The sequence below is a fragment of the Alteromonas sp. ABD4_190 genome, from assembly GCF_056160105.1.
The window spans coordinates 2,649,841-2,707,511 of sequence record NZ_JBSWWN010000001.1 but is presented as its reverse complement, the minus strand read 5'-3'; the positions used below and the strand labels follow the sequence as shown (position 1 = coordinate 2,707,511).

Below are 57,671 nucleotides of genomic sequence, written 5' to 3'. Positions count from 1 at the left end.
ACAATGTTGGAGTTGTTGGTGGTCGTATCGCACCTATCTGGGAAATCCCAAGACCTTCCTGGCTTGGCGACGCACTCGTAGGCAACGTTTCGGTTGTTGATTGGGGGGGCGAACTAAGAGTAGCTGGAAGTAACGAATGGTTTGCCGGTGCAAATATCTCATTTTCCAAAAAGGTGTTAGAAGCAGCAGGCGGTTTCAGTACCAATTTAGGCCGAAAAGGTGGCGGACAAGTCTTACTATCTAACGAAGAAAGTGAATTAATAAACTTTGTCAAGCAAAGCGAATACATAGAGGTCTATAACCCTAAAGCAAGTGTCGACCATCTTGTAGAGAGAAAACGTTTGACACGAGACTGGTTTAGACGCCGCTCAGCATGGCAAGCTGCTTCTGATTTCATGATGAACCCGTCAAAGGCTGAAAAAAATCTTGCTGACCAGCTTACTAATATAAAAGATTACCTATGTAGTCTTCCGCCAAGGTACCGCAACCTTCAGGGACTATATTTCGCAACAGACGATGCGGGTGAATTTCAATGGCAACTTTCAGCTATATATGCGAACACTATTCTAACCCTTGCAGGCTTCGATGGACTTGAAGGAATTGAAGATGGAAAAGAATAAAGCTCTAAGAGCGTTAGTAGTCGCACCCACCCCCACTTGGCCTTTGAACTATGGAAATAGAAAAAGGATTTACAGCGTTTGTTCTAAACTTCAATCTTTGGGATTTGAAATTCATTACGTACATTATGCAAGCGAGGGGGATTGGCGAGATTATATTCCTATCGAAACGCGTAAAAGAATGGACGAACAATGGGATATAGTTGACCACGTGTGGCCTTCGAAGCCTTTACATGACTGGCCAAAAGAAGGTGACGACCATCGTATAGATGAATGGTGGGACTGGGCACTTGATAACCACCTATCTAAAACATTCGCTTCTCGTGAGTATGATGTTTGTATTGTCAACTATACGTGGCTGAGCAAAGCACTTGAGCTAGCACCAGAAAAGACCTACAAAGTCCTCGACACACATGACAAATTTAGTGGCCGACGTGAGTTACTTGCAAGTCAAGGGATAGGCAAAGAGTTCTTTCATACTACTGAAGATCAGGAAGTAATTGCACTGGACCGAGCTGATTTAGTTTGGGCAATTAAAGAAGAAGAAGAAGCTGATTTCAAAATGATGGGGACAAAAGCTAAGGTTTCTACACTTCTACATATTGACGACAGGAGAGAAGCGTTTTCTCCAAGTACTGAAGAAGGGGTAAAGTTCGGTTTCATTGGTGCGAACAATAATATTAACAGAGTTAATATTTTAAGATTTATAGAGCGCGCTACGCCAATCTTTAAGAAATATTGTGCGCCGCTAACGGTTGAAATAGCCGGTTCTATTTGTAATGAAATTGAAGTTCAAGATAACCCATTTTTTAAGACCGTTGGCTATGTAGACAGTATTGACCAATTTTATGATGATATTCACGCTGCTATCATCCCAATGGAATTTTCAACAGGGTTAAAAATTAAAGTTGCGGAAGCCCTATCGCATACGAAGCCAATGTTTTCGCATAAGCACGCTATGGAAGGATTTACCGCGTGCCATGACTTTCATGAGCTTACATCATTTGAAGAAATGGCATTAGCAATGACTGACTGTTCTTACGCATCGGATGAGCTAATTTATCTTTCAGATGCATCAGCAAAATCTCATAAAGTCACTGAGCAAAAAATCTGGGATGAACTTTCAGAGCTCAAAGAAGACATTCTTAAGCGCAAGCAAGTTTTCGTTTTATTGCCAAGTGAATATGGTATGAAAAACAAACTGGCTCACTACATAGCACAAGCTAAGATTGATCTATGTAATTGGAACTTTAAAAATGCTTCTTACTTTGTGGTTGGAAAGCCAACAGAGGGCCGCCCTCATTCAAAATTTATAAATTTTGTTGAAGCCCAAGACTTAGAAAAGATCATCACAGAACAGAAACCGACTACACTACTAAATCTGAGTGAAACCTTTCCTGATATCAAAATAGAAGCTAATACATTAGTTATCTCACTTATTCCAATCGAGTCAGATAAAATTAAGAATAAGCTAACATACAAATCTTACAATAGTATTGTAGATAAACACTATTTCCCTTCTCTAGGGCACATCCATTTAGATCTAGAGGTAACGAAACAAAAAATTGAAGAATGTTGGGTAATAGGAAGTCCGAATACCTCACTTGCTGACCAATTCATATCTCTTTTAGCTGGTGAAACGCCATCACGTTATGTAGATATAGCGTCGCTAAGTGATATTGACAATCTATTTACAGTATCATCTGGCTTTCCGAAAATCATTATAAATACTAAGAGTGATTGCGACCTCTCCTATAGTGAGCAAATAATGCTAGAAATTGCAGAAAAATATGATATCGAAATAAGAAATATCACTCATAATCAATTGCATTACCTCAAAAGAAGCAATGAGAAAGGCAACTACGACATGCAGTTTTTTCCTACATGGGAAAAGTTCCTGCAAAATAATTTTTTTAATAGCAGACAGAACTTTTAAAAATTAGGAGATTACAAAATGTCACAACCCGATTTCTTAGTTATAGGTGCACAAAAAGCGGGAACAACCTGGCTTGATAAAATGTTTAAAAGCCACCCTGATATTTGGACGCCAGTTGTAAAAGAGCTGCAGTTTTTCAATTCGTTTTACATGGCAGACGCTTTTAAATGGACATCAAAACATAGAAGCTCTCATGCATCAAAGGCAATTTCTTTTGCATTAAATAATTCACCTACCATTGACTGGGCCAAAATTAAACAAGCAGTACATATTGGCGAGTCGGCGAATATTGACTACCAATGGTATGAGCAAGTATTCAATTTTGCTCCCAAAGACAGTATTAAAGGTGAAATGACCCCCGAATATTCGCTCCTGAATCACGATCATGTAAATAGCTTAAAACAAAAATATCCAAATCTAAAAATTATATTCGTGATGAGAGACCCTATTCAAAGAGCATTGTCTGGTATTCGGATGCGCCTTTTGCAAAATGGATTTGATGAAAATTCTAAACAGTCCGATATAGACGATTTTGTTAAGTCTTGTGCATCCGATTGGGATGTTATTGAACGTGGAAATTATCAAAAGATCATAGATAAATGGACTTGTCACTTCGGCGAAGAAAATTTTCTGCCATTGTTATCAGACAACTTAAAAATCGATGGTAGAGAACAGTTGAAGAAACTTAGTAAATTTTTAGGTATAGAAAGTGAAGGATTTATTGCTGATGCTAATGAAAAAGTTCATGTTGGAAAAAAATATCATATTTCCCAGAACGCAATTGATGAAGTTATCAAATACCAAGAAAAAAATTTAGAATGGTTTGAGTGTTATACAAAAAATGAACAATAAGTTACGAAACTATAACCTATTAAATGCCCCTTACTATGCCTTCTCAATGGAAAGTGCTAATGACTTTTCAGATCGTGAGTTGACTATTAACGCTCTTATCGCGAACGGGCTATGGGAAAAAGCCGCTTCTATTGCAAAAGAAAGTTGTATTCTATCTCTCGTCAGTTCGAGTAATTTTTTTACTGAATTAAAGGACGAACAGATAATAGAATTATTGGACATAGAAAAATTTGATGAAAAGCAAGCAGATCCCTACTTGCATAATGCTTCAGCCGCTACGGCTAATAGACTTTTGGTAATTTTTACTAGAATTAAACGACTAAGAAAGTTAATTCCAAAGCTTGAGAGTAAGCTGCGTGTTCCTTTTCTCGTTACGATAAGCTTAAACAGAGGGAAATATTTATCTGCAATCTATAGGAAGTCTTTCTCTAAAGGTTTTATCAAAACTTGTGAACTAAATAGTTTACTTTCTAAGACAAAAATTAAATCAAGTACTAAGAAAAAAGTCGCCGTCTGTATATCAGGCCAAATGAGAAACTACCAATTCGCTTCCAATAAACTGAAAGATGCCTTAGCTGAGTATGATGTAAAATTTTTCATAAGTACTTGGAAAAATATTGGACGAAAAACTGCTGGTGCACTTAATTTTCCGCAGCTATCGAGAATCGCTTCTCCCAAAATCGCAGGTTTAATAGTGCAAAACTCTTCAAGCGAGGAAGACATGCGCTCGAAGTTTCCAAATTTTTTCGGTGAAATTGAAAAACAAATCCAAGATGAAGATTTCATCAATGCAGAGGATTTAGACCGGAGTTACCCTTCTGCGATAGTAGATTTGGAGGATGAAAGCGATTACAAAGAAGAAGTCTTTGGAATAGAAATATCCGAAAATACAAAAAAAATGCTTTACAAGATGGATAAGTGCAATCGGATGAAGCGCAATTATGAAGAATCGAATGATATGATATTCGACGCAGTAGTTCGTATTAGACCCGATTTAGTCGTCAGTGAGAAGATAGACATTGAAAGTATCATCTCCTCTAATTCAATCGCTACAGGCTTTTGCGTGTCACGCTTTTTAGATGATCAAATTTACATAGGAAGTTCTAAAAACATTGATTACGTGGCAAGTACATATCAATATTTACGAGAAAGTGGGGAAAAACCTTTCAATGACCCGCTCGCTGAGATTAAATCCCCACATAATTTAATGTGGAGCATTTGTAACGAGCAGGGATTAAAATACTCCATATTACCATTTAATTGCTGGCTAACAAGGGATAGATATAACGTAATACTTCTTGAAGCTGCATTTGAGAAGGATATGAAAAGTGTCGGTTGAATTTTTGAAAATTATTGATAATGCAAAAGATACTACCGTTATTGTTTTTTCCAGCGCCAATGTTCCTCCCAACAAATTCTCCGCTATACATGCATTAGGAAATTTTAATGCAAACTTAGTGTTTATAAATTGTCCGGACAATAATTGGTATATCAAACCTATACCGGGTTTGGGGAACAATGTATCTGAAGTATCAAAAAGCATTATGGAGGCGATTAAAAGTCTTGGGACTAAACGTTCTATCTTTTATGGTGGCTCGATGGGGGCTTATGGTGCGATTTTATACGGAGCCTTATGCCACGGTGACAAAGCTATCGTTACTGGCGTAGAGGCTGAATTGGGCGCTAAAGGTGGATACTATAACTCTTTATGTAGAGACAAATTAGAGAAAAATTTGCGACCGAGTCTCACTAGTATTCTCGCTTCATCAGCGATCAAGACGGACATTCTAATTGGGGAAGCTTGTTTTTCTGACCATATTTTCGTTCAAAGCTTAAGAAAATTCGATTTCGTTAGAATTAGGACGATCACTAATGGTGGACATAGGGTCCCACCATTTATTGATAGAAAAATTGGCTTACGAAATTTGATAGAAAGCATGCTTAATGATGCAGAAGATAATCTGTTAAAAAATATATCAACCGATATAATAGGGAGCTGTGAAGCTTATAATGAAATCAACAATGCAATAATAAACAAATCCTTAAGTAAAGAAGAAATCATAAAGCTAGAGAAATATGCTAACTTACCAACTTCAAACCTCCACTTTAAAAGTTATGCTTTTTTCGCTTTAAGCTTAGTTCAAGCCGATTACATCAGTAAAACTGAACTACTAAAAAAAGCTATAGAACTAAATGAATCCAACTACTTATTTTTAGATTATATGTCCGAAATTCAGAAAAAACTTGGGAGAATTGACGAAGCCTTGTACTACGCACAGAAATGTACTGACGTTATTGAAGATACTGGTTTCGAAAGCTCCGAATTTTATATGCTCAAAACGATTGTTTTATTAGAAGTTTCTGGTCAGATTGAAAGAGCTAAGAATCTACTATCAGTTATAGAAAAAACTATCCCATCACATGGTAAAATGAGAGAAAACTTCGATGCCATTGCATCGCGATTAAGTAGAGTTTGCTAGTATATATTAGTTCCGTAATTGTGTGACTAGTCCAAGACACTTAGAATGTAAGGTTCAGGCGTTCTTAATTTAGTCACACTGGTTCCTCTAATTAACACAATTTGTAATTACAATCAGTCAAACTCCATGTTCTCCCACTGTCTGTCCAGTTCTCTATAGCTGTCCTGAATAAATAGTGATGGTAGCTTGATATCTGTTTTACTTGCGTGAACTCTTTTATTAAAAATCCTCGCCGGTAAATCAAACTCTATATTCATAAACTCACTTAACTTGCACTTAAGTCGCTCGCTAGAACTGTTAATTGAAGAGTAGTCAAGAATTAGCATTTGCTCTCTGGGGAAATACTTTCTCCAGTTCGCTAAGTGCATCTTGTATTCTGACCTATACCTAACGCTTTCGGTAACTGCTAAGTCCTCCATACAATTTTTACTTAGTGGTATACCTTGGGATGCCAGCATTCGAAGGTGTGATTCAGTTCGTTCGGAAGGCTTTCTAAGTATAAAGATCAATTTCAATTTTGGATTTATACGTTGAATACAAGAGATTGCTTCTTCTGGCAAAAGCATATATTCCGGTGTAAATTCGCCAACAAGACTATTGGCAGGAGCTTTACTAAAAATGCTCAGATACCAGTCTAAGTCCACATTATCCTTACATAGATGACTAAGAATTTCGAACCACTTTTGATCAATTACATGATTGTTATTCAGTGCCATCCTCAATCTATCAAACGCTGCCCCCCTTCTCCAGTTTCCAGAAAAAGCTGATGTTGGCTCAAACGATAAGCTATTAAAAAAGCTTAACTCTTTTAAGGGAGGTAGCCACAAGCCTTTTTGTCGCCTAAACAAGGAATCTAACCAAGTGGTGCCAGATTTTTGTGCTCCAACGCATAGGAAATCGGGAACTCGATGTTTAACACTATGCAAAGAAATATCGTCAAAATATATGTTCTTAGACTTTATCGGTGAAACAGCATCAATGAGTATGTCATTTGGTTCGCTTTTTAAGCGCTCTTTAAGCTCACTTAAAGAAATAACTTCTTCTGTCTCATTTTCAGTATAGCTATACTCAGTTCCATAGCTTTGAACACTCTTAACTTTTTCATCGTTTGAACAGCTATTCCAGTATTTTATGTCCTCGTTGTGTGAATATATTCTTTGAGTTTGCTCTCTGTGCACCGCTGTAATGAACTGCTCAGGATGTACAAGGCTCCTTGGCTTTGTGAACGCTATATTATCGGGTAACAGCTGTTGAGCGCTTATGTTCACGAATAGCATACAATTTTGCTTATACCACCAACAGACATCTTTCTCTGACCAGATTTGAGGGCGAATTAAGTCAAGCGCTAGATAGCCTCTATGTAGAAATTTTTCACACCAATATTCGAGCCAGTTTTCGTTAACATGGCCATGCCCCCCTTGATAGGGAATAGCTGCAGAAAACAATACAATATCAGAAGACTTTGTTAATAAGTCTATAAAGCTATCAGATTTATCCTGAGGTATATGCTCAGCGACTTCCAGGCTAATAGCTAAATCAAATTTAGACTCCGATAGCTTAACTTCCTCTGGCTTAGACAGGTCAGTAGGTACAAAGGCTTTGTAGTCAGCAAGAAACTGCTCTTCCTTGACATAGCTTCCGTCTAATCCTTTTTGAACTTTAATGCCTAGCTCACTGGCTGCGGCGAGCCACGAACCTACGCCGCAACCTACGTCGAGCATAGAATTAAAGCGTATTTTTTTGCTAAATATATTTTGTATACAAGAGAGAACAACTTTTGCACTTACGTAACTGTCGTTAGACTGTTTGTCGTAAAACTTGGAATTATATAAGTTAGTACTCATATTTAACTCTCATAAGCTGGCAGCTTCTTAAACTCTTCATACTCTTCAGGGATTCCACAAAAAATTACGTCATCTTTGCTAATTACGCTAAACCTTACATCCGCGCCAGCTTCTATCATCATGTTGTACATAGGTGCGATATAGTATTCCCCGGCGTCGACTTCCCCCAAATCTTTTTTGGAGTAAGATGAAAAGAGTGATTTGTACGTTTCAAAGCTTCGAAAAAAATATAGCCCAGTGCAACAGTACTCAGATATCTCCTGTTTTTCAGCGGTTCTTTTTACGGAGTAATCATTTTTATTCTTCGGCTCTACATTACTCCAGTTTTTCCCACTCCCGATGAATGTCTCTAAATATCCATCTATACTTTGTATATCTAAGTAGCTCGGCCACTCAAAGTTTGGCCTAAAAGTGTCAATATTAAAAATCAATATGTGCTCATCTTTAATTACATTCGATTTTTCCAATCCTAAAAAAACAGTTTCCGCTTGTCCTTTTGTTGGCTTTGAGAGAATAACCACTTCGAAGTGTCGTATTCCCATCTTCTGGCATTCAGCATGAATAAAGACTTCCGTATCGAAAGCGTCGAGAGCAATAAATAAAAATTTCTCAGAATTAAAATAATTTTTAAAACTTTCTATTGAATGGTGAAATAGTGTCTTCCCATGAGCTTCCAGCATATATTTAGGAAGTGAATAGCCTGCTTTCTTGAAACGACTAGAAAGCCCCGCCATTGGTATTACAATCATTTAACTAGCTCCATGAGTAACTTATAAAGACGAATTGAATTTGCTATAAAGGCATCTTGCCTTTCAGGTCTATCTGAGTGCAGGGGTAACATTGATATAAACAATTGAATTGTTATCGCAAGTATCTCACTCTCTTTATAGGCTGTTTTATCAAGAATTGAGGCTCTAAAGTAATCAGATAAGTTAGGATCAATTTCACCTAATACTGGGAAGTCTATCTCTGACGAAGATTCAATAGTAAATTGACCAGCGATGATAAAGTCATATAACCCTATTACTGAATGGTATAACTTTGCCAAATCGTACCTTTTATCTCCATAAACACTCATTTCGCCATTTGGTAGCATTCCACGTGGGTCTATACATTTAATGCAACCTACGCGACTGTCATATAAAATATTGCTAAAGCAAAAGTCTCCGTGAGATATCGTAATATCAGATTTTTGTGTTTTTGAAATATAGTTTGCCGTATCTGTAGCCAACTGTTCAAGAGTAAAAGATTTTTCCAACTCAGAAATGAAAAAGGTCTTAGACTTGAACTCATTCCCTCTTTGCTTATAGAACTGTTCCAAGCGCTCCATTGTCTTTGGTGAATAAAGACTGTCAAACTGCTCCAAATCAATATCGGAATTGGACGAACTATGATTACTGAAATCTTCCAAAGCGCTATTTATGGCTTCAAATACCGACTTCCATTGCTTAACCGGGAGTTTGCTAAAAACATAAAGGTCACTTAAAGGTAACAGGTATAAATATTCAAGCTTATACCTCGCGCCATTTGAATCTTCATTTAACTCAAGCAGATGGGGCGTGTGGATGCGTAACTGTGTTGGGAGAGATTCAAACCACTTCCCTTCTGCCAAAATTTTTCTATTGTTGGTCTTTGAGTGCTTTTCTACAAAACGTTCTGATATGTTTAATTCGTTGAATGCACGCTGAGTGGTTATTTTTGTGCGAGAACTATAAAAACTATTTACGTGACCAAAGTCCAACCATATACCATCGGTAACCTTTGACAGCTTACAGCTTTCTGAATATGCACTAATTGACTTTGTAAAATTCCCGCCGCTCTCAACTAAATATTTCATCAACCTTAAAGGCTCTTCGAAACTAAAATAACCCGACAGCACTATGTCAGAGTCTCCAGACCAGTTGTCTTCGACAATTGATAATGTCTTGTTATCACTTGCATTGACTGTGGCTCGCCGATAGACACCTTTGTTAGCATGCAAAGACACAGAGTCATTTTTTCCTAGAGTACAATTTAAAAACAATGTATCCCCATGTAGCACTCTTAGTTGCTGGAAAAAGGCAGCAGAAGCATTCCAGCAGAAAAGTATTGAATTACCTAAACTCAATCCCTCCGGAACTTGTAAAAGTGTAACCTGATCTTTTTCAAGGATATCTCGATCGTAATTGCTTATTTCAAAAGACGCTGGTATTGACAAGAATATATCTTCACCAGGGAATTGTGATTTTACGAGAGCAACTTGCAGTTCATAAAGCCGTTTGTTACCTATAGGGAGGAAGCTTGGTGGGATTAGACCAACCTCAGATACTAGTTCCCCTTCCACATAAGCCGCTGATGTTATTAAGATCATTTATTACCACCATCCTTGAACGGATTTTCCTTATTAAGCAAGCTTTGTATTTCTTCATACGATAGAGACGTAAACTCTGACGGTCTTATAGCTTTATCATCAACATAAAAACCGTCAAAACCACACCAAGGCTTGCCTACGTAAATTTCATCGTAAGGAACTTCATTTTTTTCAAGCCAAGTCATTAGTGTGGGGAGTGTATTTTTGTTTATTTTCCCTATATTCCCGTCGTAGGTACGCATATTTCTTGAGGTAAATAAGATTATTTCAAATCCCATTCTTTTATACTCATTCATTTGCTTTACGAACTGCTTGTTAACGGGCTTTTCAGAATATGGCTTGTCACTATCAATTGTTATAGTTCCGTCTATATCTAAAACTAACTTTTTCATTATCATTCCAGGTTTATCTAATCAAAGACTCAGCTAACTCTCTACAAATCATTTCATAGATTCAGGAGCTTTTGCTACTTATACCGCTCACTTTCACGAATAACACCTTGTCGCTTGTCAATACTCAACTTGAGAGCTAGGTCAAACCCTTTTCTTAGAAGATAAGGCAAATTGCTCGATTTCTCCGTGCCACAAGTCTGTAATTACCACATCATCTAAATTTAGATTTTGAATGATTTCACATCAATTGTGGCGAGGGTTGATAACAAAGTCTGGCCTGATTTTAAGTCTGTAGTCAGAACTTTCTAAATTCTTCTCTAATTGCTTTAGCGAAAGATAGTTCATGTAACGCATTTCATTATATTGGAGGTTCTGCCACAGCATGAAGCGAAGTTAACTTGTTTTGCAACAGCGAGTCAGCTCCCAACCCGACATCCAAAATCATAAAATGCGTTGTTATATATTTTTGACATACATTTTCGCTTTAGACCTTGTAATAGTTTTGAACGTTAACGCGTAGTATACAGCCCGACACTTTCAAATATTTCTTTAAATTTTGCTAGTCCCGAGCTTCTTGAAAACTTATCAGCTGATAAGATTCTTGTTGCTTCAGAAAAGTTTTGGCATTTTTTATTATCTGAATATAAATCAACAATAGCCGCAGCAAAGTCACTTGCGTTATTGGTTATCACAGCATTGACGTTGTTTACTAAGCCAGTCCCTTCTGCCGCAACATCTGTTACCACTGAGGGCGTACCATAAGCCATCGCTTCAAGAACTTTACCTTTAATACCTGCTCCAGAAAGTAATGGAGCAACAAACAGTTTGTGATTGTTAAAGACATCATCTAAACTTTCAGCAAAGCCTACCATCTTGATGTTTTCAGTCTCTAGCTTACTAATAGATTCTGGCATCTTGCTACCGTAAACGTACAACTTAATGTCCGGGTTCGATGCCAATACTTTAGGCATAACCTCCTCTACCAGAAATAGCACTGCTTCAATATTAGGCATGTGGTTAAACCCTCCCAAGAAAGTTATTCCTTCTCGTTCATCTATTGGAGTTTTAAACTGGCGCTCTCCTAATACCCAAGGCGTTATAAACAGCTTATCGCTTTCGTAGATATGACTCGTTATAACCGCATGTTCTTTGTCGTTATAGCAGAGAATTGCGTCCGCCTTTTTACAAACAGCAAGTTCAGCTTTTTTAGTTTGTAGTGCACTAGTTAGCAGGTCTTCATCTTCTGCGGTAATCGCTGCTCGAATTTCTCTAAGAAAATGCAAGTCAGCGTTATTGAATATTACAGGTTTCCCTTTGGCCTTAATTACGTCTATATACTTTTCAGCGACACTGTATCTGGTTATATACACGGCATCCATTTCATCCAGTCTACGTTCCAAGACGTCCCTGACTGATACATAAAATGGCACCGTCAGTACCTCTATACCTAATGCTTCTAGTTGGCGATTAAACTTCCCCATATGCGCCAGGTTATCCGGCACGAATGTTACTTTAAAGCCCAAAGCACGCATGAGCTTCATTTCTTCTACTGCCGCATAACTGCCCGCATCTTGGTTAGGCTGAGGGATTGCATAATCAAGAACCAGAACTCGCTGCTCAATATTTCGGTCTTTTTCCAGTTGAAGTTCAGTTAAAGAGGGTTTTACGCGGTTACGAAATTGCTTGAACCACTTCGCTCGAAAAGTCTTTTCATTTACCTTTTGGTAAGCCTTCAAGCCCTTTTTAAGGTCGGTACCATGGCTCTGCCCTTCGAAATGGATCACTTCGGAGTGAGGAACATAAACTGTCCTGTAGCCAGCCTCCCGGACTTTAAAAGCCAAGTCGGCATCTTCATAATAGCAAGGCGCAAATTCATCACTAAAGCCCCCCACCTCTTTCCAAACATCTGCTTTGATACACATAGCAGCGCCGGTGAGATAATCTACTTCGCGAGCGTAGTTCCATTCAGGAGCAAAAGGGTTTTCATTTCGCCCAGCATTCCATGGCTCGCCATTACCCCAAACAATGCCGCCGGCTTCCTGCAAAGTTCCATCTAGGTTTAGCAACTTGCTTCCGGTTAAGCCAATACTTTCATCTATTGCATGTTGCTCGTAAAGAGCATCAAGCCAATGAGACTTAACTTCTGTGTCGTTGTTGAGAAAAACAATAAAGTTCCCTTTTGCCAAGCTTGATGCTTTGTTGCAACTCCGCAGAAAACGTAAATTATCTTTATTACGAGAGATCACGATATTCTCTATTAGATTCTCCGCTTCTGACGTTTCATCTGTAGAACAGTCATCTGCGATAATCACTTCATAGGAACATTCATTGTAAGACAATATTATTGACGCGATGGCATGATACGTCAGCTCAAACTTATTGTAGCCAGGAATAATAATGCTAAATTGAGGCTGTTTATAAAAGGGCAAAGAGAGCTTCGGATAATATTTCCGCCCTTCATGCGACTCTACTAACACGCGGTGAGCAGTTGTTATACGATCAATCGCCGATGCGTCTCCTCCACAATTATCCAATTGTAAGACCAGTGATTCATATCTCCAATCCGCGCCTGCTTGTCGGGAGATAAATGACTGGGAAGTATTGCTATGGGTTAGATATTCTGACGGCGTTAGTATTGGGTCGCTGTTGACTATTCCCCATCCTGCACGATCGTGTGCACCGACAACATGTATATCAACTTGATTTTCATGCCCGTTCAGTAAAACAGCAGGTAACCATATATGGTCGCTTAAATGTGTACTATCACTCTCTATCGCGTGGTCACAGAAAGCGATCCCCTTGTGAGAAAACCTTAGTACAGCTGTGCCAATAGCAACACTACTTGTTACCGTGAAGTTCAGACGATTTTTAATTACACTATCCACACTTACTGATAACTGCTTATCGTAGGTTGGGGTGACGTAACTGTTTGTTTGTATAGTTTTATGGGTAATATAGTCCTTTAATACTATTTCACTTCCTGGCGATAGATTGTCCTCGTTTATAGCGATACTGAATCCATGGTAGCCTTCATTAACCCCATGCTCCAATAAATCCTCCCTCAATTGGTCAGCTTTACCATAACCGAGTAGTTCACCCTCACTCGTATATGCTGCCACAACTAACGGCTCATTGATTCCGATCTGTGCCGCCCACCCTTCAAGATTACCACCTTGCAGGTCATCAATAGATCCCTTTGGAGAAAGCGTCGATGGCTTTCGGCTGAGCTTTAATTTTTTTATATCCATAACAACCTCTATACTCAATTTAAATTGAGTATATATTCTATTTTATCGAAGTATGCTACCACAGTAAGCTTAATAGTGACCAGTGAGGTCCGCCCCGAAGTAGCTATCTTAAACTGCAATAATGAAATAGAACATACAATACGTTTTGGGTATTATAGTAATTAACACAATGCATCATTGTCACGGCTGACAAGTTTATAAAAGACTATTGGATTTGAATGAAAGACATACTTTTAGAGCAGATACGAAAGACCGAAAAACTTCAACGTTCACTATTCTACAGTAACGAAAAAAACCCTTTTGACTGTACTTACGAGCTATATGAACTACTTAAAAATGCGATAACCAAAAAAGAGCCATTTTCGATGGTTAGACTGGGAGATGGTGAAGGAAGAGTGTTAGCCTACCCCAATCTGTTCAATAAAGACATTTTTCTGAATCAAGTTCTAACCTACCAGTTTGGTAGTAGTGTAGTAGAAGAGCTAAAACGAGTCTTTGGTGTCGACTATCTCCAACCTAGTATGACTCGTCTTCAATCTTTAGTTTTAGACGCAATAAAAAATGCAGACATTGTTGGTGCTCCTAGTTGGCTTCATTTCAGAGATAGCACCAATGACACCAATATAATCCCACAAGCGGCGCAATCAGTTTGTCTTACGACAATCGAGGCGTCAGTCGAAAAAAGCGTACCCATATTTGATCATTTTATATTTAAACCCTTTCACAAAGAAGGCCTGTTCAACCGGCTTTTAAAAGACCTAGATCAACTAACAGTCATATCCCATACTGACATAACCGACCAAATAGCATCACACTTCAACTTACCCAAGTGTGATCATATAAGGATTCCTGGGCACCAATCATTTATGCAAAGTGGAGAGTTTCACTACCCTACACTATATCCAGAAATAGAATCTAAGATAAATGTAAAGAGAAGAGGGGATGTGTTTTTAGTTGCGGCAGGATATTTGGGAAAACACTATTGCAACATTATCAAAAAGAAAGGTGGTATTGGTATCGACATAGGCTCTATATTTGATGGTTGGGCAGGGAAAGGTAGGCCCGATGCAACGGCAAATAAAGCACATTTGTTGAAAGGATCACGAACTCTCTACATTCATATGGGACATCACAAAACGGGGACGACATCACTTCAATGGTCTTTGAAACAATCAGAACACCAGCTTGCTGATGCAGGTGTTAATTTTTTGACTTCAAATGGAAGCGGTAACTCTTCTGAATTGATTTCCGTGACCGCTCACAGAAGCCATATTGTTGCTAAACCACAAAGATCTTTTTATGAGTTAATCGCCAATTCAAAGAAAGGAAATGCAGTAATATCAGCAGAGCACTTATCTTTCATAGAGGATGAAAAAGAGATTAAAGAACTCTTTAACTTCTCCAAACAATATTTCGATGAAGTTAGAGTTATTTGTTATTTACGACGTCAAGATAAGCTGGCGATTTCCCTCAAACAACAAGCAGCGAAACAACCCTTCTATGGGGCATCACCCAGTAGCGCAATTTGTGGTCACGACTCTGATTCAGTAATGCCTAAATTTACATTTACATTGTTAAACTATCTTGACTTTAAAAGTAAAATAGAGAAATGGCAGGCAATATTCGGTAACCAGAATGTTATCCTAAGAATATATGACAAGAAAGTTCTTGTTGATGGCTGTGTATGCAAAGACTTTTCATCCATCTTAGGACTAAAAAAGCCGCTTAAGTCACTTAACATAAACGAGGGGCTAGGCGTGGTAAAAACAAAAGTTAAACATTTCCTGTTAGAAACTAAGGCACCGCAAGAAATTGTCAGCTATGTCGATGAACTAAGCATTAACGACAGTAACTATACTCTCGTAAATAAGGAATTGAGGCTACCAAATATCCTTTCAAAATTCTATGAAGACAATACAAAGCTAGATTTAGATAAGGATCTATTAGCTTGTTTAAACAGCCCTAGCGCTCACACATATATGGAGCCAGCACGTGCGATTGCAGAAATCACATTAGAAATACTAAACGAAGCAAAGCAAAACAAAAGTATAGTAATTGATAAATATAAAAAGGTAGTAGAAGCATACTTATGAAAATTCTCGTTATAGGTGACAGCCATTCTAAGTATTTCAACATAACGCCAGAGTTAAGAGACTGCGTACCGAACACGAGAGGCCTGTCTATAAAGGTCATCCCACTTTCAGGGGCTACGATAACAGGATTTGGACGCCGGCGCTCTAGCTTAGACTCTTACGGTACTTTAGTATCTGAAATTGAGGAGTTTTCCCCTGACCATATTTGTTTCGCGTTCGGCCAAGTTGATATAGAGTTGGGTTATTATTATCGTAAAGTCTTTAAAGATGATGACGTTAGTTATACTGACTTTATTCAAGATTTAATTAAAAGCTACATGAATCGAACGCTTAATTTTGTTGAATCCCATCCAAAGTTGAGTATTACATTTAAAGGAATTAATCTATCAACGTTAACTGAATCACGAAACAAAGCCATAAACTACACTAGTCGTATCATATCAGAAAATATTTCAGATCCTGAACAGAGGAAATATGCAAGTCAAAAACTCAAAGACTTGCTTGCTTCGAATATTGAAAGAAACGGCGCGCATCTTTACTTCAACCAAATGCTAAAAGCAGAATGTGAAAATAATGATTTTGGCTATTTTGATGTGGTAAAGGAAACGAGTGATCTGAGTACGTTAGCAGTTAATAAGTTTCATATACCCTCCATTGATGACCATCACTTAGTTGATTCTTTGTACATCCGTGAGATCCACATACAAAAATTAGTAAGCTCATTAGTGAGAAAGAGGTAACAATTGAATATATTTTTTTACTGGGATAATCCTGCTAACTTCCCAAATGCATATTCCAATAATATAAAAACTGCAGAAGCTATACATTATGACGCTAACATTGAGTTAATTGATGCTGAAAAAGCAAAAAGGATATGTAAAGAATTTCATACTGATACAGGTATATTTATTGATTTAGATATTATAAATATTCCTGCCGCAAAATCTGACATAGTCAGATTGATGGCACTTTATCTTTATGGAGGTTGGTATCTCGATTGTGACTTACAGATAAAGCGGCACCTAGCTTACCTAAGTAACAATCAAGATTTCGTGATGTTTCATAGGAAGGACAAGTTTGGTGGCTATTGGCATACTAATATGGCGTTTTACCTCACCAAAAAGCATGAACTAGCACTTGATGTATTGAAATTTATTGATCGATGCTTTCAAACTGAAACTCTTATGTACGATGTTTGGAGTTGTACCGGGCCTGGAGCAATAACAGCTTATACTAACCTATATGGGATCACTAAAGATAACACGCTAGATTTCAACGAATACTTTTCTGGTACAGGGTGTGTATTCAAATCGATTGACTCTAACACAGGCACATCTTGGAAATACCAACAGGCTTTCGGAATTTTAGAAGGGATGCCCTACAACCAATTTGCTATGCCTAAAGAGGCTAAGCATTGTAATCGTTTAATAGGTTTCTTGAAGCATAGAAAAGATAAAGACATCATTCTTATGCTGAAATCACATGGAGAACTTTTTATTACCAATAAACAATTCTCAAATTATGTTGAGGAATTAGTTTCTGTAGGTAGTGATGATTTGAAAAGTGCCGCGGCAAACCTTATTCAGAAAGTAAGCCCCTCCTAATCAGGTACATCCAAAATTAGGGGGGTCAGCAATTTCATGCTTACTACACTAGGCATTATAATATCTGGCCTCGTCTAATAAATAGCAAGACTGTTCAAGTGAAACGTGAAGTGACAAAAGTTGAGCCGTACAATGAGGACATTGAAGTACTAGGACTTAACAATGTCACTTAACAAAACTTCACCAGTTTGTTTAATAATAAAATCAACTTGAGTACCATCTTTTAGTTTTTTTGGATAAGTAAAACTAAACCCAACAAAACCCTTTCGATGAACGTTTCTTTCGTTTGCGGTGCTTCTGTATTCACTGGCTGATAGTTCAACTATTTTTTTCTTACCAACACGCACTTCTATAGCTACAGGGGCCTGGCTGTCGTAATCGGCAGCCCAACCTTTCATCATTTTGCCTTCATGACTTGTAGCCATGCTTGTCTTACCATAGCGAATAAAAGGACTATCAGACTCTATAGCCAACTTTTGTCGTTCAAACCGTGTGAGCGCATATTCATAGAGCTTAAAATCTTCTTTGTTATGCTTTTTTATCAGCGCAATCTCTTCGTCAGATAATTCATAGCTTGAAGATTTTTTCTCTGTATTTTTATTGATATCCAATCCTTGAATATCAATAGAATACATCTTGTTAATGAGTGCTAATGATTCATTGTAACGCTCTGTCAAACCTATAAAACCAATAGCGTCAGGCCACGTGCCTTGAAACGCTTTGTATTGTACGTTTTTAAATCGCGGCTCATTTACGAATTCACTGAATGAACGCTTGTAACGGTGGTGTCGCGTAAAATGTTCGTAATGAGAACGAACTTGTTGGATAGGATCACGAACGAAGGTAATTGCATTCTTAGCCGGAATAAATGGCGCATATTTAGGGTGATTAATATGCCCTGTAAGGAATTTAGCTTTTTCTACTATCTTCATTCCAGCTGCGTAACGATCACGTTTTTCATAATCTAACGTTTTTATGTCGGGGTTTGTCTCATTTGCTTTGGGCCCATAATCATAGAAGACATGCTCTTTACCGAAGTAGCGCTCGGCCGCTACGCGGAAACTAGAACCTGCAGTTTTAGATATATGAATAAAAAATAATGGGTAATTTGCTGCTTCCATTTTGTCCTATCTAATAGAAAATATTCGGTGGGCATTTTAAGCTTTATATTGGTTAATATTAACATTTGCAGCCTTACTGACAACCGCAAAGAGTGCATAACCCTGATGTAAACATGAGTTGCACTGCTTAGTTAATGCTTAACGCCTTTTAAATAAACTGAGGCCTTAAAAAAGGCTGTTTGTGAAGAACGCGATTCTATTTTTTCACCAAATTAAAGCGTTATGGCGTTAAATAAAAAGACAACCACTCTCGCTCCTGAGAATTAAGACTGTGTTGCTGAGGCTGCCTAAACATCTCCACATTCCAAGCCTCGTACATGCTTTTAAGTTCTTCTGCTTTTTCTGGCATGTCTGACATTAGGTTATTGGAGTTTGACTCTTCTGAAGACATATCAAATAAGAACTCATGCTCCGCGCCCATTCTAAGATACTTATAATTACCAAGACGAACTGCAGATTGATTCCAAAAGCGCCAAAAAAGTGGTCGATTCATAAGAGTGCTTTCGTCAAAGTCTTGAGTTGGAAAAATATCAACACCGTCGAGTTCTGATAAAACAGTTTCAGGCGCACCTGCACGTTTAATCGCAGAGTACAGTACATCTAGACTGATGACCGGCTCTTCAACAACGGTATTGCTTTGCAGTTTGTCAGGCCAATGAACGATAAAAGGCACTTTTATCCCCCCATCAGTCAACATACCTTTTTCACCGAGCAAGGGGGTATTCAGTGAGCCATTCCAAGCCTCTTTTTCTGTTATGGGAGCATCAGTAAAGTCGAGCCCTATTGGAGCACCATTGTCACTGATAAAAGCGATAATAGTGTTTTCCAGTATTCCATGTTCTTCAAGCTTAGACACTATGCTGCCTACGCCTGCATCTACTGCGTACATCATTGCCAACGCGTATCTACGCCGATTAGACGACAGTTCAGGAAACAATGATAAGTAATCTTCCGTAGCCTCTAAAGGTACATGAGGGGCGTAATGAGCCACATGAAGATAAAACGGTTCATCGTGATTTATATCTATAAATTGGGTCGCTGCATCTGAAACGACATCTAACCTGTAGTCAGAATTACTTATCCAGCCCAACTGGGTTTGATTGCCCTCAAGGTCATAGTTAGCCCAATAACGGTTTGCGTAACCGAAATAATTGTATTTATAGCCTTTTGATGACGGGTAATATCGCTCCTTTACCGATGAAGGTAATCTTCCTGGGTTAAACTCACTTATGGGTGTATTAGGAAAGTTATCCTTAAACCATGGCTTTGAATTTTGATCTACTTCAAGGTGCCACTTTCCAACCATTCCTGTTGCATAACCAAGGTCAGAAAAACGGTCTCCCATGGTGACCACATTTTCAGGTATTGGTGTATATCGGTTGTCATCTACTCCAAATCGTTGTTGATAGACACCAGTAACCATTCCCGCTCGCGAGGGTGTGCATTGGGGTGCAGTTATGTAGCCATTAGTAAATAGCACCCCATTGGCCGCTAGCTTGTCTATATTAGGCGTGTTGATGTCGTTAACAATATTATGGGCACCGATATCAGCATATCCTTGGTCATCGGTGAAAATAACAATTAGATTTGGCTTGGAAGGAAGTATTAAAGACTGCGCGCTGACTTTAAATTTCGTTCCGGCTTCATTTACTAGGTTTGCTGTAATACTAAATGATGTGCGTTTACGTACTTGGGGCGCAATAAAACTGAACTTGCCTTCGCTGGTATTCATTATATTTAACGAAGCTTCCAATGATGTACTCCACGACTCTACAGTAACCTTTTGCGAATTGCTGTCGTTAGAGTCGTTTACAGTTATGGAAACTGTGTCATCAGAAGTAATTTCTTGTGGCAGAGTAATTGAATAAGAGCGACTTAATTGCTCCTGTTCAGACACCGTTGGTGGAGACGGTTGAGAGTCGCCGCCACATGAAGCTATACATAATAAAACTAAAAAAAACAAGCCACGCAACGTTACAGCATCCATACTTTTATTCCAAATTCGGCGGATTACACCTCACCAATATTCTTGTATTATTGATTGGCGAATAATCTAGCGTCAATAATAAAAATAGTAGTTACAAATAATTCGCTGTTTTATTGATCTTTAATAGATTCTATTTCTTCAAGAAACTCATTTTCTTCATCAGTATTTACCCAAGGTTCACGCTTGTGAGCATCTTTACTTATTTTTTTCTTCAGCGCTCTGTTTTTTTCTAACTGCTCAGGATTTTTGAAAGTTGGTGCGTCATCAGAATTTAAGCCAGTGTTGATTGCAGGGTACACCCAGTGTTTTTCCGTGCTACCGTTGTATCCCTGTCGAATAAATCTTTCAGTCCACTCTACATGCCCTGCACCGTAACCACTAAACCTAGGGTCTAGGTACCCTATATTATCCATTGCATCCTTGCTACAAGCTGTACATTGCCCTGTTACCAATCTGCAAAGATACGGTAAAGTACTCGACCCTGTACCAGAAACAACTGCATCTTCTTTTTTAATTATTCGCTTATGCGCATAGTTAATGTGCCCCCACAAAAGTGCCGCTATGACCCACTCTTTTTGCCAACTTTCTTTGTTTGGTCGACAGTCGTCCTCTAGCAAAATTAAAACATCAACTTTTTTGACTTCGTTGAGATAATACAAAGCCCTGTTTTTGTTTCGAACAACCCCTTTATTCTGGCAATTAGTATGAGGTACATTATTTTTTTCACACCATTCTACGGTATCGTCTTTACTGCCGTCGTCAGCAACAACAAGTTGATAATCTCCTGTTGTGAAGGCTTTGATGGCTTCGACAGTTTTTGCTAAATGGTCTTTTCTGTTGTATGTGATAACTCCAATACCTACATTTAAAGTACCTATGTATTCGTCTGCTATCGAATCAAAAAGGTTGGAGATTATAGGGCCATTAGGCCGAAGTATCTTTGCTCTAGCAATTAACCAAAAGCTTGTACCTTTACTAACCTTTCTAAAAAGAATTGCTAGATCCCTGAAAACCTCTGGGGACAGGTTTACATTCATTATGAATTGACTAACAGAGAAGTCTGCATGATTCAGTATAAAAGTAACTAGTGTGGTTATATCTGTAGAAGGCAAACTATTCGCAATTAATGCCTTGGCAGTATCTAACGAAACTCTTACTTCACTATGATTATTCAATTCATCAGTTTTGAAACCGATAAGCTTCTCGAAGTTATTGTTCCCGTTTTCTATTTCCTGTTGGATAAAGGCCAACTCAGTATCAGTTAAGCAAAACCTTTTTACCTTAACATGACCTTGGGTCGGCTTCTTGCCAGTGACCTTATTACGTATAGCTTTAGCGTAACGTTTGGCGTATTGCTTAGTTGCAACGGCCCGACTTCGAATGCGTTTCTGCTGTAATTCTTTTTTCATTTTGAGACTATTTCAATAGGCCTAACAGTATCGGAAATTTGCGTTTTAGCTAACAACATCTTCAAAAATCACTATCTGCGTTTGCTTTTCTACAACTTTAATTGTTTGACCGTTTTTAAAAGTATCTGGATATTTATAAGACTTCCCAATATACCCTTCGCGATGAATATTTCTCTCTGAGGCTAACGCCCTGTAGTCAGATAATTTAATGTGCTCGACTACTTTTCCATCTAGTAATATATCGGCTTCTAATGCTTCTTCTTGCTCGTAACAACACGCCCATATATTAAGTTGCTTCCCTTTATCTTTCGGCAATATATTCATCTGTCCAAATCGAACTAAAGGAAGTTCTTTATCTAACAACTCTTTATGTAACGAAAAGCGATCTAGTGCGAAATTGTAAAGCTCATAGTCCTTCGCGTTCATTTTTTTGATAAGTGAAGTCTCACTTTCCGTGAACGTATAAGTACCGGATACTTTGGCTGTATTTTTGTTTATATCTAGTACTTTAATATCAGTTCCATAGTATTTATTAAACAAGGCTATTGATTCATTATAACGCTCAGTAATACCAATAAAGCCGATAGCATCAGTCCAAACTCCATTTAATGCTTTAGACTGCATATTGGCAAAGCGGTTTTCCTTTATAAATTCTTCGAAACTGCCTTTATAACCGTGAAGTCTTGAAAAGTGTTCATAGTGTGAACGCACTTGTTGGGCAGGGTCACGAACAAACGTTATTACGCTCTTTGCCGGAAAGAATGGAGCGTATTTAGGGTAAATGACATGCCCTGACAAAAACTTTGCATTTTTCTTTATGCTCTTGCCCGCCAGATACCTGTCTTTAGACTCGTATTCGAACTTCAAAATATCAGGATGCGTTTCGTTTGAGCCTTTTCCGTAGTCAAAATAGGTAGCTTCCGAACCAAAATATTGCTCCGCCGCCACACGAAAGCTCGAGCCAGCGGTTTTAGGGATATGGATAAAAAATAGAGGAAAGTTTTTCATAATACTTCTAGTTGTTCAGCGCCTAACGAAGCGAAAAGTTTTCATGTGTATTGGACAAATTAGGGTTATAAGCGGTGTCATTGCACAGCAGCTTTTTCCACTTATCCTTCATATACTCACTTTCTTTATTAAATCGCGCCACTTTCTCTGGCGTATCTTCTTCGCCGCGGCTTATTGACTCATGATGGTAAAGTTCAGCCCACGGGGTAAATAGGTTTCTATAGCCTGCAGTATGAACCTTTAGGCAAAAATCCACGTCATTAAAAGCTACTGTTAAATCTTGCTCATTTAGTCCATCTACTTCTTCAAACACAGACTTGCGAACTAGTAAGCATGCTGCTGTAACCGCAGACATATTTTGAACAAGGTGCAAACGGGTAAAATACCCGGGTTCGCTCTTGTGGAAATATTTGTGAGAGTGACCAGCAACGCCGCCTATTCCGAGTACTACTCCCGCATGCTGGATAGTATCGTTAGGGTAATAAAGCTTCGCACCTACACAGCCAATTTCGGGTCTAAGGGCATGCGATACCATTTCTGACAACCAGTCTTCGTTTATAACCTCGATATCGTTGTTAACTAACCCAACTACTTCGCCTTCGGCCTGCGAGACAGCAAAATTGTTAATTGCGGAATAGTTGAACGGTTTGTCCCACTTCAAGACTCTGAAATTAGTTTTGGTACTAGTGTACTCACTGAAGAGGCCCAAAGTTTTGGCACAGGTAGTTTGGTTATCTACAACAATAATTTCGAAGTTCTTGTATGAGGTCTTGTCATAAATAGACTCTAAACACTGCTTTAAAATGTCATAACCGTCTCTTGTCGGAATGACTAAGCTAACCAGCGGTTGCTCATCTGGCAACGCCCAATTAACTTTATACGTATTTGGATAATTGCCTTTATCAACTGTAGCATTTTGGCCCGAATGTTCGAGGAAATGTCTTATGGCTTCAATGCCAGCATCTGTCGTGTACGACTTAGCGGAAGCATTCGAGGCTGTCGAGTTCTCAATAACACGCCAGTGGTAAAGAATGAAAGGTAGATGAACAACTTCATCATGCTTAAGGCCAGCGGTCGCTCGTAAAAGTAAATCGTGGTCTTGCGAGCCTTCTACACCTACTCTAAATCCACCTATCTTTTTAAGCACGCTTGTTTTGTACACTACGGGGTGACATATGTAGTTTTGGCTTAGAAGTAAATCTGGGTTCCAATCAGGTTTAAAGTGCGGCTGATGGCGATTGCCCTGCTCGTCTATTTTATCTTCGTCGCCATAAAGCACTTTCGCGTTTGCGTTATCTGTTATAGCTTTCGCAAAGAAGGATAACGTGTGAGCAGGTAGCGTGTCGTCATGGTCGAGCAGCAAAGTATAATCGCTAGTAACCATGCTTAAAGCGGCGTTACTTGATTTGGATATATGCCCATTTTCGCTTAGCAGGTTCAATTTAATATTGGAGTGCTTTTGTGCGTACGACTTCAATGTGCTGATAGTCTCAGCGTTGGTCGACGCATCATCGGCAATACATAGTTCCCAATTTTTGTGAGTTTGCTGCAAAACAGAATCGATACACTCTCTTAAATAAATAGGGTCAGTGTTGTAAGTAGGAAGGATAATAGAAAATTTCACCTCAGATTGCGCTTGAGTGAAAGTTTGCTTCATTTTCTCTAATGCACGCGGCTCGTCGAACTCTACCCAAAACGGATAGCTTTTTTCCATAACACCTGTGGTAAAGGTTTTATTGTATTCTTCGTATACTGTCTCTATTAACGTTCCACCGTTAAGCTTTCGGTTTGTATCGAGGTATTCTTCTACATCATCGACATGGCTGAGCAGTTTATATAGCCTTTGTTTCATGTGCCGCATTGCAATGAAAGATGGTACTTTCGAAATCATGAACGTGTTCAGAGTAAACTCAGTTTCTGCTTCACAAGGATCAAAGCGAAGCATGCTATTGTTACTTTCAAGATAGAAAAGGCGGTTTACAAATTTGGTGCTGTGCCATGGTACCTCAACAGTGGTTAGCTCGCCTTTCTGTAAGTTGGAATACAACTTTCCCACGTGTGACTGATGGTTCGCTTCAGTCATTTTTACGCGAAGAAGATACCATCCTTTCGCAAAGGTTCGTGAAGGTATGCGGCGAGCAGGATGAATAATAAACTGTGGATCATCGCCGATTGACAACCAGCTAGAGCCGTTACTTTCGGTCGTGGTTTCGTTCAACTGGTGGTGAGGGACAATGATTAACTTTTTGGCTAGCCGATATGCTAATCGTTTCAGATTAGATGGCTTTAGTACTTTTGATAACAAAATGCGTAAACACCCTATTCCTATGCAATGCTAAACTGCTTTCCTTAATATTGCATGGTTCAGCAACTGAGCATGCAAACCAGCTATTGCCCCTAATAATATCCTATTTCAAACAGTGGCAACACAGGATATTCGTCATTTTAACTTCTAGAGAGTGCCTTAGATAAGAAAAAAGCACCTTACGGTGCTTTTTTGAAATATTATTCTGATTTATTTGGCAACGCGCCCATATCTATCAGAAAAACGCACAATATCGTCTTCACCAAGATATGCACCTGACTGCACTTCAATAAGCTCTAGAGGGATCTTTCCAGGGTTTTCTAACGCATGAACCGCACCAATAGGAATGTAGACCGACTCGTTTTCTGTAACTAGCTGAGTTTCTTCATTGATGGTTACGTTTGCACTGCCCGATACTACAATCCAGTGTTCAGCGCGGTGGTGATGCATTTGAACAGATAGTTTCTCACCAGGCTTAACCGTAATGCGTTTAACTTGGAAACGCGCACCGCTGTCGATAGAGTCATAGCTTCCCCATGGACGGAATACTTCACGATGGAACTCAAACTCTGGACGATGCTCTGCTTTAAGTTTGTTCACTACAGTTTTAATGCTTTGTGCATCGTCTTTGTTAGCCACCATTACAGCATCTTTGGTTTCTACTACAATAACGTCTTCTAGCCCAATTACAGATACCAGGCGCTGCTCAGCATTTACATAACTGTTCTTGGTATTTTCTAGGATTGTATCGCCTACAGTAGCGTTGCCGTTTTCATCTTTCTCTGCAGTTTCCCACAGTGAAGACCAGCTACCTACATCGCTCCAACCTGCGTCTAATGGAACCATGGCAGCGCTATCCGTTTTTTCCATTACCGCGTAATCGATTGAATCGTCTGGACAAGTCGCAAATATGTCGTGGTCAACACGGATGAAATCTAAATCTGGTGTTTCTGTATCGATAGCACTCTTACACACGTCTAGCATTTCAGGGTTATATTTCTTTAGCTCTTCCAAATAACGGCTTGCTTTAAACATAAACATGCCGCTATTCCAGTAGTAACTGCCAGAATCTACATACTCTTTTGCGGTTTCCAAAGCAGGCTTTTCTACAAACTGTGCTACTTCAAAACCTTCGCCCATTTGCTCTCCAGCTTTGATGTAACCATATCCTGTGTGCGGCTGATCTGGAACAATACCGAAGGTGACGAGTTTACCCTGCTCTGCAAGCTTTTCGGCTTTAGCAATAGCAGTGTGGAATGCTTGGTTGTCTTTGATAAGGTGATCTGCAGCTAGGACAAGGAGAACAGGGTCTTCGCCATTAATGGTGGCGTGTAGTGCAGCGAGTGCTATTGCCGGAGCTGTATTGCGACCAACAGGCTCTAAAAGAATTCCGCCATGCTGTATATCCTTTTGACGAAGCTGTTCTGCAACCAAAAAGCGATGTGCATCATTACAAATAAAAATTGGATTCTGTGCTGGCGTGCCTTTTAAGCGAGTTATTGTGTCTTGAAGCATAGTGCTGTCGGACGTAAGAGACAAAAACTGCTTTGGAAGCGCTGCACGAGACTTTGGCCATAAACGACTACCTGAGCCGCCAGCTAATACTACTGGTTTCATTTGTAATATCCTTGATGTGTGGGTTCTGTGCCCACGTCCTGTTATTTATATATTCTCTGTTTAGTATACAAAGGTTTGTATTACGATTAAATGGCAAAGTTATGTTGTATTACAACTGAAGCATTAATAACTAGTACTTTCAAGCGCTCGGTTTGTGCTATTAAGAGTAATCACTAGCCATTGAGGTTTGGGGGGACAGAGCTATGACTTTAACAGCACTATTCACGCGCTTTGACTTACAGTCCCATTCAACAAGCCCAAAACCTGCTCATCACTGGACTGAGCCTGGGCCCGAACAGAAATGCTCGCTTGTTCAACTATTTGCGCCTGTGTGGATTGAGCAGTTTCTTCAGCAAAATCAGTATCGAGGATTTGAGAACGGGCCGCCATTAAGCCTTCGTGCATACGGTCATTTAGTTTGAGCGCTGACTCCATTTGATTCATTTTTGCGCCATAAAACGCTCGGCTTTCGCTTACATACTCTAATGCATCATCAATTTGCTGTAACGCCGCTTCTGCATTTTCAAAAGTAAGCACATCGCTTTCCACCATATTTAGATCAGATAAACCCACTGGCGTTTTAGTTAAGTTTATAAAGTCTGTTCCATCGCTTAACGAGTTAGTAGCAGTAATATCCACAGGACCCGCTTCAAAACTGTTTCCACCGCTTCCGGCAGCACCTAACATATCCCAATCTACTGTGGCATCAAATACACCTCGCCCCACTACTGCGATAATGAGCGGCGCGCTAGTGTTATCAATGGTTAAACTTTCTGTTGTTACGCCTGGGTGTTGGTCACCTGAGAAGGTGAATGTTGTTCCGTTAATCGTACCAGAACCATTTGTAATCAATGAACTACCATCGTAGCTTGCTGTGGGTGCATACCCTTCTTCAGGTAAGAATAGAAAACGTTTGACGTCACTCGTTGAATTTACGTTATTATTGCTCCACACATTATCAGATAGTGGGGTGCCAACTAGGTGCCTACCACTTGTTGTGAATACCTGCAGATCATCGTCTGCTGAAAAGCTATCAATACCTATGGATATATTTGTTGAACCAGCGGGAATATACGCTATCGAGCGTAAGCCACTGCTCAATCTCGTTGTATTGCCCTTTACGAAGGTATCGCCTATTGAAGGTACGTTATCAGACAATAAGTCGTTATCACCTAGCAAAGGCAATCGGTTAAACGCTTCGGTATTGTAGGCTATTCCATTGAGTGCGTTTTTTAATTGCTGAAATTCTCTATCTAGTGCACGCCTATCTGAATCAGTATTAATGCCGTTTTGTGACTGCATGGCTAATTGCCGCATACGCTGTAATATATCGGCAGATTCTTGCAGCCCGCCTTCCGCTATTTGTGCATAACTAATGCCGTCGTTTAAGTTTCTTCGCAACTGGTTTTTCGCCAAAGATTCCGACGTTAACCGGTTTGATATCTGTAAACCTGCACTGTCATCTGCAGCACTATTTATTCTAAGCCCTGAACTTAGCCGTTCATACGCTGTAGACAGTGTTTTACTGAACACAGGGTTTGAAGATAGCGACTGCGTAAATGATGAAACGGTTAACATAAACTTCCTTGCTATGAAAAACTTAGACTCATGAATTACGACAGCTTCGCAGTGAACGGTATTTGCAATGCGCGGTTTGAATACTTACTTGAAGCTTTTTGCAAACAACAAGCCAAAGTGATGAATAGATGTTTAAAAAGTAGATTTAATTGCTTGGTACAAAAACAATGGAGTCAGAGTTGTGACTCTGACCCCATTATTCTTTGGGCACAAAAAAAGGGGCCTGAGTTTTCACTCAGGCCCCTTTTTCTAATCGAGTATTAATTACTCTTCAGTTGCTTCTACTGCTTCTTCTTCAGCTTCTACAACTGGACGGTCAACTAGCTCAACATATGCCATTGGGGCATTGTCGCCAGCACGGAAACCGCATTTAAGAATGCGAGTGTAACCGCCTGGGCGAGCTTCGTAACGAGGACCAAGCTCGTTGAATAGTTTACCTACAACCTCTTTGTCACCAGTGCGGGCAAAAGCTAGACGGCGGTTTGCAACGCTGTCTTCTTTAGCCATAGTGATTAGAGGCTCGATTACGCGACGTAATTCTTTCGCTTTTGGTAACGTAGTTTTGATCACTTCGTGCTTGACCAAAGAACCGGCCATGTTTTTGAACATAGCTTGACGATGGCTGCTGTTGCGATTCAACTGACGACCACTCTTACGATGGCGCATAGTTTTATCCTTCTCTACAAATCAGTTTGATAAAAACCTGATTAATCTTTTTCAGCGATGCTCTCTGGCGGCCAGTTTTCTAGGCGCATACCTAGAGAAAGACCACGAGATGCTAGAACATCTTTGATTTCAGTTAGCGATTTCTTACCAAGGTTTGGCGTTTTAAGTAGCTCAACCTCAGTGCGCTGTACCAGGTCACCAATGTACTGGATAGCTTCTGCTTTCAAACAGTTTGCAGAACGTACTGTTAGCTCTAGGTCATCTACTGGACGAAGCAGAATCGGATCGAATTCTGGCTTCTCTTCTTTCGCTTCTGGCTCAGATACATCACGTAGGTCTACGAATGCATCTAGCTGTTCAGCTAGGATAGTAGCAGAACGGCGGATCGCTTCTTCAGGATCCAAAGTACCGTTCGTCTCCATGTCGATGATTAGTTTGTCTAGGTCTGTGCGTTGTTCAACACGAGCAGACTCTACACTGTAAGCAATACGTTCAACTGGGCTGTATGAAGCGTCTACTAACAAACGACCAATTGGACGATCATCTTCTTCAGAGGAGCGACGGGTAGAAGCTGGTACATAACCACGGCCCATTTCTACTTTAATGCGCATGCTGATTTCAGCTTCGCCAGTTAAAGTACAAATTACATGCTCAGGGTTTGCAATTTCTACGTCGCCATCATGCTGAATATCACCAGCAACAACAGGGCCAGCGCCAGATTTCACTAGAGTTAGGGTTGCCTCAGTTTTACCTTCAAGGCGAACCGCTAAACCTTTAAGGTTTAGCAAAATCTCGATTACGTCTTCCTGAACACCTTCTTTGGTGCTGTACTCGTGAAGAACGCCGTCAATTTCTACCTCGGTAACTGCACATCCTGGCATAGATGACAGTAAAATACGACGTAGGGCGTTACCTAGAGTGTGGCCAAAGCCGCGCTCTAGTGGTTCCAAAGTTACTTTGGCACGAGTAGGAGAAACGTTTTCGATCTCAACTAATCTCGGTTTTAGGAATTCAGTCACAGAACCCACAATGCTTCCTCTTTAGTTAGCTTTACTTAGAGTAAAGTTCGACGATCAACTGTTCGTTAATTTCCGCAGACAGGTCAGTTCTTTCAGGAACGCGCTTGAAAGTGCCTTCCATTTTGCTGCTGTCTACTTCAATCCAGGTTGGCTTCTCACGTTGGTCAGCCAGTTCCAAAGCAGCAACGATACGCGCTTGCTTTTTAGCCTTTTCACGAACAGAAACCACGTCTTCGGCAGAAACGTTAAACGATGGGATGTTCACAACTTGACCATTTACCATGATCGCCTTGTGGCTAACTAGCTGACGTGCTTCAGCACGAGTGCTAGCGAAACCCATACGGTAAACTACGTTATCAAGACGCTGTTCTAAAAGCTGTAGCAAGTTTTCACCTGTGTTGCCTTTTAGACGTGCAGCTTCTTTATAGTAGTTGCGGAATTGTTTTTCCAGAACGCCGTACATACGACGAACTTTTTGTTTTTCACGCAGCTGAACACCGTAGTCAGACAGACGGCCACGACGGGCACCGTGCTGACCAGGCGCTGTATCGATTTTACATTTAGAATCGATTGCGCGAACGCCGCTTTTTAGGAACAGGTCAGTTCCTTCGCGACGGCTAAGTTTGAGTTTAGGACCCAAATATCTTGCCATGATCTTTCTCCAACTGTCCGTCGATTAAACGCGACGTTTTTTCGGTGGACGACAACCGTTGTGAGGAATAGGGGTCACATCGGTAATGTTTGTGATCTTATAACCTGTAGCGTTAAGAGCACGGATCGCAGACTCACGGCCTGGACCTGGACCTTTAACGAATACTTCAAGGTTCTTAAGACCGTATTCTTGTGCAGCAACACCTGCACGCTCAGCAGCTACCTGTGCAGCAAATGGGGTAGATTTACGTGAACCACGGAAACCAGAACCACCAGATGTCGCCCATGCTAGTGCATTGCCTGAACGGTCTGTAATAGTCACAATTGTGTTGTTGAAAGACGCATGGATATGAGCCATACCGTCTGCAACCTGACGTTTAGCGCGCTTACGCGTGCTACGAGCTGGTGCTTTAGCCATAACTTACTCCCCGTTTACTTCTTAATTGGCTTACGAGGACCTTTACGGGTACGCGCATTAGTTTTAGTGCGCTGACCACGTAGAGGCAAGCTACGACGGTGGCGAATACCACGGAAGCAACCCAGGTCCATCAAACGTTTGATGCTCATAGAGACTTCACGGCGTAGATCACCTTCAACGGTGAATTTAGCCACTTCGTCACGAAGCTTATCAATAGTAGCTTCGTCTAGCTCTTTGATTTTTGTATTTTCTGCAACACCAGCACCCGCACAAATGCTTTTCGCACGTGTGGGACCAACGCCATAGATCGCTTGGATAGCGATTACAGCATGCTTGTGCTCAGGAATGTTAATGCCAGCGATACGGGCCATTAACAGCACTCCTCTTGTTTATTTGTCGACGACCTAAAAAGCCCGATAGGATACTTACCCGTCGACTAAATTGCAAATTAAGGTTCAAAATACTTTTAAACAAAACTAGCAGAACCTGACAAGTATAATTCAGGTTCTGCTCACTTAGTCTTGCAAATATTCTGTTCCGCTTTGATTAGCCCTGACGCTGCTTATGCTTTGGGTCAGAACTGCAAATTACACGCACAACACCGTTGCGCTTGATAACTTTACAGTTACGGCAAATCTTTTTTACTGATGCACGAACTTTCATTACATCTTTCCCCTTTCTATCAATATTAAGGGGCTAACTTATCGGCCGTAGCCTTTAAGGTTAGCTTTCTTCAGCACAGACTCATATTGACTAGACATCAAATGTGTCTGTACTTGTGCCATAAAGTCCATGATAACCACCACAATAATTAGAAGCGACGTACCACCGAAGTAGAACGGAACATTCCAAGCGATTAGCATGAATTCAGGCACTAAACAAATAAAGGTTATGTACAGTGCGCCAGCCAGTGTAAGGCGAGTCATTACCTTGTCAATGTATCGTGACGTTTGCTCACCCGGGCGGATGCCTGGGATGAACGCGCCAGACTTCTTCAAGTTATCTGCTGTATCACGCGGGTTGAATACCAACGCCGTGTAGAAGAAGCAGAAGAAGATAATCGCAGCTGCGTATAACATCACGTACAGCGGTTGACCAGGAGATAGCATAAGCGCTACATCTTGCAACCACGCTGTTGATTCATTCTGTCCGAACCATCCTGCGATGGTACCCGGGAACAGAATAATGCTAGAAGCAAAGATTGGTGGAATTACACCAGCAATGTTGACTTTTAGCGGTAAATGGGTGCTTTGCGCAGCAAAAACCTGACGGCCTTGCTGACGTTTTGCGTAGTTTACCACAATTCTGCGCTGTCCGCGCTCTACAAATACAACTAGATATGTAAGAGCAATAACAATTGCGCCAATCAACAGTAGGAACAACAAGTTAATGTCGCCCTGCCTTGCTTGTTCCGCAGTCTGACCTATCGCTGTTGGCAGACCGGCAACAATACCAGCAAAAATCAATATAGAGATACCGTTACCAATACCTCGTTCGGTAATTTGCTCACCTAACCACATAAGGAACATAGTTCCTGTGACTAGACTCACCACTGCCGTAAAGTAGAATCCGAAGCCAGGGTTTATCACCAATCCATTAATCAGGTTAGGCAAACCAGTCGAAATTCCAATAGATTGGAAGATAGCCAATACAAGCGTTAGATAACGCGTGTACTGACTAATTTTACGACGGCCTGCTTCGCCTTCTTTTTTAAGCTCCACCATCGGTGGGTGAACCACCGAGAGCAACTGCATGATAATGGATGCAGTAATGTATGGCATAATGCCCAAAGCCAGAACGGATGCACGCTCAAGCGCACCACCAGAGAACATGTTAAACATTTCTACAATGGTGCCTTTTTGTTGCTCGAACAAGTCAGCAAGTACCGCTGGATCGATGCCAGGGATAGGAACATAAGAACCTAGTCTGAATACAACAATCGCACCAAGTACGAACAACAATCTTGCCTTAAGCTCACTCAAGCCGCTTTTAGCGCCTGAATCCAATCCTGGTTTAGCCATCTAGCTTATTCCTCTACTTTACCGCCAGCAGCTTCAATCGCTTCTTTAGCGCCTTTAGTAACCTTTAACCCGCTTACTGTAACAGCGCGTGAAACTTCACCGCTCTTTACAACTTTAACGAACTGGATTTCTTTCTTAACAAGTCCAGCTGCTTTTAAAGTCTCAAGAGACGCAGTATCACCATCAACCTTCGCGATTTCAGCAAGAGTTACTTGATCAGTAACAAAGCTCTTGCGTGAAGTGAAACCGAACTTCGGAAGACGACGCTGGATAGGCATCTGACCACCTTCGAATCCTGGCTTTACACGGCCACCTGAACGGCTTTTTTGACCTTTGTGACCTACGCCACCTGTTTTACCAAGACCTGAGCCGATACCACGACCAGAACGCTTACCAGTAGGCTTTGAACCTTCGGCTGGAGAAATTGTATTTAAACGCATGTCTTACTCCTCCACTATCTCAACCATGTAATATACACGGTTGATCATGCCACGAACGGCTGGGGTATCTTCCAGTTCACGAACATGGTTGATTTTACGAAGGCCTAAACCTTTAAGCGTAGCTTTGTGCTTTGGCAAGCGGCCAATTGCACTTTTAGTTTGCTTTACTTTAATCGTTGCCATGTCTGATTACCCCAAAATTTCTTCTACAGACAATCCACGCTTCGCAGCAACTTTCGCCGGGCTATTCATTTCTGTTAGCGCGTTGATTGTTGCACGTACAACGTTGATTGGGTTTGTAGAGCCGTAACATTTTGAAAGTACGTTTTGTACACCAGCTACTTCAAGTACTGCACGCATCGCACCACCGGCAATAATACCGGTACCTTCAGATGCTGGCTGCATGTAAACTTTAGAGCCAGAGTGACGACCTTTAATCGGGTGCTGTAACGTGTGACCGTTAAGGTCTACGTCAACCATGTTGCGACGTGCCTTTTCCATTGCTTTTTGGATTGCAGCAGGAACTTCACGTGCCTTACCGTAACCAAAACCAACGCGACCGTTACCGTCACCCACTACTGTCAATGCAGTGAAACTAAAGATACGACCACCTTTAACCACTTTAGAAACGCGGTTTACAGCGATCAATTTCTCTAGAAATTCACCATTTTGAACGTCTTGTTTAGCCATTATAAACTCCTAGAACTGAAGACCAGCTTCGCGAGCTGCATCAGCTAATGCTTTAACGCGACCGTGGTATTGGAAACCACTACGATCGAAAGCCACTGTTTTAATGCCTTTCTCAAGCGCGCGCTCTGCGATTGCTTTACCGACTACCGTCGCTGCTTCAGCGTTACCTGTAGACTTAAGATCTTTTGCAAGATCTTTCTCAACAGTTGAAGCCGCTGCCAACACTTCAGAACCGCAAGGAGCGATTAACTGAGCGTAGATGTGGCGAGGTGTACGGTTAACTACCAAGCGATGCGCGGCCAGTTCACGAATTTTTGCTCGTGCGCGAGTAGCGCGACGAATGCGAGCTGTTTTCTTATCCATCGTATCACCCACCTACTTTTTCTTAGCTTCTTTACGACGTACGTGTTCGTCAGCGTAACGTACACCTTTACCTTTGTAAGGCTCTGGTGGACGGTAACCACGAATGTTCGCCGCAACCTGACCAACCACCTGCTTATCGGCGCCTTTAACGACGATTTCAGTTTGGCTAGGAGTTTCAACCGTAATGCCTTCAGGCATTTCGTATACTACAGGGTGAGAGAAACCTAGTGTAAGGTTTAGCTTGGCACCTTGTGCTTGTGCACGGTAACCAACACCTAACAATGTAAGTTTTTTCTCGAAACCTTCTGAAACACCTTGAACCATTGCGTTTAGGATAGAGCGAGCAGTACCTGCTTGTGCCCAGCTGTCAGCGAAACCTTCACGTGGAAGTGCTTTAAGTTGGTTCTCTTCCTGTGCAACTTCTACAGCGTCGTTGAAAACGCGGGTCAAAGTGCCTTTACTACCTTTAACAGTAACTTCTTGACCAGAGATAGAAACTTCTACACCTGATACAACGTCTACTGGGGCTTTTGCTATACGTGACATTTCAACTCCTCCGTTATGCTACATAACCGATGATCTCACCGCCCATGCCAGCGTTACGCGCTGCACGGTCAGTCATCACACCTTTAGAAGTCGACACGATAGCTACGCCTAAACCACCCATAACTTTTGGAAGCTCATCTTTTTTCTTATAGATGCGCAGACCAGGACGGCTTACACGTTCGATAGTGTCAATTACTTGCTTGCCTTCGAAGTACTTAAGTGTAACTTCTAAAACAGGCTTAACGTCACCAGAAGCAGCGAAGTCAGTGATATAACCTTCTGCTTTCAATACTTCACAGATTGCAACGCGAAGTTTTGAAGAAGGCATAGTCACAGAAACTTTCTGTGCCATCTGGCCGTTACGGATGCGGGTAAACATATCCGCGATAGGATCTTGCATGCTCATTATCAGCTACTCCTTACCAGCTGGCTTTCTTAAGGCCAGGGACTTCACCGCGCATCGCTGCTTCGCGAAGCTTAATACGGCTAAGACCGAATTTGCGTAGGTAACCATGTGGACGACCAGTTACACGGCAACGGTTACGTTGACGTGAAGAACTAGAGTCACGTGGCAGTTGTTGTAGCTTCAGAACAGCGTCCCAACGCTCTTCTTCAGAAACGTTAACATCGCTGATAATCGCTTTAAGTGCGGCGCGCTTCTCAGCATACTTAGCTACTAGCTTAGTACGCTTCGCTTCGCGTGCCTTCATTGATTCTTTTGCCATAACCCTACACCCCTACTTTTTGAATGGGAAGTTAAACGCGTCCAGCAGAGCACGTGCTTCGTCATTAGTATTCGCACTGGTAGTGATAGTAATATCCATACCGCGAACCTTATCCACTTTATCGAAATCGATTTCAGGGAAAATGATTTGCTCACGCACGCCCATGCTGTAGTTACCACGTCCGTCGAATGATTTAGGATTCAAACCACGGAAATCGCGAACACGTGGAATAGCGATTGAAATCAAACGCTCTAGGAATTCCCACATACGCTCGCCGCGTAGGGTTACTTTACAGCCAATCGGATAACCTTCACGGATTTTAAAACCCGCTACTGATTTTCTAGCAACTGTAACAACAGGCTTCTGACCGGCGATAGCCGTCATGTCAGCTTGAGCATTCTCAAGTACCTTTTTGTCAGCAACTGCTTCACCTAAACCCATGTTTAGAGTGATTTTTTCAATCCGAGGGACTTGCATGACGCTTTTGTATCCGAACTGCTTAGCAAGTTCAGCTACTACTGTTTCTTTATAGAAATCATGCAGTTTCGCCATCGTACTCTCCAATATAATTAAACAAGTTCGCCGTTAGACTTGAAGAAACGTACTTTCTTCTCATCTTCGAAACGGAAACCAACGCGATCTGCTTTGCCCGTTGCCGGGTTAACAATCGCAACATTAGAAACGTGAATAGAAGCTTCTTTCTCAACGATGCCACCAGCTACGCCCAGTTGTGGGTTTGGCTTAGTGTGCTTCTTGACAAGATTAACGCCTTCTACAATTACACGGTTATCAGCAATAAGCACTTTAAGGACTTTGCCTTGTTTGCCTTTGTCTTTACCCGCTAATACGACTACTTCATCATCACGACGAATTTTATTAGCCATTATCGTGACTCCTTATAGTACCTCTGGGGCCAATGAGATGATTTTCATGAAGTTTTCACTTCTCAACTCACGGGTAACCGGGCCAAAGATACGCGTACCAATTGGTTGCTTGTTAGCATTAAGCATAACAGCCGCGTTACCGTCAAAACGAATGGTAGAACCATCTGCACGACGAACGCCTTTTCTAGTACGCACCACCACTGCATTCAGTACGTCACCTTTTTTAACTTTACCGCGAGGAATTGCTTCCTTAACAGTAACTTTGATGATGTCACCGATACCTGCATAACGGCGATGCGAGCCACCAAGAACCTTAATACACTGAACCCTGCGAGCGCCGCTGTTGTCTGCAACGTCCAGGTTAGTTTGCATTTGGATCATGTTAGTGCTCCGCTCTTAAATTAAGACTCTCCCGAGTCGTTAGTGCTGCTAAAAACAACTGGATGTCGTTGCTTTTATGTACATACCCCCATAAAAAGGGCGCGAAATAATAACAGAAAACTTTGGGAAGTGATAGCGGTAAATTGAATTATTTTTAAACTATGTGAGCAATAAAAAAGCCCCGACTAAAAGCCGGGGCTGATAACCACGTCATAGGTTATCAAGCAGGATCTTTTAGCGCAGAAACCTTGTTTTCAAACTGCTTACTTAAGTGCCGAAAAACACATTCTTTTAAACGGCTTACACCAACAGGTTTAGATATGAAGTCGTCCATGCCAGATTTCAAGCATTTTTCTTTATCGCCAGTTAAGACATTAGCGGTCAACGCTATTATCGGTACTTTAGCGGCCTCGTGATGTAAATTCCGTATATGCTGAGTTGCTTCTAATCCATCCATAATCGGCATGTGGCAATCCATGAGTATAATGTCGTATGGTTTCTTTTCCGCAATAGAACGCTCCACTTTTTTTAACGCTTCTTTGCCATTAACAGCCAAGTCACTCTCGAGACCTATTTCGCGTAGCTGTTCCTTTATCACCAGCTGGTTAATTTCGTTATCTTCAACTATTAGCGCTTTGACCCTACTCAGCTCTTCCCTACTTGGGGTATAAACGAAATCTCGGCCAAACGTTTTATTTGCCACTACGTTTGCATCGTCTAACGTTAATGTTGCAGCAAAGCGCGCACCAATGCCTAGTTCACTGCTGACTTCAATTTTACCGTTGTAATGCTCAACAATTTGTTTCACGATTGATAACCCTAAACCAGTTCCACCAAAACGCCGCATTGTTGAGCTTTCAGCCTGTATGAAGGGCGTGAAAATTATTTTCTGCTGCTGAGCACTGATACCGATTCCCGAATCGGTCACGATAAGCTTTACGCGGTAACGGCCTTTTCCATATCGCGTACATTTTGCCTCAAGTGTAACGCTCCCCTCTTCGGTAAATTTAAATGCATTGTTGAGAAGATTGATGAGGATCTGACTAACTCTTAGTTTGTCAACAAGAAAGGAAAAACCCTCCACTGCAGCTATATTTACGCTAAACTCCAACCCCTTTTCGTTAGCAAGCCTAGAAAACATTGGGAGTTGCTCTTCAATCGTCTCGGTAAGGCTAGTGGGCGCTTCATCAAACGAAACGTCTCCTGAACCGAATTTAGAATAATCTAAAATCCCGTCCACAATGTTAAGTAAGGCGTCTGCGCTTTGCGATGCGATAGACGCCAACTCAAACTGCTTTGTATTAAGAGGAGTAGCTGTGAGCGCTTCTAGCATTCCCTGTAAGCCGTGAATGGGCGTTCGAATTTCATGGCTCATGTTAGCTAGAAACTCACCTCGCGCTTTAAGAGCGCTTTCTGCTAGTTCACTTTTATGGCGGAGTACTGCTTTGTCTATTTGCATTTGCGTGATATCAACAGTAGCGCCGATCACTTTTACACAACGTCCATTTTCCATTATTGGGTGGGCTCTACTTTCGAGCCATCTCGGCTCTCCGGCGTCGGTTTTCACTTCAACCTCGTAAGCAAAGTCTTGACCTGTTTTTATCATTTTCTGAAACTGATTAACGTAATTTTTTCTCTGTTCTTCACTTACAATAAAATTTACGATTTCCTCTGGCTTCAATACGCGTTCGCTGTGTACATGCAGCATTCGTTTTAACGCACCTGACCACACTACCGAACCGCTATCTACATTCAGTTCCCAAGTACCCACACCAGCTAAATTTGTAATTTGATTAAGTAAAGAGTTTCGCTCTTCTAGAACAACTTTTTGCGCATTCAAATTATTGAGTGCTTGCTGACGCTCCAGTTCGTTACCAATCCATGAGGCTAGAAGTAGGAGGTAATCGGTTTCTAGTGAGCTAAATACCTCTTCTCTTGGAGAGAGCGAAGAAAAGTTAACCGTGCCATAAAACTCGCCAAACACGTATATAGGAGCAGCGAGATAGCTTTTCAGCGTATATTTTTCAAAACACGGGTGGGAAGCGCCAGGTTGGATATCGATGTTATGGTACGAAACCACTGAGCCAGCACTTGCCACATCGGCACAATAGGTATCGCAGAGGGAAAACTTAGCGTCTTCAGATATGTTATTGCCCGGCGTAACCACACTTCGAACGCTGTACTGGTCACCTCGAATATTACTTACAATCCCTGTTTCTAAGCGAAGAATCTCTGTGCCGATACGCAGTAAGTTCTCTAATTTTTCATCTAACAACATAGCCCTGTCGTTAGATATTGTTTGTAGGTCTTGAATAATACTCATGAGGATTGTCGCCCTCCCGGACTGCAAAATAAAAAGGCCAATATTGTTGACTTTGACCTTCTAAATTTATGAGATATTTCAAGAGATGAAAGTTTTAGCCCTCATCAATTAGTATAATAAACATACTAACCTATTAATAAAGCACGTTAATTTCATAACCTGTTGGTGTTTCTGCTGGCTCTACCGTCACGATATAGTTTTCTTCTTCAGTGAAACCAAACAAGGCAGTTCTATCAAGAAGTACCTGCTCCTCGTTATCGTCCTCATACACCGCTATCACTTCGTAATAATCTGAAGGCAGCACTTTGCTGGTGTTTTCTGCAAACTCCAGGTTCTGCACATCGTATTCTGCAGTATCAATGGTTTCGTCGTTTCTTACTAAGTAGAAATCTACGTCATCAAAATCGCTGACTAGGTTTATAAAATTAACGGTTTTATCGTAAGCCTGAGGCAAGCCACTTTCTACAAAGGTTGCGGCACCTAATTGGTTGTTAGTGTTGTAAATAAGAATAGCTTTACTCTCACCCTGGTTAAGAGTAATCAACTTATTGCTAAGCGTTGTAACTGTGCCTGAAGGGTCAGTAACCGTAACGCGGTAGTCGCCATAACGGATGGTGCTAAATTCCGATAGTTCACCTGCAGCAAGCGAAAAGCTCACGTCTTCTTCATCAGTATTGCCACCAAACGTAACCTGCAGTTCAGCATCTAAGTTGGTTGAATTATAAATACGATATTGTGAATCAGCTTCAACGTCGGTTAACGCTGTTACTGTTGAAGAGTTTAGCAGTGTGTCAACCACAAGCCCTTCTTGAATAGCACCACTTACATCACGAAGGGTCATTAGATACTCAGTTTCATAAACGAAATCCAGCGTTTGTGATTCGAATACCACGTCATCGCTACCAGGCTCTGTAAGATAAAGCGTATACTCTCCTTCGTCGAAGTAATCGCTGTCGTCATCAGCATCCCAGTAGTCTAGCTCAATCATATCGCCAGTTGTTACCGTTCCAAGGAAGTTAGCGGCTTCGAAAGGGTCACCTGATTCGCTCATATAAAAATCATACGATGAATCATCTGCGGCCACAGAGAGCGAAAATAGGCGAAAATGGTCCTCCAGTGTTTCACGTTCATACGAGTACGTAGTAAAAGTTGGGTTGCTAAAATCTCCACTCATAACAATGATGGTTTTATAGCCGTTTTTTAAATTTACTGTAATTTCGTCGATATAAACTTCTTGGTCATCAGAATCGGTACGAATGAACTCCAGTTCGTATTCGTCTTCATCCATAGAATACATGGATGTTGCGTCACCAAACTGAGCTGAACCAAAGCTATCTCCATCAACCTCTCGCATTTCTACATTCGCGCCGTTAGGAGAAGCGTTATAAAACTGTATGTACGCATAAGAGTAATCTGAGCTGCTGCTGTCTGAGCCTCCACATGCGGTAAGCCCTAGTAGCGCCACAAGCCCCATTGCCGCTGCACGGAGCCAAGTTCCATGGCGCAAAGAGTGAGAAGTCAATTGCATAAATTGTATGTCCTTTGAAGTTGTTCTTTATTGGTTTAAGACTGTGTTAACGCAAGCAAGCACACGTAACAGCGCTTATATTCGCTCGCACAATACAGCGATATGGCTATCTGAGAAGACGTTAGTTCAGGGCTTTACGCTATCTTTGCAAAGCTGACTTTTCTTTATAGAAGTTGACATTTCGCTGTGGTAAATCCTGACTCTAAAAACGCAGAACAACCTGTATAGTTGAACGATTGATGCGGTAATAGGCATAAAAAAAGCCTGCTGAGAAGCAGGCCTTAAACGTGTCGTTGGGAGACGGTGTTATTTATTCATACGAGTAAGATAGCGTTACACCGCTGTATGAAGAATACGCGCGAATACCGATGTGCCATGTACCTGATGCTGGCGCATCAAAAGTACATACTTCACTGTTACCGTTTTGATAAGGGCGGCAATCGTAGCTATTGGTTTCTGGCTGTGAACCGAACTTCACATAAAGGTCAGCGTCGCCTGAGCCACCGGAGGTACGAATCGTCATTTGCGTTACGCCTTCTGGAATAGTCCAGGTGTAGCGGTCCCAGTTTCTGCGCGTACCTGAAAGGCCTGTAAGCTGACCTGATACTGGTTCTACGCCCGGCTCAGAACCGCCACCGCCACCAGTACCGCCACCGTTACAACCGTTGGTGTTAAGGTAGTTGTAGGCATCAGCTAGCTGCATTAAGCCATAACCGTAGAAGTTATCGCGACCCGCGCTGCCTTTATCTTCAGCCGTTGCGTTAAGTGCACTACGAATTTGGTTGTTTGAACACTGCGGGAAGTAACTCCATACTAGTGCTGCACCACCAGCTACGTGTGGCGTAGCCATAGACGTACCACTTAGCGCTGCGTAAGTATTCGTCGGATAAGTAGACTGTACTGCACTACCTGGTGCAGCTATCTCAACCTGATCGTTATATTGGCTGTAGCTTGCACGGTTTTCATTTGAGTCTACCGCTGCTACCGACATTACTGCATCGTAAGAAGCAGGATAAGACTTTGCACTGTTACCATCGTTACCCGCAGCAGCTACCAATAACATTCCAGCATCAGTGAAGCTTTGCATAGCATTACGTTCGGTATTAGATGAACTGCCGCCACCTAAGCTCATGTTTACTACATTTGAACCTGCATCCTGACACTGAGTGATCGCACCGATTAAGTCAGACGCATAAGTCCATTGGCCATTGTCGTTAAAGATCTTAACGATATGCATATCTACACCTGGATATACACCTACCACACCTTCATTATTATCGTATGCCGCAATGGTACCCGCTACGTGAGTGCCGTGACCGTTGCCGTCGTTATACCAGTTACCAACGGCACTGTTGTTTGCTTGCCCCGTAACACCATCGTTTGTACCAGGCAAATCTGGGTGGCCTAGGTTATAACCCGTATCAATGATACATACCTTACGAGCTGTAGTATCTGACTGACCAAACTGATTCGCTTGGACCATGGTGTAGCCGTATGGCGTAGTTTGCGCCATTGGCTTACGACGAACGTCCACTTCGATGCTTTCTATATTAGGGTTTTTACGAAGCTTATTGAGTGCAGACTTGCTCATGGTAGCCGCTACCATTTTATGCTTCTTAAGCTCTTTCTTAATCAAGCCACCTGCTTTTCTTACTTCAGATTTAGCTGAAGCAATGCTGAAAGGCTTTTTGTTTTTCAGTTTAGTCTTGGCCTTTGACTTGGCTTTGCTACTGCTAAGCGTATCACTTGAACTGGCCACCTCTAGAGTTTCACTTATCATTTCGTCTTTAAACTTAATGATATAGCGCTCTTGATCTACCGTTACAAGGCGGTCAACAGTGAGCTTTTTGCCTAGCGCTTGTTTTAGGGTTTGAGGCTTTTCCTTAACTTTTACCAGACCTTCGCCTGCTGCCATTGCAGAATTACCCATTAAGCCAAGTGATACAGCTAAAGCAGCTGCTGTTAGACATGTGTGTTTCTTATTTAATTTTGAGTTCAAAATTTATTTCCTGTTTTATCTGTCTTATTAACTTCAGCACTGTTTTTGTCCGTGCTTTTGAAGCTGTTTGTTATTAAATGACATACAGGTATAACCATTACCTCATACGAAAAGCTCATCCATGACAACCGACGCAACTGCGTTGCAACGACCTACCCGTTTGTCAGGTATGTAAATAACCAGCAACATGCAGGTTAGTTACAGAGCTCATATTAGGCGGCTAATCAATTAGTTAAGTATATTGCATTAACCCTGGTAAGTATTTTTTATACCATTAAAAATACTTTTAAAAACACCAAACATTATGAGAAGCACGCCAAATGCGTTCTACGAGCCAATTCATATTAGGAATAAAATTTCATAATTAACATTTATCTTACGAACTCAAATGTAACAAAATATTAAAATAGTTATAAATTTTGCTTGCATACAAAAAAGCGCGTGTTCCTCTCGGAGCACACGCTTTTTTTCAAATATGTTATTGTATTGGTTGCCAAAAACTTACTAATACAGGCTACAGCTCTTTACAAACCGCGCTGCCTTACGATTTCGTATAAACAAACGCCTGTTGCTACCGACACGTTCAAACTTGTTACGCTACCAGCCATGGGTAACTTAACCAGCTCGTCGCAGGTTTCTTTTGTTAGTCGACGCATACCTTTACCTTCTGCCCCCATTACTAAAGCAGTTGGGCCTTTCAGGTCAACATCATAAAGGGTTTTATCGGTTTCACCGGCGGTACCCACAATCCAAAGCCCTTTGTCTTGAAGGTGCTTCAAGGTTCTGGCAAGGTTTGTAATTTGAATTAGCGGCATCACTTCAGCTGCACCACAGGCTACTTTTCGCACCGTACCGTTTAAACTTGCCGACTTATCTTTAGGTACAACCACGGCGTGTACGCCCGCCCCATCAGCCGTACGTAGGCATGCGCCTAGATTATGAGGGTCGGTAATACCATCTAACACTAAAATTAGCGGCTGCGACTCTCGCTCAAGTATTTTATCAAGGTCCGCTTCATCCATTACGCGAGCAGGCTTTGCTTTGGCAACAACGCCTTGATGCTGTTCGCCGTTTACTTTCTCGTCTAACGCTTTACGCTGACTAAACTGAACTGAAATTCCGAAACGGCGGGCTTGGTTAACAATGTTGGTCAAGCGTTCATCGTTACGCCCTTTTAAAACCCACACTTCCATTACACGCTCGGGCTCTTTTTCAAGTACCGACTGCATGGCATGTAAACCGTATAACCATTCTTGCTGCGCCATTTAACGCTTACCTCTTTTATTCAATGACAATGTTTTTCCGCTGCTACCGCCTTTTGCGCTGCCGCGACTTGACGATTTTCCACCGCTTCGACTAGACGAGCTTGAGCCGCCTTTACCTTTGCTCCCTTTCTTATCAGAACGGGAGTCTTTACCAGAGCGGGGCTTATTATCAAAGCGAGTAGGTTTGTCTGAAGCCTTTTTAGCTGTCTTCACTTTTACCTTCTTGCCTTTAGTGCTGCGCAGCATAGACTTATCGAGTAATAAATCAATCTTTCTTTCATCAAGATTTACCGCCGCAACGGTTACTTCAACCGTATCACCAAGTCTAAACTGACGATGGCCCGACTCACCCACTAGCGCTTGTTTAACATCATCATAGTGATAATAGTCATCATCTAATGATGTTATATGTACTAAGCCGTCAATATGGTATTCAGTAAGACGCACAAATAAACCAAAGTTTGTAACCGAGCTCACTACCCCTTCGAAGGTGTCGCCTACGTGGTCAAGCATGAACTCGCATTTAAGCCAGTCGGCCACATCGCGGGTGGCATCATCGGCGCGGCGTTCTGTCATTGAACACTGTTCACCAAGCTGCTCAATTTCTTCAACAGTGTAGTTTTTAGCACCGCTTACCGCCTTTTTACCCTGCTGTTTAGCAATAATGCCTTTCAATGCACGGTGTACCACTAAATCAGGGTAGCGACGAATAGGTGATGTAAAGTGGGCGTAAGCTTCTAGCGCCAAACCAAAGTGCCCTACGTTTTCGCCATCGTAAACCGCTTGCTTCATAGAGCGCAGCAGCATAGTTTGAATAAGCTCTTCGTCTACTCGACCACGAGTTTTAAGCACTACATCGGTAAACGCGGCTGGCTCGGCATCTTCTACAATGGCGTGAGGGATACCAATTTCACTTAAGTAGCTGGTAAAAGCAGTAAGTCTGTCGGCGTCTGGCTTATCGTGTACACGATATAGCGCTGGCGCTTCATGCTTTTCTAACATCAACGCCGCACTTACGTTCGCCATGATCATGCATTCTTCAATGAGCTTATGCGCATCGTTACGCACTAAAGGCACGATATTTTCAATCTTGCGCTGGGCGTTGAATACGAACTTCACTTCTTGGGTTTCAAACTCAATGGCCCCGCGTTTAGCTCGAGCTTTTTTGAGTGCACGGTACAAGTCGTGAAGATTGCGTAAATGTGGTACATGTGGCTCGTAACGCTGATGAAGCTCTTTGTCGCCTTGAAGAATATTCCACACTTTGGTGTAGGTTAAACGGGCATGTGAATTCATTACCGCTTCGTAAAACTGGAATTCTTCCAGCTTACCATTCGCGCTGATGGTCATTTCACACACCATACAAAGGCGATCTACTTCAGGGTTCAATGAACACAAACCGTTAGACAATACCTCTGGAAGCATAGGAATTACTTGGTCAGGGAAATACACCGAGTTACCGCGCTGCTGGGCTTCATCATCAAGGGCTGAGCCTGTTCTTACATAATGACTTACATCGGCTATGGCTACCCATAGTTGCCAGCCACCATCGTCTAGCGGTTCGCAGTATACTGCATCGTCAAAGTCGCGGGCGTCTTCGCCGTCTATGGTAACAAGGGGGAGCTGGCGCAAGTCGATGCGACCTTCTTTGGCTTCATCTGGCACTTGGTCGGTAAGCTTTTCCACCTGCTTGGTTACGCCATTTGGCCACTGGTGTGGAATATCGAAAGTGCGAAGCGCCATTTCTATTTCCATTCCCGGCGCCATATGCTCACCAAGTACTTCAACAATTTTTCCCACCGGGTTCATCTTACGGCGTGGACGCTGAGTAAGCTCTACCACTACTACCTGCCCCATGCGGGCGCCGTTAGTGCTTTCTGGTGGAATGACAATTTCATGCTGCAAACGGCTGTCGTCTGGCACTACCATGCCAAAGCCTTGCTCAACAAAATAACGACCAACAATAGGTTCGATGCGCGGCTCAATGACTTGCGTCACAAAGGCTTCTTTTCTGCCGCGACGGTCGGTACCGCTAATACGCGCTTCTACCACGTCATCGTGAAGGAACAAATTCATTTGCCCAGCACTTATAAATAAGTCACCGCTTTTGTCTTCAGGACGCAAGAAGCCGTAACCATCTCGGTGACCAATAATTCTGCCTTTTATGAGTTCATCACGGTTTTGAAGTATGTACTTTTTCTGCTTAGTGAATTGCACCTGCCCTTCGCGCTCCATGGCACGTAGTCGGCGCTGAATACCAATTCGCGCTTCTTCATCGAACGCGTTCACCAAATTACAGATATCAAGAAACGACAACGGCTTGTCGTGTTCTTTTAATAAACTCATTAAGTATTCGCGGCTGGCTACCGGATTTTCGTACTTCTCTTTCTCGCGCTGATAATGCGGATCGTCACTCATGTATTTTTAAATTACCTTTAATTGCTTTGTTCAAAACGTCTTCGTTGGTGGCCTTTCTCTTAAAAGCGCTATGGAAAACATTGAATATGATTTTTTAGACACACAAACCAATTTTGGTTCATGTGGTTATTTGCTGCACAGTATAACAGTATTTGCACTAAAAGATTGCGCGTTATTCGGGCCCACAGGAATTGGAAAATTACTTCGCGAGGATCGCAGATAGCGCCGCTGTCAAAAGTAGCCCATTTTGGTGTAGGTGCAGATAAAAAAGTTCGGTAAGTCCGGCTTATCCAAGTATCACGGCGATGAGCCCGATAGCTGAAATAACAGTTAATAAATAGATTGTAAGCTGGGTTTATTATTTGCTGTCCTATATAAGTCGTAAGCGACTTGGTAATGCATCCATGCCTGAGCACTTATCCCACTTACGGCTTCAAGCTTACGTGCGAATTCAATAGTCAAACTTGAATGGCCGTTGACGAATCGCGATAAATGTTTGCATGAGACTTCTAAATATTGCGCAATCTCTGATTGCTTCAAGGGTGACTTCGACATGCACCTGCGTTTGAATACTTCACCTGGATGAGGTCTTTTAAGATGTTCGGGCCTTGAACCTCGCTCTCCGGTATCAATTAATGCTTTGCCCCGGTCATCTTGATATTCAATACCTATGTGCATGCTTTGTTTCATGGGTTGTACTCTCTGTAATCAAGGCTGAAACAGTCACCATCGTTAAAATAGCAAGTTACCGCGCCACAAGGTTCTACATTATTCACCGTGATAGTCACATACCAAAGGGCGCTTCTTTCAGGGCTTACCGCTCCGATATCTAGCAAATCTGATACATGTGAGGCAGCATCTAAATCGAACAACGCGTTCCAGACTTCATGACGATATGCTAGCGGCAGCCATTCATCGTCATCAGAGAGCCACATTGAAAGTAGCTTTTGATGTAGAAAGCTTACAATTGCCATCCAACTACTCATAAGATTACCACAGAGGTAATTTTGCTTCAAAAAGATGTTCACATATTAGCCAGAATCTAAAACGTAAACTTCGATCTAAAGTAGTGTTATTGATTCAGCTAAGCCTGACATCTCTATGTCACAAACACTCAGTATAAAAATGGTTTTCGTTTTTGTTGCATGAGCGTTCAACAAAACAATGACATCACCAGTTACCTTACAAACTTATAAAGAGCAGGCATATGGATAGAAGAACGTTTATAAAGCTGTCGTCATTCGCAGGTGCGAGCGTGGCAGTGTCTACAGGGCTAGCGGGCTGCACAGTGAGCAATTCAGCAAATAGCCAACCGCAAACTAACGCAACCTTTACCCATGGTGTAGCTAGTGGCGACCCGTTAAAAGACGCCGTTATTATCTGGACGCGCGCCGTGCCAAACCCAGGTTCGGGTTTAGCCAAAGCCGATATTTTATGGGAAATGGCGAGCGATGCTGATTTTGCCAACGTGGTAAGTAGCGGCATTGTTGAAGCTAAAGCAACGCATGACTTTACCGTAAAAGTAGACGTGGCAGGTCTTAGTCCTGCTAACCGTTATTTTTACCGGTTTAAAAGCGCTGATAATACAAGCCCTGTGGGCGAAACCCGTACACTGCCTGAAGCTGATGTGTCTAACGTTACGTTCGGCATATTTTCTTGCTCCAACTACCCTGCTGGCTTTTTCACGCCTTATATGGAAGCAGCGAAAAACGACAACATCGACTATGTATTGCATCTTGGCGACTACATTTATGAGTACGATGGCAAAGGTTATGCGACTGAGCATGCAAAAGAGATCGGCCGAACCTATGCGCCTGATAACGATACCGAGCTTTATACGCTAACCGACTACCGCAATCGCTATGCGCTGTATCGCACGGATGAAGGCTTGTTGGCATTACACCAAAACAAGCCGTTTATTGTGGTGTGGGATGACCATGAAATTACAAACGACACCTATAAAGACGGCGCGGAAAATCACCAAGCGGATGAAGGCGATTTTTACGAGCGTCGTGCAGCGGCCGTTCAAGCCTATTATGAATGGCTACCTATACGCCCACCGTTTGGCACCGAGCGCTTAGAAATTTATCGTCAGTTTACCTTTGGTAAACTTCTTGATTTATACATGCTCGACACCCGCGTTCTTGCTCGCGACAAGCAACTTGAGTACGGCGACTATCGCGATGATGAAACAAAAGCGTTTGACCAAGCTGGCTTTATGAAAGATATCAGTAATCCTAGTCGTGGGCTTTTAGGTGAAACCCAACGCAACTGGCTACATTCGTCTATGAAGCAAAGTCAGGCTAAATGGCAGGTATTAGGCCAGCAGCTATTAGTTGGCCGCATGCTCTTCCCAGTATCTATTTTTAACGGGGTTGAACGGAATGAAATTCCTGCTCATGTACATAGGCTCGCGAATATCAAACGCAAACAAAAGCAAGGTGGCGCACTTAGCGAACAAGAACTTGCGCTTATCAATACGGTAATGCCCTACAACTTAGACGCATGGGATGGATACCCTGTTGAACGTGAACAGGTTCTGATGCAGCTAAAATCCATCGGCAAACCCGTTATTGCCCTTGCAGGTGATACTCATAATGCATGGCACAATAAGTTAACCCTGAAAGATGGCACAGAAGTGGGCGTTGAGCTTGCTACACCAGGCGTGACATCACCCGGTATGGAACATTATTTAAGTATGGATGATGAAATGGCAGAAACCCTTGCTGATGATCTCCCCCTTCTTATTGAAGACTTACAGTACTGCAATCTTCACCAGCGCGGCTTCATGACATTGACCGTTAGCGAGGATAACGCTAAAGCGACCTGGCACTATGTGGATGCGATTTTGACCAAGGCAGGAAAAGTGGTTAATACGCATAGCTATGAAATAAACGCGTAGTAAATAGCATTTGTTTAAATTAAGGCGCTTAACCCAGTTAAGCGCCTTAATTTTTAGGTATTTCTAAAACTCGTAGTAAACACGCACACCGGCAATACGAGGCATACCGCGAACGAAGGTAGGAATGCCTAAACCACCGCCCGTGTTACCTGCATCAATCAAGAACTCTTTATCAAACATGTTGTTTACGTAAAACTCGTAGGCAAACTTGCTGTTGTCTTGAAGCAGTTTCACCGACACGTCGGTAAGCGAGTAAGTATCCTGAGAAAGGCCAGGATAATTACTGCTTTCAAAGAACACTTCAGACTGGAAGCTGGTTAGCCAGTTAACATCAATGTCAAAGCTGTCCATGTTGAATACTTTGTTGATGTTGATGGCACCGCTAACCTCTGGCGCTAAGCGGAATTTATTGCCGCCGTACTGAAACTCAGAACCATCAGCAGTACTGTCTGCAAACTCTGCGTCAAGGAAACCTAGGCTTGCTGTTAGCGTTAGCGTTTCGCTGTAGTTATAGGTCGCCATGCCTTCAATGCCCGACATGGTCGAGTCGCCTACTGTTACGGTAATAGACTGCAAGGTTTCTGCATCGGTAAAGCTTTGCTGATAATCGCTGTATTCGTAGGTAAAAATGGCGCCCGAGAACAGGAAGTTGGCGCTTTGATACTTAACACCCAAATCGTAGCTATCTACAATTTCAGCTTTTGTCACGTTAACGCCACCCGCGTTTGCATCCACAACCGGTGAACGACGACCTTTGGCGTAGTTCGCATACAAGTTCCAGTTGTTGTTCACGTCATAGCTTACCGCGAAGCGTGGCAGAGTATCGTCAAAGTCGCGCTCGGCATCGAACGTAATTGCACCGTCTGCAGTGGTAAAGGTATTTCGCGTATAACGGGTCTCATCAATGTAGCGAACGCCAGCCGTTACGTTAATATTATCGGTAACAAAATACGACACTTCAGCAACGTAGGAAGCAATGTCTAGCTCTGCTTCAAAGGTAAACGGCCCTTGTATAAAAATAGGCGGTAGCGCTGGGTTAGAAATAGGTGAGCCATCGGCATTAAATAGCTGCGACACCAACATAGCACGTAGCGCTTCAATGTCTTCTAACGATGCGTCGGTAGCGATATTTTGGTTAAGTGGAATTTTCGAGGTGGCCTCAAGCTGTGCTCTTACTGCATCAAACGTTCCTCGTATAAATGGGTCTACCATCACATAGTAAGGCAAAATCGATTCATCTTGAGTAATAGACGCGCCAACAAACGCTGCAAGCTTGTCACCTGAGTCATACACCAAACGCATTGACGCACCTTGAAGTGTGGCATCGTTATCGAAATAAGCATCTTGAATACGAAGTGCAGAACCGTCTGCATCAAAACCTTCGCTTACTTCTACATCTTTATAGTAGGCATCGGCGTGCAGGCTAAGCATTTGGTTGAAATCGTAGTTTACAGTTAAGTCGTAGGCTTGAAGCGTACGCTCAATACCTAACTCACTGCCCAAGCTGAACTCAGCATCGGTAAAAGGGCTAGTATCTCCATCATTTGGTGCAATAGAACCCGACTTGAAAGCAATGCCCGGCTGGTCATTATACTCCATGGCCGCACGAGCAATAATTTCTAGCTTCTCATAGCTTGCAAGCCAAGTTGCGCGAAGTGCTTGCACCGACACTCCCTGAAGATCTTCGCTATTGCACGGTACTTCTTCACCTAAATGGTTATACATGTTGGCATTACCGTAGTATGAATCAGCGCTACAGGCATTGTTTTCTACAATGCCGTCCATTTCTCGGTAAAGCCCGGCAATTCGGAAACTGTGGTTGTCGTTAATAGGCTGGTTGTACATAAACTCAACTTCTTGGCCTTGCTCTGAGTTATAGCCAACCTGCACTTTGCCTTCCTGTTCAAAGGTAGGAAGATTAGAATGAATACTTACCGCTCCGTTAGCCGCGGCTACGCCAAAAAGTGTTGGCTGCGGGCCTTTTAAAACCTCTACGCGGGCAATATCGTAAAGCGCGACACTGGCTACGGTTTTCTTACTGATATCAAAGCCATCTTGATATACCGATATGCGAGGCGTTGCCGACACTGACGACACATCATCGGTGACACCGCGAATATTAAAAGACGGTAGGCTTACAGCCTGTTCCTGAATTTGAACGTTAGGCAATATGCGAGAAAGCTCATCAAGCTCCACGATATTGGTACGCTCTAAAAACTCACTGCCGATTACATCCATAGTAACAGGCACATCCATTACGGACTGCTCACGCATTTGGGCGGTTACTGTAATCTCTTCTATATAGTCAGTTTCGTTTTCTGTGTCGGGCGCTACTTCTTGTGCAATTGCTGCGCTTGATAGAGCAAACGCAATCGTTGTAGCAAGTAAAGAGCGTGAATAAACGGATCTAGGGTACAGAGGACGCATCAAATCATTCCTTTCGTGTGCTTAGTGGGTGTTTTATGTATTTTTATAAGCAGTTCACCGGTAGATTGGCGACATTGCCTACTTTTTAGAATTATCGAAGCACAAGAATGTAGAACGCTTCTGCGAAGGTTCGATGAAGCATAGGTGACAAGTCAAAGGCACTTTTGTGACAGATATATACCATTCGAATAATCTATGCCGCGATATATGTCTATTGCAAAAACTCCCCTTTGAATCATAGAGCAAACTAAGTAGACTCATTTAACGTAGGACAGAAACAACGTTTAACTAAAAAGCGAAATGGAGACTGCAATGAAAAAATTAATGATGGCTACGGTTATTGGCGCTGCGACCCTATTAACTGCTTGTAGTGCAGAGCATGGCACTACGCAGTGTACTACTGCACCTGAAGCTGAATGGCAAAATCAAGATGCGTTTCAGGCTCAGCTATTAGCGCAAGGCTACAAAATCAACGAATTTAAAGTAACTAGCGGCAACTGCTACGAAATCTATGGTTTTGATAAAGAAGAAAACAAAGTAGAAATTTATTTCAACCCAGTTGATGGCAGCATTGTTAAGAAAGAAATGCACTAGGCGTGTTTTAGCAAACGGCTGATAGCTCGCTTGCTTTAATACTTGATAAAAACGCTGCAAACTATTGCAGCGTTTTTGTTTTACCTTAAGAAAGTTATGTAATGTACAGACCTAAAGATACGCCTTCGGACATTTATATTTGGGATTGGGTGCTGCGCCTATGCCACTGGGGCCTTGTCGTTACCTTTGTGACCAACTATTTTATTGTGGAGCCAGGTCGCCTTTATCACGAAATAGCTGGTTATATCGCGGTAGCGTTTATATCCATACGGGTTAGCTGGGGCTTTTTATCAACCAAATTCGAAGCTAGTAAAAAGGTTGCCACTGAATACGCAAGCTTTTCTAATGTGTCATTGCATCAACAAGCCTTCACTGAACATATTCAACACGTAAAACAAAAGAAAATTCCCACTCACCATGGTCATAACCCGTTCGGCTGGCTAATGATAATGGCCGTTATCACGCTAATGCTGGGATTAGGTATTACTGGTTTTATGATGGAAGAAATAGATGCCATGTTCGGTAATAGTACGCTGGAATGGATACACAGTATTATGGCTGATGTGCTTTACGCATGTGTGCTAGTACACGTCGCTGCAGTGTTTGCTGTGCAATCTATGGGAAATATTCAGTTAATTCGCCCTATGCTTACAGGCTGGCGGAAGCGTTAGGCCTCAGTAATATTAACTGTCTAAAGGTCGCTTTGCTTCACGCACAGCTTTCGGGTGCATAAGTTTTTCTAAACGAGCGAGGTAAGACGCTATCTGCTGGTGCTGTTTTTTGTCGTTGGTCACCGAGTTATACAACCAGTGATACGCATCTTCATAATCGTAAGGGCTACCGTGACCTTCTAGAAACAACTCGACCAAACGAATCTGCGCTTTTAGGTTTTTAAGTGCTGCGGCTTCTCGTAAGTACACCACCGCGCGTGCTTTATCCTGCTGTACCAGCGTGCCCTTTGCATAGTAACGTCCAAGCTGCTCAAGTGCCGCTGGCAAACCTTGATTCGCTGCGTCTTCCATATAACCAATTCCACGAGCGGGTTCAGCATCTACGCATACCCCCCACGCCAGCATATCGCCCCATAAAAATTGGTAGGCTGGAATTTTTAGCACATCGGCGCGAGCTTCAATGTCTTGAACAAGCTGACATCTGTCTTCTACCACTTTATCTAGGTGGGTATTCGCGTTAATCATGTCGATGAGCGCGTCTTGGCTGTAAAGCTGAACGGCACGCAGCTCTTCTATCGTCTCACCTTCAAGCGCATGAGCAGAAAACCCCGCTACGGAGGCACAGATTAATAGAGCGGTAGATATAATTTGTTTCATAGCTAAGCAATAATTGTTGATAACGCAAACTTAGTTTAGTTATCGACCTAGTATAGATTAACTTAACCAATAGACGCTTTTCTTTACGTAAATAATTGCGCGCGGCCAAAGCCTATTTCACTTTGACCCATCTATTAAAAGATATAGCAAAAAAACGTTTAGGCTAATGACTACTTTTTCGCGGGCACATGGCGGATTGGATATGACGGGCGTGGTCGGCTAAATCAATACCTAAATCAGTTAGGTAACCACCGTCTGGCTGGGTAATTAAGCCTTTCGAGTACAGCCTGGATGCTGCGTTCACCATGCTTTGACTGGCATCGTGATGGATTTTCAGCCCCTGAAGCAGACTGTCTGCAGGAAACTTCAGTAGCAAATTTAACTCGTCTAGCATGTCCTGATCGAATGAACTCATGTAACCACCTTAGGCAAAAAAAGGGTTATTAGGGTTTTAATGCACGCGCATTACTGCGGCGTGTTATCGCAAAGCACTAAAATAGAAGGGCTAAGTAAGAATACGCACGCCGTGCGCTATTGGCCCGTATTTGTTAAATTTCATAACATATTGCTATATCACACTTAAATGGCGCCACTGTAAAGGTTAATTTGTCTGTAGAACGTTTAATGTTGGTTTCACACCGCTTACTGATCGGACTTTGCACTAAAATGGTATATTCTTGCCATAAATAACGTGTGTGGATACGCCAAACAGATGAAGTACAAAGATTTACGCGACTTTATTCGCCAGCTTGAAGCAAAAGGCGAGTTGGTACGCATTAGCCAGCCCATTGATACCGACCTTGAAATGACAGAAATTGCCGATAGGACTTTGCGTGCTGGCGGCCCTGCACTGTTGTTTGAAAACCCTAAAAACCACGATATGCCGGTACTGGCGAATTTATTTGGTACACCAGAGCGTGTGGCTATGGGCATGGGGCAAGATTCTGTTGAAGCGCTACGCGAGGTGGGCAAGTTGCTGGCTTACCTAAAAGAACCTGAGCCGCCGAAAGGGCTTAAAGACCTTTGGGAGAAACTGCCAGTATTTAAGCAGGTGCTGAATATGCCCGCCAAAGTACTTAAAAAAGCGCCTTGTCAGGAAGTGGTGCTCACCGGTGACGATGTAGACTTATCAAAAATTCCGGTTCAGCGCTGTTGGCCGGGTGACGCTGCACCTTTGGTAACCTGGGGTTTGAGTGTTACTAAAGGACCACACAAAAAGCGCCAGAATTTGGGGATTTACCGTCAGCAGGTTATTGGCAAAAACAAACTCATTATGCGCTGGCTATCACACCGTGGTGGTGCCCTTGATTTTCGCGAGTGGTGTCAAACCCATCCGGGCGAACCCTACCCTGTGTCTGTGGCGCTAGGTGCAGATCCCGCCACTATTTTGGGCGCGGTTACTCCTGTTCCAGATACCCTTTCAGAATATGCTTTTGCAGGCCTACTGCGCGGCGATAAAACCGAAGTGGTTAAGTCTATCAGTAACGACTTACAAGTACCTGCCAGTGCCGAGATTGTGCTTGAAGGCTATATCGCACAGGATGAAACTGCACCTGAAGGCCCTTATGGCGATCACACTGGGTATTACAACGAAGTCGACGACTTCCCTGTGTTTACCGTTACCCATATTACGCACCGTAAAGATCCTATTTATCATTCTACCTATACAGGCCGTCCACCCGATGAACCAGCCATTTTAGGTGTTGCGCTAAACGAAGTGTTTGTACCAATTTTGCAAAAGCAGTTCCCTGAAATTGTTGATTTCTATTTGCCACCGGAAGGCTGCTCTTATCGTATGGCGGTAGTTACCATGAAGAAACAGTACCCGGGCCACGCAAAACGGGTAATGATGGGCGTGTGGTCTTTCCTAAGACAGTTCATGTACACAAAATTTGTGATAGTGTGCGATGACGACGTTAACGCGCGCGACTGGAACGATGTTATCTGGGCTATCACTACCCGTATGGACCCAGCCCGCGACACGGTGATGATAGAAAATACGCCTATCGATTACTTGGACTTTGCGTCACCGGTTTCAGGGCTAGGTTCGAAAATGGGCATGGACGCGACAAACAAGATGCCGGGCGAGACCGACCGTGAATGGGGCGTGCCCATTGTGATGGACGAAGACGTTAAGAAACGCGTTGATGATATTTGGGACAGTCTTGGTATTATGTAGCGACTCGATGTAGCGCTATTAACGATTATTAAAGCATGCGCTTGTCTCAAAGCGCATAAAAAGGCGACAAGCTAGCAAGAAGGTTTAAAGAGAATACATGTCAGAGATTAAGTGTAAGGTTGCAAGCATCACGCCTTTAACCGAAGTGGTACAAAAAGTTGAATTGACGCCAGAAAGCCCTGTTGAGTTTAAGGCGGGTCAGTACGCTATGGTGGTGATGGGCGAAAAAGATATGCGCCCGTTTTCTATTGCTAATGCCGCGTTTGATAACAGCCGCATTGAATTACACATTGGTGCAGAGCCTGGCAACAGCTACGCTGGTGAAGTGCTAGAGCGCATGCGTGCAGATGGCGAAATTACTGTAAACGTAGGTAATGGCAATGCCTTTTTGCAAAGTAACGGGCTGCCTATGGTGCTTATTGCTGGTGGTACTGGCTTTTCGTATACCTACTCAATTCTGCAAGAGCATCTTAATAGTGGTGACAAAACACCACTTACCCTTTATTGGGGTGGAAAACACGCGGCTGATTTGTATTTAGCTGACAAGCTAACTGAACTCGCTGAAGCTAACGATCACTTCACTTTTGTGCCGGTTGTTGAGTTTGCATGTGACGAATGGAAAGGCAGAACGGGCTGGGTACACCATGCGGTAATGGCAGACCACGCTGACTTTGCGAACGTTCAAGTATATGTTGCCGGCCGCTTCGAAATGGCTAAAGTCGTGCGCGACGATTTTACTCAGCGCGGCTTAAAAGTTGAGAACCTGTTTGGCGACGCATTTGCGTTTATTTAAGCGCTAGCGTACACCTCACATTGTGAAAGCCGGCGAATGCCGGTTTTTTCGTTCTTTGTTACAGATCGTTTTTTATACTCAGCGCCTTACTCCGCTTTTCAATCGCAATGACTTGCGATGACCAACCATTAAACAGGTTTACTCCAATTGTAGCCAAGCTGCGTATTGGTTATGGTGGAAAGATAAACAATGGAGAGAACAATGATAAAAAACCTATCCGCACTCGCTAACTTAAGCGCAAAAATAAGTAAAAACACCCTGCTGACATCTGCTGTATTATTGAGCGGCACCGTTTCTTTCGCTGCTCACGCACAAAGCGAACAGCAGCAAGCACTTTACGATATTGCTAAAAATGTCTCTGCCGAAAACATTGAAAAAGACATTACCAAGTTGGTGAATTTTGGTACTCGCCATACCCTTTCTGAAACCGAGTCTGATACCCGTGGTATAGGCGCTGCGCGCCGCTGGATTAAATCTGAATTTGATAAAATTTCAGCTGAGTGCGGTGGCTGTTTGGAAGTGTACTACCAATCAGAAGTGATTAGTGGTGAGAAACGTATTCCAGACCCAGTGGAAGTGGTCAGCGTAATTGCGATTCAGCGTGGTAGTACTGATCCGGACCGCTATGTGATTATGTCTGGCGATATTGACTCACGAGTATCTGATGTCA

General features: G+C 42.1%; 53 protein-coding genes (2 of these 53 only partly in view). 14 read left to right on the top strand and 39 right to left on the bottom strand.

What is annotated here, in order from left to right:
- The 5 genes in view from ACXAFM_RS11920 to ACXAFM_RS11900 are tightly spaced (at most 18 nt apart) and all read left to right on the top strand, a layout consistent with a single transcriptional unit that may run on beyond the window.
- On the top strand, positions 1 to 620 hold the 3' portion of the coding sequence (locus tag ACXAFM_RS11920; protein ID WP_474829701.1) for a glycosyltransferase family 2 protein. The gene continues 340 nt to the left of window position 1, outside the view; only the last 620 of its 960 coding nucleotides appear in the window; its start codon lies beyond the left edge, outside the window; the stop codon is at positions 618 to 620.
- Positions 607 to 2,553 (top strand): glycosyltransferase, encoded by a 1,947-nt coding sequence (locus tag ACXAFM_RS11915; RefSeq protein ID WP_474829699.1) that lies wholly within the window; start codon positions 607 to 609, stop codon positions 2,551 to 2,553. The genes ACXAFM_RS11920 and ACXAFM_RS11915 overlap by 14 nt, the downstream gene beginning before the upstream one ends.
- An 18-nt stretch (positions 2,554 to 2,571) precedes the next feature.
- The gene (locus ACXAFM_RS11910; protein WP_474829697.1) at positions 2,572 to 3,405 is read left to right on the top strand and encodes a sulfotransferase family protein; all 834 of its coding nucleotides are present in this window, start codon (positions 2,572 to 2,574) and stop codon (positions 3,403 to 3,405) included.
- On the top strand, positions 3,395 to 4,744 hold the full coding sequence (locus ACXAFM_RS11905) for a hypothetical protein (protein ID WP_474834665.1): 1,350 nt from the start codon (positions 3,395 to 3,397) through the stop codon (positions 4,742 to 4,744). Before ACXAFM_RS11910 ends, ACXAFM_RS11905 begins: the two co-directional genes overlap by 11 nt.
- On the top strand, positions 4,734 to 5,885 hold the full coding sequence (locus ACXAFM_RS11900) for a tetratricopeptide repeat protein (protein WP_474829693.1): 1,152 nt from the start codon (positions 4,734 to 4,736) through the stop codon (positions 5,883 to 5,885). Before ACXAFM_RS11905 ends, ACXAFM_RS11900 begins: the two co-directional genes overlap by 11 nt.
- 113 nt (positions 5,886 to 5,998) lie before the next feature.
- Here ACXAFM_RS11900 and ACXAFM_RS11895 read toward each other — a convergent pair whose 3' ends face one another.
- The 5 genes from ACXAFM_RS11895 to ACXAFM_RS11875 form a co-directional block, all read right to left on the bottom strand.
- A complete protein-coding gene (locus ACXAFM_RS11895) occupies positions 5,999 to 7,729 on the bottom strand; it encodes a class I SAM-dependent methyltransferase (RefSeq protein WP_474829691.1) in 1,731 nt (576 codons plus the stop codon).
- A 2-nt stretch (positions 7,730 to 7,731) separates the two neighbouring features.
- Positions 7,732 to 8,478, bottom strand: coding sequence for a glycosyltransferase family 2 protein (locus ACXAFM_RS11890; RefSeq protein WP_474829689.1), 747 nt, complete (start codon positions 8,476 to 8,478; stop codon positions 7,732 to 7,734).
- Positions 8,475 to 10,079, bottom strand: coding sequence for a capsular biosynthesis protein (locus ACXAFM_RS11885; RefSeq protein ID WP_474829687.1), 1,605 nt, complete (start codon positions 10,077 to 10,079; stop codon positions 8,475 to 8,477). Before ACXAFM_RS11885 ends, ACXAFM_RS11890 begins: the two co-directional genes overlap by 4 nt.
- On the bottom strand, positions 10,076 to 10,471 hold the full coding sequence (locus ACXAFM_RS11880; protein WP_474829685.1) for an HAD family hydrolase: 396 nt from the start codon (positions 10,469 to 10,471) through the stop codon (positions 10,076 to 10,078). Before ACXAFM_RS11880 ends, ACXAFM_RS11885 begins: the two co-directional genes overlap by 4 nt.
- Before the next feature lie 509 nt (positions 10,472 to 10,980).
- Positions 10,981 to 13,719: a glycosyltransferase gene (locus ACXAFM_RS11875; RefSeq protein WP_474834663.1), complete on the bottom strand. Its 2,739-nt coding sequence runs from the start codon at positions 13,717 to 13,719 to the stop codon at positions 10,981 to 10,983.
- A 218-nt stretch (positions 13,720 to 13,937) separates the two neighbouring features.
- On the opposite strand from ACXAFM_RS11875, the gene ACXAFM_RS11870 reads away from it, so the two are divergent.
- From ACXAFM_RS11870 to ACXAFM_RS11860, 3 genes are read left to right on the top strand one after another with little or no spacing between them, the layout of a single operon-like run.
- On the top strand, positions 13,938 to 15,812 hold the full coding sequence (locus ACXAFM_RS11870) for a GT-D fold domain-containing protein (protein WP_474829682.1): 1,875 nt from the start codon (positions 13,938 to 13,940) through the stop codon (positions 15,810 to 15,812).
- The gene (locus ACXAFM_RS11865) at positions 15,809 to 16,552 is read left to right on the top strand and encodes a hypothetical protein (RefSeq protein ID WP_474829680.1); all 744 of its coding nucleotides are present in this window, start codon (positions 15,809 to 15,811) and stop codon (positions 16,550 to 16,552) included. The genes ACXAFM_RS11870 and ACXAFM_RS11865 overlap by 4 nt, the downstream gene beginning before the upstream one ends.
- Before the next feature lie 3 nt (positions 16,553 to 16,555).
- Positions 16,556 to 17,416, top strand: a complete 861-nt coding sequence (locus ACXAFM_RS11860) for a glycosyltransferase (RefSeq protein ID WP_474829678.1) — start codon at positions 16,556 to 16,558, stop codon at positions 17,414 to 17,416.
- A 149-nt stretch (positions 17,417 to 17,565) separates the two neighbouring features.
- Here ACXAFM_RS11860 and ACXAFM_RS11855 read toward each other — a convergent pair whose 3' ends face one another.
- From ACXAFM_RS11855 to ACXAFM_RS11705, 31 genes are all read right to left on the bottom strand, one after another.
- A complete protein-coding gene (locus tag ACXAFM_RS11855; protein WP_474829676.1) occupies positions 17,566 to 18,537 on the bottom strand; it encodes a hypothetical protein in 972 nt (323 codons plus the stop codon).
- A 220-nt stretch (positions 18,538 to 18,757) separates the two neighbouring features.
- Positions 18,758 to 20,524: a sulfatase-like hydrolase/transferase gene (locus tag ACXAFM_RS11850; RefSeq protein ID WP_474829674.1), complete on the bottom strand. Its 1,767-nt coding sequence runs from the start codon at positions 20,522 to 20,524 to the stop codon at positions 18,758 to 18,760.
- A 110-nt stretch (positions 20,525 to 20,634) separates the two neighbouring features.
- On the bottom strand, positions 20,635 to 21,933 hold the full coding sequence (locus tag ACXAFM_RS11845; protein WP_474829672.1) for a glycosyltransferase family 2 protein: 1,299 nt from the start codon (positions 21,931 to 21,933) through the stop codon (positions 20,635 to 20,637).
- Between the two features lie 45 nt (positions 21,934 to 21,978).
- Positions 21,979 to 22,941, bottom strand: coding sequence for a hypothetical protein (locus tag ACXAFM_RS11840; protein ID WP_474829670.1), 963 nt, complete (start codon positions 22,939 to 22,941; stop codon positions 21,979 to 21,981).
- Positions 22,942 to 22,963: 22 nt separating this feature from the next.
- Positions 22,964 to 25,246: a glycosyltransferase family 2 protein gene (locus ACXAFM_RS11835; RefSeq protein WP_474829668.1), complete on the bottom strand. Its 2,283-nt coding sequence runs from the start codon at positions 25,244 to 25,246 to the stop codon at positions 22,964 to 22,966.
- 210 nt (positions 25,247 to 25,456) lie between these two features.
- On the bottom strand, positions 25,457 to 26,863 hold the full coding sequence (locus ACXAFM_RS11830; RefSeq protein ID WP_474829666.1) for a mannose-1-phosphate guanylyltransferase/mannose-6-phosphate isomerase: 1,407 nt from the start codon (positions 26,861 to 26,863) through the stop codon (positions 25,457 to 25,459).
- 222 nt (positions 26,864 to 27,085) lie between these two features.
- A complete protein-coding gene (locus ACXAFM_RS11825; RefSeq protein ID WP_474829664.1) occupies positions 27,086 to 28,441 on the bottom strand; it encodes a flagellin N-terminal helical domain-containing protein in 1,356 nt (451 codons plus the stop codon).
- Between the two features lie 264 nt (positions 28,442 to 28,705).
- Positions 28,706 to 29,107, bottom strand: a complete 402-nt coding sequence (gene rplQ, locus ACXAFM_RS11820) for a 50S ribosomal protein L17 (RefSeq protein ID WP_012519212.1) — start codon at positions 29,105 to 29,107, stop codon at positions 28,706 to 28,708.
- A 41-nt stretch (positions 29,108 to 29,148) separates the two neighbouring features.
- Positions 29,149 to 30,138 (bottom strand): DNA-directed RNA polymerase subunit alpha, encoded by a 990-nt coding sequence (locus ACXAFM_RS11815; RefSeq protein ID WP_039217818.1) that lies wholly within the window; start codon positions 30,136 to 30,138, stop codon positions 29,149 to 29,151.
- 19 nt (positions 30,139 to 30,157) lie between these two features.
- Positions 30,158 to 30,778 carry a 30S ribosomal protein S4 gene (gene rpsD, locus ACXAFM_RS11810; RefSeq protein ID WP_012519214.1) on the bottom strand — a complete coding sequence of 207 codons (621 nt, stop codon included), beginning with the start codon at positions 30,776 to 30,778 and terminating at the stop codon, positions 30,158 to 30,160.
- A gap of 24 nt (positions 30,779 to 30,802) precedes the next feature.
- Entirely contained in the window at positions 30,803 to 31,195 is a 393-nt protein-coding gene (gene rpsK, locus ACXAFM_RS11805; protein ID WP_012519215.1) for a 30S ribosomal protein S11, read from the bottom strand.
- A gap of 14 nt (positions 31,196 to 31,209) precedes the next feature.
- Positions 31,210 to 31,566 (bottom strand): 30S ribosomal protein S13, encoded by a 357-nt coding sequence (rpsM, locus tag ACXAFM_RS11800; RefSeq protein WP_012519216.1) that lies wholly within the window; start codon positions 31,564 to 31,566, stop codon positions 31,210 to 31,212.
- A gap of 175 nt (positions 31,567 to 31,741) precedes the next feature.
- Positions 31,742 to 31,858: a 50S ribosomal protein L36 gene (gene rpmJ / locus ACXAFM_RS11795; protein WP_012519217.1), complete on the bottom strand. Its 117-nt coding sequence runs from the start codon at positions 31,856 to 31,858 to the stop codon at positions 31,742 to 31,744.
- A gap of 38 nt (positions 31,859 to 31,896) precedes the next feature.
- Entirely contained in the window at positions 31,897 to 33,216 is a 1,320-nt protein-coding gene (secY, locus tag ACXAFM_RS11790) for a preprotein translocase subunit SecY (RefSeq protein WP_012519218.1), read from the bottom strand.
- A 5-nt stretch (positions 33,217 to 33,221) separates the two neighbouring features.
- Positions 33,222 to 33,656 carry a 50S ribosomal protein L15 gene (rplO, locus tag ACXAFM_RS11785; RefSeq protein WP_012519219.1) on the bottom strand — a complete coding sequence of 145 codons (435 nt, stop codon included), beginning with the start codon at positions 33,654 to 33,656 and terminating at the stop codon, positions 33,222 to 33,224.
- A gap of 3 nt (positions 33,657 to 33,659) precedes the next feature.
- Positions 33,660 to 33,839, bottom strand: a complete 180-nt coding sequence (gene rpmD / locus ACXAFM_RS11780; protein ID WP_014950907.1) for a 50S ribosomal protein L30 — start codon at positions 33,837 to 33,839, stop codon at positions 33,660 to 33,662.
- A gap of 6 nt (positions 33,840 to 33,845) precedes the next feature.
- Positions 33,846 to 34,346 (bottom strand): 30S ribosomal protein S5, encoded by a 501-nt coding sequence (gene rpsE, locus ACXAFM_RS11775; RefSeq protein ID WP_012519221.1) that lies wholly within the window; start codon positions 34,344 to 34,346, stop codon positions 33,846 to 33,848.
- A 9-nt stretch (positions 34,347 to 34,355) separates the two neighbouring features.
- Complete coding sequence (gene rplR, locus ACXAFM_RS11770; protein WP_014950908.1) at positions 34,356 to 34,709, bottom strand: 50S ribosomal protein L18; 354 nt, start codon at positions 34,707 to 34,709, stop codon at positions 34,356 to 34,358.
- Between the two features lie 12 nt (positions 34,710 to 34,721).
- Entirely contained in the window at positions 34,722 to 35,255 is a 534-nt protein-coding gene (gene rplF, locus ACXAFM_RS11765; protein ID WP_334059908.1) for a 50S ribosomal protein L6, read from the bottom strand.
- Positions 35,256 to 35,268: 13 nt separating this feature from the next.
- Entirely contained in the window at positions 35,269 to 35,661 is a 393-nt protein-coding gene (gene rpsH / locus ACXAFM_RS11760; protein WP_012519224.1) for a 30S ribosomal protein S8, read from the bottom strand.
- A 13-nt stretch (positions 35,662 to 35,674) separates the two neighbouring features.
- Entirely contained in the window at positions 35,675 to 35,980 is a 306-nt protein-coding gene (gene rpsN, locus ACXAFM_RS11755) for a 30S ribosomal protein S14 (protein WP_012519225.1), read from the bottom strand.
- A 12-nt stretch (positions 35,981 to 35,992) separates the two neighbouring features.
- Positions 35,993 to 36,532, bottom strand: coding sequence for a 50S ribosomal protein L5 (gene rplE, locus ACXAFM_RS11750; RefSeq protein WP_012519226.1), 540 nt, complete (start codon positions 36,530 to 36,532; stop codon positions 35,993 to 35,995).
- Between the two features lie 17 nt (positions 36,533 to 36,549).
- A complete protein-coding gene (rplX, locus tag ACXAFM_RS11745) occupies positions 36,550 to 36,864 on the bottom strand; it encodes a 50S ribosomal protein L24 (protein ID WP_014950912.1) in 315 nt (104 codons plus the stop codon).
- Between the two features lie 12 nt (positions 36,865 to 36,876).
- Complete coding sequence (gene rplN / locus ACXAFM_RS11740; protein WP_012519228.1) at positions 36,877 to 37,245, bottom strand: 50S ribosomal protein L14; 369 nt, start codon at positions 37,243 to 37,245, stop codon at positions 36,877 to 36,879.
- Between the two features lie 220 nt (positions 37,246 to 37,465).
- A complete protein-coding gene (locus ACXAFM_RS11735; RefSeq protein WP_474834661.1) occupies positions 37,466 to 39,568 on the bottom strand; it encodes a GAF domain-containing hybrid sensor histidine kinase/response regulator in 2,103 nt (700 codons plus the stop codon).
- Positions 39,569 to 39,701: 133 nt separating this feature from the next.
- Positions 39,702 to 41,096 carry a DUF4397 domain-containing protein gene (locus ACXAFM_RS11730; RefSeq protein ID WP_474829657.1) on the bottom strand — a complete coding sequence of 465 codons (1,395 nt, stop codon included), beginning with the start codon at positions 41,094 to 41,096 and terminating at the stop codon, positions 39,702 to 39,704.
- Between the two features lie 310 nt (positions 41,097 to 41,406).
- A complete protein-coding gene (locus ACXAFM_RS11725; RefSeq protein ID WP_474829655.1) occupies positions 41,407 to 43,095 on the bottom strand; it encodes a S8 family serine peptidase in 1,689 nt (562 codons plus the stop codon).
- 524 nt (positions 43,096 to 43,619) lie between these two features.
- A complete protein-coding gene (gene rlmB, locus ACXAFM_RS11720; protein WP_474804420.1) occupies positions 43,620 to 44,360 on the bottom strand; it encodes a 23S rRNA (guanosine(2251)-2'-O)-methyltransferase RlmB in 741 nt (246 codons plus the stop codon).
- A complete protein-coding gene (gene rnr / locus ACXAFM_RS11715; RefSeq protein ID WP_474834659.1) occupies positions 44,361 to 46,778 on the bottom strand; it encodes a ribonuclease R in 2,418 nt (805 codons plus the stop codon). It lies immediately after the preceding gene.
- 330 nt (positions 46,779 to 47,108) lie between these two features.
- On the bottom strand, positions 47,109 to 47,456 hold the full coding sequence (locus ACXAFM_RS11710; protein ID WP_474834657.1) for a HigA family addiction module antitoxin: 348 nt from the start codon (positions 47,454 to 47,456) through the stop codon (positions 47,109 to 47,111).
- A gap of 8 nt (positions 47,457 to 47,464) precedes the next feature.
- Positions 47,465 to 47,764 (bottom strand): hypothetical protein, encoded by a 300-nt coding sequence (locus ACXAFM_RS11705; protein WP_474834655.1) that lies wholly within the window; start codon positions 47,762 to 47,764, stop codon positions 47,465 to 47,467.
- A gap of 221 nt (positions 47,765 to 47,985) precedes the next feature.
- On the opposite strand from ACXAFM_RS11705, the gene ACXAFM_RS11700 reads away from it, so the two are divergent.
- Complete coding sequence (locus tag ACXAFM_RS11700) at positions 47,986 to 49,680, top strand: alkaline phosphatase D family protein (protein ID WP_474834653.1); 1,695 nt, start codon at positions 47,986 to 47,988, stop codon at positions 49,678 to 49,680.
- Between the two features lie 63 nt (positions 49,681 to 49,743).
- On the opposite strand, the gene ACXAFM_RS11695 is transcribed toward ACXAFM_RS11700, so the two are convergent.
- A complete protein-coding gene (locus tag ACXAFM_RS11695; protein WP_474834651.1) occupies positions 49,744 to 52,107 on the bottom strand; it encodes a TonB-dependent receptor in 2,364 nt (787 codons plus the stop codon).
- 312 nt (positions 52,108 to 52,419) lie between these two features.
- Between ACXAFM_RS11695 and ACXAFM_RS11690 the strand changes: the two genes are divergently transcribed.
- Together ACXAFM_RS11690 and ACXAFM_RS11685 are read left to right on the top strand one after the other, a co-directional pair.
- Positions 52,420 to 52,701: a PepSY domain-containing protein gene (locus ACXAFM_RS11690; protein WP_474834649.1), complete on the top strand. Its 282-nt coding sequence runs from the start codon at positions 52,420 to 52,422 to the stop codon at positions 52,699 to 52,701.
- Positions 52,702 to 52,802: 101 nt separating this feature from the next.
- Positions 52,803 to 53,372 (top strand): cytochrome b/b6 domain-containing protein, encoded by a 570-nt coding sequence (locus ACXAFM_RS11685; RefSeq protein WP_474834647.1) that lies wholly within the window; start codon positions 52,803 to 52,805, stop codon positions 53,370 to 53,372.
- 12 nt (positions 53,373 to 53,384) lie between these two features.
- Here the strand turns inward: ACXAFM_RS11685 and ACXAFM_RS11680 are convergent, their stop codons facing one another.
- On the bottom strand, positions 53,385 to 54,029 hold the full coding sequence (locus ACXAFM_RS11680) for a tetratricopeptide repeat protein (protein ID WP_474834645.1): 645 nt from the start codon (positions 54,027 to 54,029) through the stop codon (positions 53,385 to 53,387).
- 163 nt (positions 54,030 to 54,192) lie between these two features.
- Positions 54,193 to 54,444 (bottom strand): TIGR02647 family protein, encoded by a 252-nt coding sequence (locus ACXAFM_RS11675; protein ID WP_118491853.1) that lies wholly within the window; start codon positions 54,442 to 54,444, stop codon positions 54,193 to 54,195.
- Between the two features lie 297 nt (positions 54,445 to 54,741).
- Between ACXAFM_RS11675 and ubiD the strand changes: the two genes are divergently transcribed.
- From ubiD to ACXAFM_RS11660, 3 genes are all read left to right on the top strand, one after another.
- Complete coding sequence (gene ubiD / locus ACXAFM_RS11670; protein WP_179984729.1) at positions 54,742 to 56,208, top strand: 4-hydroxy-3-polyprenylbenzoate decarboxylase; 1,467 nt, start codon at positions 54,742 to 54,744, stop codon at positions 56,206 to 56,208.
- 97 nt (positions 56,209 to 56,305) lie between these two features.
- A complete protein-coding gene (gene fre / locus ACXAFM_RS11665) occupies positions 56,306 to 57,001 on the top strand; it encodes an NAD(P)H-flavin reductase (RefSeq protein WP_474829636.1) in 696 nt (231 codons plus the stop codon).
- Positions 57,002 to 57,202: 201 nt separating this feature from the next.
- Positions 57,203 to 57,671: the beginning of a M28 family metallopeptidase gene (locus ACXAFM_RS11660; protein ID WP_474834643.1), read on the top strand. The gene runs 944 nt beyond the window's last position; the window shows 469 of its 1,413 coding nt (coding positions 1–469); it begins with the start codon at positions 57,203 to 57,205; its stop codon lies beyond the right edge, outside the window.

What these genes read in the sequence shown, in the direction of transcription:
- ACXAFM_RS11915 (WP_474829699.1), top strand. Translation starts at nt 607, where the DNA reads ATGGAAAAGAATAAAGCTCTAAGAGCGTTAGTAGTCGCACCCACCCCC.
- ACXAFM_RS11910 (WP_474829697.1), top strand. Translation starts at nt 2,572, where the DNA reads ATGTCACAACCCGATTTCTTAGTTATAGGTGCACAAAAAGCGGGAACA.
- ACXAFM_RS11905 (WP_474834665.1), top strand. Translation starts at nt 3,395, where the DNA reads ATGAACAATAAGTTACGAAACTATAACCTATTAAATGCCCCTTACTAT.
- ACXAFM_RS11895 (WP_474829691.1), bottom strand. Translation starts at nt 7,729, where the DNA reads ATGAGTACTAACTTATATAATTCCAAGTTTTACGACAAACAGTCTAAC.
- ACXAFM_RS11890 (WP_474829689.1), bottom strand. Translation starts at nt 8,478, where the DNA reads ATGATTGTAATACCAATGGCGGGGCTTTCTAGTCGTTTCAAGAAAGCA.
- ACXAFM_RS11885 (WP_474829687.1), bottom strand. Translation starts at nt 10,079, where the DNA reads ATGATCTTAATAACATCAGCGGCTTATGTGGAAGGGGAACTAGTATCT.
- ACXAFM_RS11880 (WP_474829685.1), bottom strand. Translation starts at nt 10,471, where the DNA reads ATGAAAAAGTTAGTTTTAGATATAGACGGAACTATAACAATTGATAGT.
- ACXAFM_RS11875 (WP_474834663.1), bottom strand. Translation starts at nt 13,719, where the DNA reads ATGGATATAAAAAAATTAAAGCTCAGCCGAAAGCCATCGACGCTTTCT.
- ACXAFM_RS11870 (WP_474829682.1), top strand. Translation starts at nt 13,938, where the DNA reads ATGAAAGACATACTTTTAGAGCAGATACGAAAGACCGAAAAACTTCAA.
- ACXAFM_RS11865 (WP_474829680.1), top strand. Translation starts at nt 15,809, where the DNA reads ATGAAAATTCTCGTTATAGGTGACAGCCATTCTAAGTATTTCAACATA.
- ACXAFM_RS11855 (WP_474829676.1), bottom strand. Translation starts at nt 18,537, where the DNA reads ATGGAAGCAGCAAATTACCCATTATTTTTTATTCATATATCTAAAACT.
- ACXAFM_RS11850 (WP_474829674.1), bottom strand. Translation starts at nt 20,524, where the DNA reads ATGGATGCTGTAACGTTGCGTGGCTTGTTTTTTTTAGTTTTATTATGT.
- ACXAFM_RS11845 (WP_474829672.1), bottom strand. Translation starts at nt 21,933, where the DNA reads ATGAAAAAAGAATTACAGCAGAAACGCATTCGAAGTCGGGCCGTTGCA.
- ACXAFM_RS11840 (WP_474829670.1), bottom strand. Translation starts at nt 22,941, where the DNA reads ATGAAAAACTTTCCTCTATTTTTTATCCATATCCCTAAAACCGCTGGC.
- ACXAFM_RS11830 (WP_474829666.1), bottom strand. Translation starts at nt 26,863, where the DNA reads ATGAAACCAGTAGTATTAGCTGGCGGCTCAGGTAGTCGTTTATGGCCA.
- ACXAFM_RS11825 (WP_474829664.1), bottom strand. Translation starts at nt 28,441, where the DNA reads ATGTTAACCGTTTCATCATTTACGCAGTCGCTATCTTCAAACCCTGTG.
- rplQ (WP_012519212.1), bottom strand. Translation starts at nt 29,107, where the DNA reads ATGCGCCATCGTAAGAGTGGTCGTCAGTTGAATCGCAACAGCAGCCAT.
- rpsD (WP_012519214.1), bottom strand. Translation starts at nt 30,778, where the DNA reads ATGGCAAGATATTTGGGTCCTAAACTCAAACTTAGCCGTCGCGAAGGA.
- rpsK (WP_012519215.1), bottom strand. Translation starts at nt 31,195, where the DNA reads ATGGCTAAAGCACCAGCTCGTAGCACGCGTAAGCGCGCTAAACGTCAG.
- rpsM (WP_012519216.1), bottom strand. Translation starts at nt 31,566, where the DNA reads ATGGCCCGTATCGCTGGCATTAACATTCCTGAGCACAAGCATGCTGTA.
- rpmJ (WP_012519217.1), bottom strand. Translation starts at nt 31,858, where the DNA reads ATGAAAGTTCGTGCATCAGTAAAAAAGATTTGCCGTAACTGTAAAGTT.
- secY (WP_012519218.1), bottom strand. Translation starts at nt 33,216, where the DNA reads ATGGCTAAACCAGGATTGGATTCAGGCGCTAAAAGCGGCTTGAGTGAG.
- rplO (WP_012519219.1), bottom strand. Translation starts at nt 33,656, where the DNA reads ATGCGTTTAAATACAATTTCTCCAGCCGAAGGTTCAAAGCCTACTGGT.
- rpmD (WP_014950907.1), bottom strand. Translation starts at nt 33,839, where the DNA reads ATGGCAACGATTAAAGTAAAGCAAACTAAAAGTGCAATTGGCCGCTTG.
- rpsE (WP_012519221.1), bottom strand. Translation starts at nt 34,346, where the DNA reads ATGGCTAAACAAGACGTTCAAAATGGTGAATTTCTAGAGAAATTGATC.
- rplR (WP_014950908.1), bottom strand. Translation starts at nt 34,709, where the DNA reads ATGGATAAGAAAACAGCTCGCATTCGTCGCGCTACTCGCGCACGAGCA.
- rplF (WP_334059908.1), bottom strand. Translation starts at nt 35,255, where the DNA reads ATGTCACGTATAGCAAAAGCCCCAGTAGACGTTGTATCAGGTGTAGAA.
- rpsH (WP_012519224.1), bottom strand. Translation starts at nt 35,661, where the DNA reads ATGAGCATGCAAGATCCTATCGCGGATATGTTTACCCGCATCCGTAAC.
- rpsN (WP_012519225.1), bottom strand. Translation starts at nt 35,980, where the DNA reads ATGGCAAAAGAATCAATGAAGGCACGCGAAGCGAAGCGTACTAAGCTA.
- rplE (WP_012519226.1), bottom strand. Translation starts at nt 36,532, where the DNA reads ATGGCGAAACTGCATGATTTCTATAAAGAAACAGTAGTAGCTGAACTT.
- rplX (WP_014950912.1), bottom strand. Translation starts at nt 36,864, where the DNA reads ATGGCTAATAAAATTCGTCGTGATGATGAAGTAGTCGTATTAGCGGGT.
- rplN (WP_012519228.1), bottom strand. Translation starts at nt 37,245, where the DNA reads ATGATCCAAATGCAAACTAACCTGGACGTTGCAGACAACAGCGGCGCT.
- ACXAFM_RS11735 (WP_474834661.1), bottom strand. Translation starts at nt 39,568, where the DNA reads ATGAGTATTATTCAAGACCTACAAACAATATCTAACGACAGGGCTATG.
- ACXAFM_RS11730 (WP_474829657.1), bottom strand. Translation starts at nt 41,096, where the DNA reads ATGCAATTGACTTCTCACTCTTTGCGCCATGGAACTTGGCTCCGTGCA.
- rlmB (WP_474804420.1), bottom strand. Translation starts at nt 44,360, where the DNA reads ATGGCGCAGCAAGAATGGTTATACGGTTTACATGCCATGCAGTCGGTA.
- rnr (WP_474834659.1), bottom strand. Translation starts at nt 46,778, where the DNA reads ATGAGTGACGATCCGCATTATCAGCGCGAGAAAGAGAAGTACGAAAAT.
- ACXAFM_RS11710 (WP_474834657.1), bottom strand. Translation starts at nt 47,456, where the DNA reads ATGCACATAGGTATTGAATATCAAGATGACCGGGGCAAAGCATTAATT.
- ACXAFM_RS11705 (WP_474834655.1), bottom strand. Translation starts at nt 47,764, where the DNA reads ATGAGTAGTTGGATGGCAATTGTAAGCTTTCTACATCAAAAGCTACTT.
- ACXAFM_RS11700 (WP_474834653.1), top strand. Translation starts at nt 47,986, where the DNA reads ATGGATAGAAGAACGTTTATAAAGCTGTCGTCATTCGCAGGTGCGAGC.
- ACXAFM_RS11695 (WP_474834651.1), bottom strand. Translation starts at nt 52,107, where the DNA reads ATGCGTCCTCTGTACCCTAGATCCGTTTATTCACGCTCTTTACTTGCT.
- ACXAFM_RS11690 (WP_474834649.1), top strand. Translation starts at nt 52,420, where the DNA reads ATGAAAAAATTAATGATGGCTACGGTTATTGGCGCTGCGACCCTATTA.
- ACXAFM_RS11685 (WP_474834647.1), top strand. Translation starts at nt 52,803, where the DNA reads ATGTACAGACCTAAAGATACGCCTTCGGACATTTATATTTGGGATTGG.
- ACXAFM_RS11680 (WP_474834645.1), bottom strand. Translation starts at nt 54,029, where the DNA reads ATGAAACAAATTATATCTACCGCTCTATTAATCTGTGCCTCCGTAGCG.
- ACXAFM_RS11675 (WP_118491853.1), bottom strand. Translation starts at nt 54,444, where the DNA reads ATGAGTTCATTCGATCAGGACATGCTAGACGAGTTAAATTTGCTACTG.
- ubiD (WP_179984729.1), top strand. Translation starts at nt 54,742, where the DNA reads ATGAAGTACAAAGATTTACGCGACTTTATTCGCCAGCTTGAAGCAAAA.
- fre (WP_474829636.1), top strand. Translation starts at nt 56,306, where the DNA reads ATGTCAGAGATTAAGTGTAAGGTTGCAAGCATCACGCCTTTAACCGAA.